This is a genomic window from Leucobacter sp. NPDC077196 (assembly GCF_040687075.1).
Taxonomy (GTDB): domain Bacteria; phylum Actinomycetota; class Actinomycetes; order Actinomycetales; family Microbacteriaceae; genus Leucobacter.
The window spans coordinates 1-57,671 of sequence record NZ_JBFBML010000001.1; the positions used below are offsets into that span (position 1 = coordinate 1).

General features: G+C 68.1%; 48 protein-coding genes and 1 tRNA gene (1 of these 49 running past the window's edge). 32 read left to right on the forward strand and 17 right to left on the reverse strand.

The features are described from left to right. Positions 1-132: 132 nt before the first annotated feature. From AB0O71_RS00005 to AB0O71_RS00015, 3 genes are all read right to left on the reverse strand, one after another. Positions 133-1,434, reverse strand: a complete 1,302-nt coding sequence (locus AB0O71_RS00005) for an NAD(P)/FAD-dependent oxidoreductase (protein WP_363740453.1) — start codon at positions 1,432-1,434, stop codon at positions 133-135. Between the two features lie 226 nt (positions 1,435-1,660). Next, entirely contained in the window at positions 1,661-2,470 is an 810-nt protein-coding gene (locus AB0O71_RS00010; protein ID WP_363740455.1) for a purine-nucleoside phosphorylase, read from the reverse strand. Between the two features lie 44 nt (positions 2,471-2,514). Then, positions 2,515-5,331, reverse strand: a complete 2,817-nt coding sequence (locus tag AB0O71_RS00015; protein ID WP_363740457.1) for a beta-eliminating lyase-related protein — start codon at positions 5,329-5,331, stop codon at positions 2,515-2,517. A 223-nt stretch (positions 5,332-5,554) separates the two neighbouring features. On the opposite strand from AB0O71_RS00015, the gene AB0O71_RS00020 reads away from it, so the two are divergent. From AB0O71_RS00020 to AB0O71_RS00030, 3 genes are read left to right on the forward strand one after another with little or no spacing between them, the layout of a single operon-like run. Continuing rightward, entirely contained in the window at positions 5,555-6,040 is a 486-nt protein-coding gene (locus AB0O71_RS00020; protein ID WP_363740459.1) for an SIP domain-containing protein, read from the forward strand. A 49-nt stretch (positions 6,041-6,089) separates the two neighbouring features. Continuing rightward, complete coding sequence (locus AB0O71_RS00025; protein ID WP_363740461.1) at positions 6,090-7,529, forward strand: NAD(P)H-quinone dehydrogenase; 1,440 nt, start codon at positions 6,090-6,092, stop codon at positions 7,527-7,529. Positions 7,530-7,542: 13 nt separating this feature from the next. Further along, the gene (locus AB0O71_RS00030; RefSeq protein ID WP_363740463.1) at positions 7,543-7,926 is read left to right on the forward strand and encodes a cupredoxin domain-containing protein; all 384 of its coding nucleotides are present in this window, start codon (positions 7,543-7,545) and stop codon (positions 7,924-7,926) included. Positions 7,927-7,942: 16 nt separating this feature from the next. On the opposite strand, the gene AB0O71_RS00035 is transcribed toward AB0O71_RS00030, so the two are convergent. The 6 genes from AB0O71_RS00035 to AB0O71_RS00060 all read right to left on the reverse strand — a co-directional run bounded on the left by AB0O71_RS00035 (position 7,943) and on the right by AB0O71_RS00060 (position 14,971). Beyond that, entirely contained in the window at positions 7,943-9,436 is a 1,494-nt protein-coding gene (locus AB0O71_RS00035; RefSeq protein ID WP_363740465.1) for an amidase, read from the reverse strand. A gap of 17 nt (positions 9,437-9,453) precedes the next feature. After that, positions 9,454-10,740, reverse strand: coding sequence for a M20 family metallo-hydrolase (locus tag AB0O71_RS00040; RefSeq protein ID WP_363740467.1), 1,287 nt, complete (start codon positions 10,738-10,740; stop codon positions 9,454-9,456). Beyond that, a complete protein-coding gene (locus tag AB0O71_RS00045) occupies positions 10,737-12,167 on the reverse strand; it encodes an MFS transporter (protein ID WP_363740470.1) in 1,431 nt (476 codons plus the stop codon). Before AB0O71_RS00045 ends, AB0O71_RS00040 begins: the two co-directional genes overlap by 4 nt. Positions 12,168-12,262: 95 nt before the next feature. Beyond that, entirely contained in the window at positions 12,263-13,219 is a 957-nt protein-coding gene (locus tag AB0O71_RS00050) for a LysR family transcriptional regulator (protein ID WP_363740472.1), read from the reverse strand. Positions 13,220-13,280: 61 nt separating this feature from the next. Beyond that, the gene (locus AB0O71_RS00055; RefSeq protein ID WP_363740474.1) at positions 13,281-14,627 is read right to left on the reverse strand and encodes a TRAM domain-containing protein; all 1,347 of its coding nucleotides are present in this window, start codon (positions 14,625-14,627) and stop codon (positions 13,281-13,283) included. A 71-nt stretch (positions 14,628-14,698) separates the two neighbouring features. Next, a complete protein-coding gene (locus AB0O71_RS00060) occupies positions 14,699-14,971 on the reverse strand; it encodes a GlsB/YeaQ/YmgE family stress response membrane protein (protein ID WP_363740476.1) in 273 nt (90 codons plus the stop codon). 259 nt (positions 14,972-15,230) lie between these two features. Here AB0O71_RS00060 and AB0O71_RS00065 point away from each other — a divergent pair, with 259 nt between their 5' ends. Next, a complete protein-coding gene (locus AB0O71_RS00065; RefSeq protein ID WP_363740479.1) occupies positions 15,231-15,878 on the forward strand; it encodes a nucleoside triphosphate pyrophosphatase in 648 nt (215 codons plus the stop codon). 14 nt (positions 15,879-15,892) lie between these two features. On the opposite strand, the gene AB0O71_RS00070 is transcribed toward AB0O71_RS00065, so the two are convergent. Next, a complete protein-coding gene (locus AB0O71_RS00070; RefSeq protein WP_363740481.1) occupies positions 15,893-17,587 on the reverse strand; it encodes a PucR family transcriptional regulator in 1,695 nt (564 codons plus the stop codon). 180 nt (positions 17,588-17,767) lie between these two features. Between AB0O71_RS00070 and AB0O71_RS00075 the strand changes: the two genes are divergently transcribed. Continuing rightward, positions 17,768-19,252, forward strand: a complete 1,485-nt coding sequence (locus AB0O71_RS00075; RefSeq protein WP_363740483.1) for a CoA-acylating methylmalonate-semialdehyde dehydrogenase — start codon at positions 17,768-17,770, stop codon at positions 19,250-19,252. Between the two features lie 12 nt (positions 19,253-19,264). Next, complete coding sequence (locus AB0O71_RS00080) at positions 19,265-20,653, forward strand: aspartate aminotransferase family protein (RefSeq protein ID WP_363740485.1); 1,389 nt, start codon at positions 19,265-19,267, stop codon at positions 20,651-20,653. Positions 20,654-20,731: 78 nt separating this feature from the next. Here the strand turns inward: AB0O71_RS00080 and AB0O71_RS00085 are convergent, their stop codons facing one another. Together AB0O71_RS00085 and AB0O71_RS00090 are read right to left on the reverse strand one after the other, a co-directional pair. After that, positions 20,732-21,124, reverse strand: coding sequence for a RidA family protein (locus AB0O71_RS00085; RefSeq protein WP_363740487.1), 393 nt, complete (start codon positions 21,122-21,124; stop codon positions 20,732-20,734). A 21-nt stretch (positions 21,125-21,145) separates the two neighbouring features. Next, the gene (locus AB0O71_RS00090) at positions 21,146-22,609 is read right to left on the reverse strand and encodes an FAD-linked oxidase C-terminal domain-containing protein (protein ID WP_363740489.1); all 1,464 of its coding nucleotides are present in this window, start codon (positions 22,607-22,609) and stop codon (positions 21,146-21,148) included. Between the two features lie 111 nt (positions 22,610-22,720). On the opposite strand from AB0O71_RS00090, the gene AB0O71_RS00095 reads away from it, so the two are divergent. The 9 genes from AB0O71_RS00095 to AB0O71_RS00135 all read left to right on the forward strand — a co-directional run bounded on the left by AB0O71_RS00095 (position 22,721) and on the right by AB0O71_RS00135 (position 32,779). After that, entirely contained in the window at positions 22,721-24,403 is a 1,683-nt protein-coding gene (locus tag AB0O71_RS00095; protein ID WP_363740491.1) for a hypothetical protein, read from the forward strand. Next, a complete protein-coding gene (locus tag AB0O71_RS00100; RefSeq protein WP_363740494.1) occupies positions 24,400-25,146 on the forward strand; it encodes a helix-turn-helix domain-containing protein in 747 nt (248 codons plus the stop codon). Before AB0O71_RS00095 ends, AB0O71_RS00100 begins: the two co-directional genes overlap by 4 nt. 29 nt (positions 25,147-25,175) lie before the next feature. Next, positions 25,176-25,871 carry a hypothetical protein gene (locus tag AB0O71_RS00105; protein WP_363740496.1) on the forward strand — a complete coding sequence of 232 codons (696 nt, stop codon included), beginning with the start codon at positions 25,176-25,178 and terminating at the stop codon, positions 25,869-25,871. A 17-nt stretch (positions 25,872-25,888) separates the two neighbouring features. Then, a complete protein-coding gene (locus tag AB0O71_RS00110; RefSeq protein WP_363740498.1) occupies positions 25,889-26,884 on the forward strand; it encodes a membrane dipeptidase in 996 nt (331 codons plus the stop codon). Then, positions 26,881-27,717, forward strand: coding sequence for an ABC transporter ATP-binding protein (locus AB0O71_RS00115; protein ID WP_363740500.1), 837 nt, complete (start codon positions 26,881-26,883; stop codon positions 27,715-27,717). Before AB0O71_RS00110 ends, AB0O71_RS00115 begins: the two co-directional genes overlap by 4 nt. Then, a complete protein-coding gene (locus AB0O71_RS00120) occupies positions 27,714-28,562 on the forward strand; it encodes an ABC transporter permease (protein ID WP_363740502.1) in 849 nt (282 codons plus the stop codon). Before AB0O71_RS00115 ends, AB0O71_RS00120 begins: the two co-directional genes overlap by 4 nt. 66 nt (positions 28,563-28,628) lie before the next feature. After that, positions 28,629-29,741 (forward strand): ABC transporter substrate-binding protein, encoded by a 1,113-nt coding sequence (locus AB0O71_RS00125; RefSeq protein WP_363740504.1) that lies wholly within the window; start codon positions 28,629-28,631, stop codon positions 29,739-29,741. A 63-nt stretch (positions 29,742-29,804) separates the two neighbouring features. Continuing rightward, positions 29,805-31,460, forward strand: coding sequence for a thiamine pyrophosphate-dependent enzyme (locus AB0O71_RS00130; protein ID WP_363740507.1), 1,656 nt, complete (start codon positions 29,805-29,807; stop codon positions 31,458-31,460). After that, positions 31,457-32,779 (forward strand): aldehyde dehydrogenase family protein, encoded by a 1,323-nt coding sequence (locus AB0O71_RS00135; RefSeq protein WP_363740509.1) that lies wholly within the window; start codon positions 31,457-31,459, stop codon positions 32,777-32,779. Before AB0O71_RS00130 ends, AB0O71_RS00135 begins: the two co-directional genes overlap by 4 nt. Here AB0O71_RS00135 and AB0O71_RS00140 read toward each other — a convergent pair. Further along, positions 32,749-33,360, reverse strand: coding sequence for a dihydrofolate reductase family protein (locus tag AB0O71_RS00140; RefSeq protein WP_363740511.1), 612 nt, complete (start codon positions 33,358-33,360; stop codon positions 32,749-32,751). The two genes, AB0O71_RS00135 and AB0O71_RS00140, sit on opposite strands and share 31 nt — an antisense overlap. A 161-nt stretch (positions 33,361-33,521) precedes the next feature. On the opposite strand from AB0O71_RS00140, the gene AB0O71_RS00145 reads away from it, so the two are divergent. Genes AB0O71_RS00145 through AB0O71_RS00170 form a run of 6 tightly spaced genes read left to right on the forward strand, consistent with a single transcriptional unit; the run spans position 33,522 to position 39,648 of the window. Then, positions 33,522-33,983, forward strand: coding sequence for a MarR family transcriptional regulator (locus AB0O71_RS00145; protein ID WP_363740513.1), 462 nt, complete (start codon positions 33,522-33,524; stop codon positions 33,981-33,983). A 23-nt stretch (positions 33,984-34,006) separates the two neighbouring features. Further along, positions 34,007-35,332, forward strand: coding sequence for an MFS transporter (locus AB0O71_RS00150; RefSeq protein WP_363740516.1), 1,326 nt, complete (start codon positions 34,007-34,009; stop codon positions 35,330-35,332). 4 nt (positions 35,333-35,336) lie between these two features. Continuing rightward, positions 35,337-36,512, forward strand: coding sequence for a nucleoside hydrolase (locus AB0O71_RS00155; RefSeq protein ID WP_363740518.1), 1,176 nt, complete (start codon positions 35,337-35,339; stop codon positions 36,510-36,512). After that, complete coding sequence (locus tag AB0O71_RS00160) at positions 36,496-37,350, forward strand: histidine kinase (protein WP_363740521.1); 855 nt, start codon at positions 36,496-36,498, stop codon at positions 37,348-37,350. The genes AB0O71_RS00155 and AB0O71_RS00160 overlap by 17 nt, the downstream gene beginning before the upstream one ends. 2 nt (positions 37,351-37,352) lie before the next feature. Next, positions 37,353-38,237 carry an energy-coupling factor transporter transmembrane component T gene (locus AB0O71_RS00165; protein ID WP_363740523.1) on the forward strand — a complete coding sequence of 295 codons (885 nt, stop codon included), beginning with the start codon at positions 37,353-37,355 and terminating at the stop codon, positions 38,235-38,237. Further along, positions 38,230-39,648 (forward strand): ATP-binding cassette domain-containing protein, encoded by a 1,419-nt coding sequence (locus AB0O71_RS00170; protein ID WP_363740525.1) that lies wholly within the window; start codon positions 38,230-38,232, stop codon positions 39,646-39,648. The genes AB0O71_RS00165 and AB0O71_RS00170 overlap by 8 nt, the downstream gene beginning before the upstream one ends. A gap of 310 nt (positions 39,649-39,958) precedes the next feature. On the opposite strand, the gene AB0O71_RS00175 is transcribed toward AB0O71_RS00170, so the two are convergent. The 3 genes from AB0O71_RS00175 to AB0O71_RS00185 all read right to left on the reverse strand — a co-directional run bounded on the left by AB0O71_RS00175 (position 39,959) and on the right by AB0O71_RS00185 (position 42,461). Next, entirely contained in the window at positions 39,959-40,690 is a 732-nt protein-coding gene (locus AB0O71_RS00175) for a CE1759 family FMN reductase (protein ID WP_363740527.1), read from the reverse strand. A gap of 43 nt (positions 40,691-40,733) precedes the next feature. Continuing rightward, complete coding sequence (locus AB0O71_RS00180; RefSeq protein ID WP_363740529.1) at positions 40,734-41,189, reverse strand: MarR family transcriptional regulator; 456 nt, start codon at positions 41,187-41,189, stop codon at positions 40,734-40,736. Positions 41,190-41,273: 84 nt separating this feature from the next. After that, a complete protein-coding gene (locus AB0O71_RS00185) occupies positions 41,274-42,461 on the reverse strand; it encodes a CE1758 family FMN-dependent luciferase-like monooxygenase (protein WP_363740532.1) in 1,188 nt (395 codons plus the stop codon). A 124-nt stretch (positions 42,462-42,585) separates the two neighbouring features. Between AB0O71_RS00185 and AB0O71_RS00190 the strand changes: the two genes are divergently transcribed. Then, complete coding sequence (locus AB0O71_RS00190) at positions 42,586-43,401, forward strand: lytic murein transglycosylase (protein WP_363740534.1); 816 nt, start codon at positions 42,586-42,588, stop codon at positions 43,399-43,401. Between the two features lie 11 nt (positions 43,402-43,412). Here the strand turns inward: AB0O71_RS00190 and AB0O71_RS00195 are convergent, their stop codons facing one another. Further along, positions 43,413-44,615, reverse strand: coding sequence for a pyridoxal phosphate-dependent aminotransferase (locus tag AB0O71_RS00195; RefSeq protein ID WP_363740536.1), 1,203 nt, complete (start codon positions 44,613-44,615; stop codon positions 43,413-43,415). A 219-nt stretch (positions 44,616-44,834) separates the two neighbouring features. On the opposite strand from AB0O71_RS00195, the gene AB0O71_RS00200 reads away from it, so the two are divergent. The 10 genes from AB0O71_RS00200 to AB0O71_RS00245 all read left to right on the forward strand — a co-directional run. After that, positions 44,835-44,907: transfer RNA gene (locus AB0O71_RS00200), tRNA-Trp, on the forward strand. Between the two features lie 54 nt (positions 44,908-44,961). Next, positions 44,962-45,234: a preprotein translocase subunit SecE gene (gene secE / locus AB0O71_RS00205; RefSeq protein WP_363740538.1), complete on the forward strand. Its 273-nt coding sequence runs from the start codon at positions 44,962-44,964 to the stop codon at positions 45,232-45,234. Positions 45,235-45,280: 46 nt separating this feature from the next. Continuing rightward, positions 45,281-46,093: a transcription termination/antitermination protein NusG gene (gene nusG / locus AB0O71_RS00210; RefSeq protein WP_363740540.1), complete on the forward strand. Its 813-nt coding sequence runs from the start codon at positions 45,281-45,283 to the stop codon at positions 46,091-46,093. Between the two features lie 67 nt (positions 46,094-46,160). After that, positions 46,161-47,735, forward strand: coding sequence for a molybdopterin-dependent oxidoreductase (locus AB0O71_RS00215; protein WP_363740542.1), 1,575 nt, complete (start codon positions 46,161-46,163; stop codon positions 47,733-47,735). 211 nt (positions 47,736-47,946) lie between these two features. Then, positions 47,947-48,375, forward strand: a complete 429-nt coding sequence (gene rplK, locus AB0O71_RS00220; RefSeq protein ID WP_010156073.1) for a 50S ribosomal protein L11 — start codon at positions 47,947-47,949, stop codon at positions 48,373-48,375. Positions 48,376-48,387: 12 nt separating this feature from the next. Beyond that, positions 48,388-49,077: a 50S ribosomal protein L1 gene (rplA, locus tag AB0O71_RS00225; protein WP_090146657.1), complete on the forward strand. Its 690-nt coding sequence runs from the start codon at positions 48,388-48,390 to the stop codon at positions 49,075-49,077. A 223-nt stretch (positions 49,078-49,300) separates the two neighbouring features. After that, positions 49,301-50,437: a serine/threonine-protein kinase gene (locus AB0O71_RS00230; protein ID WP_363740545.1), complete on the forward strand. Its 1,137-nt coding sequence runs from the start codon at positions 49,301-49,303 to the stop codon at positions 50,435-50,437. After that, positions 50,434-56,571, forward strand: coding sequence for an Ig-like domain-containing protein (locus tag AB0O71_RS00235; RefSeq protein ID WP_363740548.1), 6,138 nt, complete (start codon positions 50,434-50,436; stop codon positions 56,569-56,571). Before AB0O71_RS00230 ends, AB0O71_RS00235 begins: the two co-directional genes overlap by 4 nt. 49 nt (positions 56,572-56,620) lie before the next feature. Then, a complete protein-coding gene (locus AB0O71_RS00240; protein WP_363740550.1) occupies positions 56,621-57,613 on the forward strand; it encodes a MoxR family ATPase in 993 nt (330 codons plus the stop codon). Continuing rightward, positions 57,610-57,671 carry the beginning of a DUF58 domain-containing protein gene (locus tag AB0O71_RS00245; RefSeq protein WP_363740552.1) on the forward strand. Its footprint extends 1,306 nt past the window's final position, so only the first 62 of its 1,368 coding nucleotides appear in the window; its start codon is at positions 57,610-57,612; its stop codon lies beyond the right edge, outside the window. The genes AB0O71_RS00240 and AB0O71_RS00245 overlap by 4 nt, the downstream gene beginning before the upstream one ends.

Consider the following 57,671-nt stretch of genomic DNA (forward strand, 5'->3'; position numbering starts at 1 on the left):
GCCGGGGCGAGGGTGACCGCTCGCGGTATGGATCTCACCGCCGCGTTCTCGGAGCGTGCCCGAGGCAAGGTCGGAGCACGAAGAGTGACCCCGCTGCGGTTTTTGGGCGGGGAAGAGGGGCTGCGGGCTGGCCTAGGCGAGATCCACGGCGATGCGGCGCGACTCTCGCAAGCCGCTCTCGATCGCGCCGTCGATGAAGCCGCCCCACAGGTTCGCGTTGTCGGTCGTCGCGAAATGCACCGGTCCGTGCGGCAGCTGCAGCGCGGAGAGATACTGCGTGAGTTGCCCGGGGCGGTGCGTCATCCACGTGTTCTGCGAGAGCGGATCGGCCATCCAGTCATGCCCGGTCGCGCCGGTCACCTCGAGGCCTGGCCGCAAGACGTCGACGGCGGCCTGCACGGCGGCGACGTCGTCGAGGTCGAGGCGCGTGTGATCCGGGCCGAATCCCACGAGCAGCGTGTAGTCGCCGTCTGCGTCGGCGCCGTAGTACTCGGCTTTGAGCACCGAGAGCGGGTCGTGCTGACTCGCGTACGCGAAGAACCGCGTGACGTGGCCGCGCGCCCTGATCCACGCCTTCGTGCCCTGCGAAGCGACGCGCTCTGCCGAGAGCCGCTGCCACGCATCGGGCAGCGGCGGGTGGAAATCGATCGTCGAGATGGCATTCGCCGGAAGGGTGGAGACGATGCGACGAGCGCGGATCCGCGAGCCGTCGATCAGCTCGACGCTCGCCCCGTCGGCATCGCTCTCCACCGCGGCAACGGTGGCGCAGAACCGGATCTCGCCGCGCACGTCTGCGGCGATGGCGGCGGTGAATGCGCTCATCCCGCCGACGACGCGGTAGGTCGCCGACGCCTCGTGCATGAGCTGCCAGTGCCCGCCCGTGGCTGCGACCCAGCGCAGAGCGCTCGACAGGCCCACCCGATCGAGCGGGGCGTTGACGTGCCCGACCCACACCGATTCGTTCGCCGCCCGCGCCTCCGGCGTGAGGTCGAGGGAGTCGATGCGATCCTGCACCGTGAGGCTGTCGAGCTGCGTGATGCTGCCCGTGGTCGGATCGACGCCGCGCGGGATCGCCTCTCGCGCATCGTCGATGATGCCCTGCTGGCCGTCGTCGATGAGTGCCATGAACTCAGCGATGGAGCCTGTTCGGGAGACGCCGTCGGCGCCGAGCCAGAACGCCTCGTCGGCGCTGGGGCTGCGCTCGATGTCGCGGCCGTAGCGGGTCATCTCTGCCCACGTGTGCGGCTGCACCCAGTGCACCCAGGTGCCGCCGAGCTCGAGATCGTGCCCGAAGCGGTGGTCGGTCCAGGTGCGCCCGCCGACGCGGTCGCGGGCCTCGAGCACCACCACGCTGAGCCCGGCGGCGCCCAGCTCTCGTGCGGCGACCAGTCCCGCGAACCCCGCTCCGATGACGACAACGTCGACCGACTCCATGCGCTCCTCCTCGAGTGCTCGTTGCCCCGATCCTAGCGGCGCTCGAGCCGCCGGGGCCTCATGCTGAAATGAGTGGCGCCGCACCTGGTCCCGCCGAGCCGGGTCACGTTCGGAGGGTGTCGGAAGCGTGGTCGGCGTCGACACACTCCACAAGTGACCCCGCTGAAATGAGTGGCGGCGCGCTGAGAGATGTGGCGGCGCGCTGAGCCGCGCAGCGGGCGGCGCGCTACAGCTCCGCGACGACGCGCTTCAGCAGATCGGCGAGGCGCGGCTCGGCGGCCTTGCCCTCGGCGAGTACCTCGGCGTGGCTCAGGGGATCCCCCATGCCTGCCGCCGGGTTCGTGATCAGCGAGAACCCGAGCACCTGCATGCCTGCCTCACGCGCGGCGATCGCCTCGAGCGCGGTCGACATGCCGACGATCTGACCGCCGATCGTGCGCAGGTAGTGGATCTCGGCCGGCGTCTCGTAGTGCGGCCCTGGCAGCTGCACGTACACCCCCTGCTGCAGACCCGGCTCGACGGACCGGGCGATGTCTCGCAAGCGCGACGCGTAGAGGTCGGTGAGGTCGACGAAGTTCGCGCCCTCGATGGGGGAGACGGCGGTGAGGTTGAGGTGGTCGCTGATGAGGACGGGCTCGCCCGCGCGGAACGCGGGATCGACGCCGCCGGCGCCGTTGGTCAGGATCATGATCTCGGCCCCCGCCGCGGCCGCGGTGCGGACGCCGTGCACGACGGTGCGGACGCCGCGCCCCTCGTAGTAGTGGGTGCGCGCACCGATGATCAGGGCGTGCTTGCCGCTCGCGAGCCGGACGGACCGGAGCGTGCCCGAGTGGCCGGGCACGCCGGAGACGTGAAAGCCGGGCACCTCCTCTGCGGGCACGACCGCGACGGTCTCCCCGATCACATCGGCGGCTTTGCCCCACCCGCTGCCGAGGGTCAGGGCGACGTCGTGCCGTTCCACGCCGGTCAACCGGGCGATGGCGGAGGCGGCTTCAGCGGCCAGGGCGGCGGGGGTGTCGGACGTTGCGGCGCTCATGCGCTCCAGCTTAGAGCGCCCGAGCACTCGGCCGCCGACGTCGTTCACGCTTCCGGGCGGAGGACGCGGTACCCACGGCGCGCGTCGTACCCGTGAATCTCGCGGGTGTCGAGCACCGCCATGAAGTCGAGCACCTCGGCCGAGATAACCTGGCCGGGAACGAGTACCGGGAACCCGGGCGGGTACGGCGTGACGAATCCGGCTGAGACGGGCTGCTCGCCTCGCCCGACCCGCTCGGCGAGCTCGGCGGGGGAGACGTGCTCGACGGCGCCGCGCTGCTGCCCCCGGAAGAACGCTGCGCGCATGTCGCCGTCGGGCAGCACCCCGTCGGTGGCGTAGCGCTGCGAGAACGCGCTGAAATCGGGCAGCGGCGGCATGGCGACCTCATCGGGAACGAGGAGCTCGGGATCCTGCTGGGCCCGCGCCTCTTCGAAGCGTTCCGCGAGCTTCACGAGCACCTCGATCAGGTACGCGATCGCGCTGCGAGACGTGCCGATGTTCGTCATGAACAGCACCGTGTTGCGGCTCGTCTTATTGACCTGAATGCCGTAGCGATCCATGAGGTACTCGTGCTTGAAGGTGTCGCCGTCGACGCCGGTGCGACTGATCTCGATGGTGATGCGCGAGGGATCGACCACGAACTCGTCGGTCGCCCACGCCTGCCACATCGATGAGAGCCCATCGCGCAGCGGCATCGGTCGCCCCGCCTCGCGGTTCGCACCGGGAACGAGATCGTGCGCAGTGAGCACCCGGAATGTGCGGCGCAGCAGCGGGTGCCGGGCGATCGCCTGCGACAGGCTGGTCGCGAGGTCGAGCTGGCGCTGCACGAGCTCGAATCCCTCGAGCTCGACCTGACGGCGGCCGATGTCGAGCGAGGCGAGGATCTGATAGTTCGGCGAGGTCGACGTATGCGTCATGTAGGCCTCGTGGAACGCCTCCTCTGCGTCGCGCACCCAATCCTGGTCGTAGACGTGAATCATGGATCCCTGCCGCAGCGCGGTCAGGGTCTTGTGCGTCGACTGCGTCGCGTACACGCGGATACGCGCGTCGGGCGCCGGGATCAGGCGCTCCGCGAGCCAGACATCATCGGCGGCGGGGGAGCCGGGAGTCTCGCCGCCTGCGGGGAACAGCCGCGCTTGCTGCGCGCGATAGGCGGCGGCATGGGCCGTCGTGCCGAGCTGCTGCTCGAGTCGCTTCGCGGCTGCCATCGCGGTGCGGCGCCTCGTCACGGGGTGGAACGCGGCGAATGCGAACCACGCCTCGTCCCAGAGGAACACGAGGTCGGGTTTGATCGCGAGGCACTCCGCCATCACCCGCTCCGGGTCGTAGACGATGCCGTCGAAGGTGCAGTTGGTGAGGGTGATCATGCGCACCTCGTCGAGCCTGCCCTGGGCTCGGTAGTCGAGCAGGAGCTGCTTGATGCGGTCGATGGGCACGGCGCCGTAGAAGGCGAAATCGTTCAGCGGGTACGCCTCGAGATAGGCGGGGCGCGCGCCAGTCAGCATCACGGCATGGTGGTGCGACTTGTGGCAGTTGCGGTCCACGAGCACGACGTCGTTCGGCGCCATGAGGGCCTGGTGCACGATCTTGTTCGCGGTCGAGGTGCCGTTCGTCACGAAGAAGGTGTGCTTCGCCCCGTACGCGCGGGCGGCGAGGTCCTGCGCCTTCTTGATCGCGCCGGTCGGGGCGAGCAGCGAGTCCAGTCCGCCCGACGTTGCCGACGTCTCGGCGAGCAGCAGGTTCAGGCCGTAGAAGTCCGCGAGGTCGCGGATCCACTTCGATCCGACGACCGAGCCGCCGCGGGCGACGGGCAAAGCGTGAAAGACGCCGACGGGGCGCCGCGCGTGGTCTTGAATCGCCGAGAAGAACGGGGTGTCGTAGAGGTGGGAGACGCGCCGCAGCAGCGTCAGATGGAGTTCGAGCTGATCCTCCCGCCGAAACACACGGCGGAAGCGCCGGGTGAGCGCGCCGGCGAGATCCTCGATGTGCGCTCCAGCGATCAGGTAGAGGTCGAGTTCGGGGCGGATCGCGGCGAGCGTATCGGCGAGACCCAGCACGCGCTGCACCGAGGCGAGCGAGCTCCGCGCCGGCGCGGCGCCGGGCACGACCTCGGCGCGGGCGAGTCGGATCGCCTCCTGCAGATCTCGGCTCAGTTTCTGCCGGGTGTGCTCGCTGAACCCGGGGCGCACGACGCAGGCGAGGATGTTCGGGTTGGTGAGCACGGCCGCGACGGCGTCGTCGGCAGAGGGTACGACGACGTAGTCGTAGACAAAGTCGTCGGCCGGGCCGCGCAGGCGCAGCAATTCAGCACGCAGGCCGTCGCGATCCTGAGCGGTCGTCTCGTCGACGATGAGCACCTCGAAGCGAGTTCGCGGGTCAGTATCGACGGTGAACTCGGCGCGCTCCTGCTCGTCGAGGAACTCGTCGCGAGGCTCATCAGGAACGGTGTCGTGCCGCAGCCGGTTCACGACTCGGCCGATGCGGTCGAGCGCGGTGCGGTAGTCTCCGGCTTCGAGCAGTTCGCCGATCGCGGTGACGTAGCGCTGGCCGAAACCCGCCCAGTAGAGCTCGATGGTTTCGAGCGCCCGCAGGTTGCGGTGCACCTCACCGTCTGCGGCGAGTGCGTCGGCGGTGGCCGCGTCCGAGTCGGTCGCGAGTCGCTTCACGGCGAAGCGCAGATACTCCCACGCGTCGCTGCGTAACCGCCACGATGACGCCGGCATTCCGGGATCGCGCTCGAGCGCTGCGGGCGCGTAGGCGGTGCGCGAGCGGAGGGTGGGAAGGGGAAGGCCGCCCCCGATCGCATCCCTGCCCGTAACGCTGTCCAGCGCGGTCGATGCGAAGGAGTCGATCCTCGTCATGTGTGGCGGTCCTTCCAACTTCATCGTGTGGTGGCGACACCGGCGCACGCGAGGGATCGAGATCTCTCACCTGCGCAGTCTGGTCTGGCTCGATCCTAAACGAATGGCCATACGCCCTCGGTTACGTGACCCGTCGTGACGCGCGTGGAAGGAGAGAGTTGCATGGGCGTCGAATTCGCTGTGAGATCTTCCGATCAAGGTTAGGACGCCCTAAGATGAGATTGTGAACTTCTCCGAACCATTCGATTTTCCCGAGGCTGTCTCGGTCGTCGATCCCGAGGGCATCGATTGTGTGCTTGCGGCGGGCGACGCTTCAGACCTGCCGCAGCTCGGCGAATGGCTGCGCGAGCTTCCCGATACATCGTACGGGCGGGTGTTCATCGAGGTGTTCTCCGAGATCCAGATCGAGACGCTGCCGGCACCGCCCAACGTGGGCGTGACATGGTTGTGCCGCGAGGCGCGCGAGCAGAGCCCGCGCCCGGGGCTCGGCCGCCGACGCGGCGAGGCACTTGCCGGCGCGGTGGATGCGTGGTTCGACGAGTGGCTGTGGGCCGATGGAGAGGCCGTGCGCAACATCCAGCTGTGGATGGGTGCCCGCACGAGTTCGGTGATGCAGACGTACTGGATGGGGCTCGACCGTCGGCTCGAGAAGCGCTGGCCGGGGTACTGCGAGCGCGAGTGCCGCACGGAATGCCAGCGCGGCGAGTAACCCCGAACGTTCGGCGGTCGCGTGCCGCGCGGCTGCGTAGACTTGCACTATGGCGAAAGCGAATGAACGTAAGCATCGGATCGCGATAGTCGGCGGCGGCCCAGGGGGCTACGAGGCGGCGCTCGCGGGAGCTCAGCTCGGCGCAGAAGTCATCTTGATCGAACGCGCAGGCGTGGGCGGAGCGGCGGTGCTCACCGACGTGGTTCCCTCGAAGAGTCTCATCGCGACGGCGAGCGCAGCGCAGAGCGTGCGCGACTCCGGAAAACTCGGCGTACAGGCATTCGTGCCTGGCGGCGACGGCAAGCCCGTTCGCCCCGAAATTGCCGTCAATCTCGCCGCGGTCAACAAGCGCCTGCTGGCAATGGCGGGCGCTCAGTCGGTCGACATGCTGCGGTCGCTCGAAGATGCGGGCGTGCGCGTGGTGCAGGGCGAGGGCCGCCTCGACGGCCCCAACGCTGTGGTGATCTCGACGGCCGCGGGCGGGGGTGGCACCGATTTCGACCGGATCGAGGCGGACACCATCGTCGTCTCAGTCGGCTCGAGCCCGCGCGAGCTCGACTCGGCCAAGCCCGACGGCGAGCGCATCCTGACCTGGAAGCAGCTCTACGATCTGCCGAGCGTGCCAGATCACCTCGTCGTCGTCGGCTCGGGCGTGACCGGAGCGGAGTTCGCGAACGCCTACCGCACCCTCGGTTCGGAGGTGACGCTCGTCTCGAGCCGCGATCAGGTGCTTCCCGGCGAGGACCGTGACGCCGCGGGCGTGATCGAGCGCGAGTTCACCCGGCTGGGCATGCAGGTGATGTCGAAGTCGCGCGCGACCTCCGTCACCCGCACCGAGAACGGCGTGCTCGTCGAACTCGAAGACGGGCGCACCATCGAGGCGACGCACTGCCTCATGGCGGTCGGCTCGATCCCGAACACTGCGGGTCTCGGCCTCGCCGAGGCGGGCGTCTCGTTGACCGACAGCGGCCACATCCGCGTGAACAAGGTCGCGCGCACGAACGTGCCCTCGATCTACGCGGCGGGCGACTGCACCGACTTCTTCCCGCTCGCGTCGGTCGCGTCGATGCAGGGTCGCACGGCGATCATGCACGCGCTGGGCGACTTCGTGCGCCCGATCGATCTGCGCAACGTGGCGGCGAACGTCTTCACCTATCCCGAGATCGCGACGGTCGGGTGGAACGAGAACTCGCTCGCCGAGGCCTCCGACGTCGCGAAGGCCATCTCCCACACCATTCCACTGAGCGTCAACCCGCGCGCGAAGATGATCGGATTCACCGACGGCTTCGTGAAGCTGTTCGCATGGAAGGCCTCCGGTACCGTGATCGGCGGCGTCGTCGTCGCTCATCGCGCCAGTGAGCTGATCTTCCCGCTCGCGCTCGCCGTCGAGCACCGGCTCACCGTCGACCAGGTGGCCTCGGCCTTCGCCGTCTACCCGTCGATGACCGGTGCGATCACTGATGCGGCCCGCGCGCTGCATCAGCACTGAGCGCGGCGGCGCGATGACGAGGGGTATTTCGCGGCGACGTCTGCTGACCGGTGCCGTCGGGATCTTCGGTGCGACTGCCGCGGTGCTGCTCGCCGGCTGCGCGCCGGGCGCGCCGGAGCCGGTGCCCTCGGACGACGACGTGCAGGCCGTGGTGACGGTGACCGTGACTGACAACCGCTATGAGCCGGCCGAGGTCGAGATCGCTCCGGGTCAGGCGGTGCAGTGGGAGTTCGTCGGGCCGAACGAGCACGACGTCGTCGCCGAGGATCGCAGTTTCGTGAGCGAACTCCTCGTCGAGGGCAGCTACACGCATCAGTTCTCGGAGGAGGGCGAGTACGCCTACCTCTGCTCGATCCACCCCGAGATGCAGGGCATCGTCCGGGTCGTCGCGCCGTAGGAGCGGGAGCCGGGCGTCACCCGATCGCCCGCGGGTAGGGCGGCATCGTGACGAGATCTGCGATCGCCGAGCCGGCACGGAACACCGACGCCTCCGCGAACGGGTGGCCGACGACCTGCACCCCGATGGGCACGCCGACAGATGAGACGCCCGCGGGTACCGAGAGCACGGGCACCCGGTTGGCGATGTTGAAGGGGCTCGTGAGGTGCGCCTCCCAGTAATGCTCCAGGTGCCGTGTCGAGCCGTCGGCGTCGAGAGCATCGATCCCGTCGAGGTAGTCGCCGTCGACGTCGAGCATCTCCACGGCCTGCGTCGGTGTCAGCAGCACGTCGATGCCCTGCATGGCAGTGGCGAGCTCCGACTGCACGGCCGCGTCGAGTGCGAGCGAATCGGGGAGGCTCACTCCGGCGGCGGCCCGCTCGGCGTCGGAGATGAAGCGGCGTGTGTACGCGGCGAGTTGCGACTCGGTGCCCGCGGTGAGTTGCGACATCGCCGGCCCGAGGATGTGGCCGAAGTGGGCGAACGCCGTGCGGCGCAAGCGCTCCGTCGTCCAGGGGAGCGCGACCTCGACGATCTCGGCACCCGCGGCTTCGAGTGCCCGGGCTACGCGCAGCGTCTGCGCCCGTACCGAGGGAGCGACCGGATAGTCGCCCAGTGTCAGCGAGAGCCCCACGCGCAGGCCGCCGGCGCCGTCGGCGCCCCGGAGCGCTGCGGTGAGCTCGCCATCGCCCTGACGCCCCCAGGATCCGTGGTCGGCGATGTGACGCCCGCTCATCACTTCAGCGAGCAGCGCCGTGTCTGCGACCGTGCGGGCCATGGGCCCGTCGCCGCGGTACCAATCGGCGGAGAGCGGTGGGACTCCCGGAATGCGGCCGTACGGGGCCTTGTACCCGACGGTGCCCGTGAACCCTGCCGGGATACGGGTGCTGCCCGCGATGTCGGAGGCCGTGGCGAGCACCGCCATGCCGGCGGCGAGCGCCGCTCCGGCTCCACCCGACGAACCGCCGGGTGTGGCATCGAGATTCCACGGATTGCGCGTCACGCCCCACATGGGAGAGTGCGTCGTGGTCGCGCACGAGAACTCGGGCGAGGTCGTGCGACCGTGGATCACGGCTCCAGCGGCGAGGATCCGCTCAACCACGGGGTGGTGCGCCTCGGCGACGGCGCCGCGGCACGCTTCGAGGCCCTGCACGAGGGAGCGACCCGCGATCCCGTGCTTCTCCTTCGTCGCGACGGGAACCCCGAGGAGCGGAGGAAGCGCATCGCCCGGCGCCGCGGCCGCGTACGCCCCGTCAGCCGCTCGCGCCGCCTTCCGCGCGGAGTCGGCGAGCACCTCGGTGAAGGCGTTGACGCCGCCGTGCGTCGCGTCGCCGTTCACCTCGTCGATGCGGGCGAGCGTCGCCTCGAGCAGTTCGCTCGGCGTGAGGTCGCCGCTGATGAAGCGTCGCCTCGCGGTGTGCGCGTCGATGTATGCGAGATCGAGATCTCGGCCGAGAGCGGTCGGTGTCATGGTCGTGCTCCGTCCACTCACGCGTTCGCAGGCGCGGAGGCCGGGGCCGCGACGAGCTCCGCCTGCAGCGCTCCGTGCACCAGTCGCCAGCCGACCTCGGCCAGCATCGCGACGCCGTCGATCATGTCTTCGTCGCGCGTGTACTCGCGTTCGCAGTGGCTGACGCCGTCGACCGACGGGATGAAGAGCATCACCGTCGGTGCGATGCGGTTCATCGCGACCGAGTCGTGCCCGGCCATGGTGCGAATGCGGCGCGAGCCGAGCCCGAGGTCGGTCGCAGCGGCCTCGGCGAGCGCGAGACCCGACTCGGGATAGTGCTGGTTGTCGCGCACGTCGAAATCCCGGGCGGTGATGGTGAGCCCATAGGCCTCCGCGATCTCTGCGATGTCGCCGAGCAGCTGATCCCGAGCGGCACGAACGACGGCGGGGTCGTCGGCCCGGAGATCGGCGACGAGTCGCACGCGGCGCGCCACCACGATGGGGGAGTTGGGCTCCAGGGTCAGTTGGCCGACCGACGAGACCAGGGTCTCGGGTTCGAAGAGCGCCGTCACCTCGTGCACTTTGGCGATCACCTTCGCAGCGCCCAGGAGCGCGTCGTGGCGATCCGCCATCGCGGTGGCGCCGGTGTGCGACTGCTCGCCGAGCACCTCAACGTCGAGCTTCTGGGTATACCAGCTGCGATCGACAGCACCGATGGGCAGGCCATCGCGCTCGAGGATGCGGCCCTGCTCGATGTGGATCTCGGCGTACGACGCGATTACCGGTCGCTCGTCGGTGCCGAGGTAGCCGATGCCGTCGAGCGCCTCGCGCACCGACGTACCGCTCAGATCCCGCACCTCGAGCATCTCGTCCTCGCTCTTGATGCCCGCGAAGACCGAGCTGCCCATGATCGAGGGCGGAAACCGACCGCCCTCCTCGTTGAACCAGTTGACGACGGCCACGTTGTAGGCGGGGGCTTCGGAAAATTCGGCCGACGACTCCGCAGCGCGCTCGGCGATGCGCTCTGCCGCGTGGAGCCCCGCAATGACGCCATATGCGCCGTCGAAACGGCCTCCGAGCGGCTGCGAGTCGAGATGCGAGCCGAGCAGCACGTAGGGTGCTCCGGGCACGAGCTCGACGAGCGCGAACTGATTTCCGATGCCATCGACGCGAGTCTCCCAGCCGCGGCGCTCGGCGAAGGCGCGGAACCACTCGCGGGTCTCGCGGTCGGCTGCGGTTGCGGCCTGGCGGTCCACCCCGTTCGCCGGTGTCGCGCCGATCCGGGAGACGGCGTGAAAATCTTCGAGGAACGCGGTGTCGGTCATCGGGCAACTCCTGTCGCGGGCTTCCGCTTCAGCGGGTGGGTTTCGGGGATACGGGTGAGCACGAGCACGAGGAACACGATGGCGGCGGCCGCCGCCATGTAAATGCCCGGGCTCGCGCCGAAGCCGGTGGTCTCGACGAGCCACGTTCCAATGAACGGTGCGGTGCCGCCGAAGATGGCGTACCCGACGTTGTAGCTCACCGCCGCCGAGGTGAAGCGCGTGCGGGTCGTGAAGATCTCGACGAAGAACGTGTAGCAGCCGCCGCCGTAGACGCACACGGCGCCGACGAAGAGGAACTGGCCGAGAATGGCGAGCGGCAGCGATCCCGACGTGACGAGCATGAACGCCGGCACGGCGGTCACCGCGATGATGGCAGCGCCGGCGATCAGCATCGGTTTGCGCCCGACGCGGTCGCCGATGATGCCCCCGACCGGCAGCAGCAGCGCATAGAGCAGCATCGCCGCGGCGTTGGCGAGCAGCGAGCTCTCGCGCGACAGGTCGCCGGCGGTCTGCACGTACGAGACGAAGTAGCCGGAGAGGAAGTAGAACCCCATCGCGGTGAGTCCCATGACCATGATGACCTGCAGCATCTTCAGCCAGTTCTCGCGGAAGGCGTCGCGAATGGGCGTCGGGCGCTCCGCGCTCTGCTGCTGCTCGGCCTGCACCTCCTTGAACGCCTCAGATTCATCGGTGCGCGAGCGGATCCAGAGTCCGAATGCGGCGAGCGGCAGGGCGAGCAGGAACGGCACGCGCCAGCCCCACCCCTCGAACGCCTCAGCGGGAAGACTCTGCGAGAGGGTCAGGATCAAGGCGCCGCCGATGACCGACGGCAGCGCCGTGGCCGCAAGCGTGATGTTCAGCCACAGGCCGCGCCGATGCTTCGGAGCATGCTCGAAGACGAACGCCGGTGCGCCGACCGACTCTCCGCCGGCCGAAAAGCCCTGCAGCAGGCGGCAGAGCACCAGCAGGATCGGCGCGGCCACCCCGATCTGCGCATAGGTCGGCAGCAGGCCGATACCAGCCGTGGCGATGCCGATCGTGAGCAGCGTGATGTACAGCACGGGGCGGCGCCCGTACCGGTCTCCGATGGCGCCGAAGAACAGTCCGCCCAGCGGGCGGATGAAGAACGCGACACCGAACGCCGCGAACGTCGAGAGCAGCCCGACGGCGGGGTTGTCGCTCGGGAAGAAGAGGGTCGCGAGCGTCAGCGCCGATAAGCCGTAGAGGCTGAAATCGTAGAACTCGATGAATTGGCCGACGCTGCCGGCGAGCAGCACGCGGAGGCGCTTCTTGTCGAGCTGCTTTCGCTCGGCGACGGGGAGTGGACCGGTCGGCAGGTTGACGGGGTCCGTGGGCGGGAGTGCGGTGGCGTGCTCGGCCACCCGCTCGGTGGTGAGGGGTCGGGCAGGGTCGGAATTCGGCGTCATTGCGTCCTCCATGGATGTCCCGGTCGGGGTCGGGTCGAAGTGGATCAGCGGCGGTGACCGGGCTCCCCCATCCTCGAAGAGGAGCGAAGCCGCGTCTAATGGGAACTTCCGTTATCGCCGATCGAAGGAATCGATGGCTGTGCGCTGCCCTGATAGATCTCGCGGCAGGTTTCCACGAAGGCCTGGGCCTTGCGCGTCGCCGAAATGTCGCGGCGCTGCACCAGGGAGACCTCGGTGGGCGGAAACTCGTCGGAGAGCCTGAGCGGGATCACGCGTTTACCCGAGTAGGTGAGGCCCTGATCGAGCCACTGGTTCAGAATCGAGTAGCCGTGCCCGCGGGCGACGTAGGAGCGCACGGTCTCGTACCCGAGCGAGACGTGCCTGATGTGCGGTTCGAGGCCGAGCTGCCGGAAGAGGCGCAGGTAGTAGTCGCCGGTGTGGGGCAGGTCGAGGAGGATGAACGGTTCTTCAGCGAACTCCCTAAGACTGACGACCGATCGGCCCGCGAGTGCCTGAGCTCGGGCTTCGGGCACGATGACGTGCGGCGGCACACGGTCGATCACGGTGCGCTCGAAGCGATGGTCGACGCCGAGCTCGTACATGAGTGCCACCTCGCACCGGCCGTCGTGCAGCGCGTCTTGCAGGCTGCCCTGGTCGCCCTCGAAAAAGGTGAGCTGCACGTCGGGGTACGCGGCCTCGAACCGGTCGAGAATCTCGGGGGCGCGAAACGGCGCGAGCGGGGCGTAGATGCCGACGGTGAGTTCACCTGAGAGCGCCTCGCTCGCCGATCTCACCGAAGACGCGAGCAGGTCGGCCTCCTCGAGCAGGGCCGGACCGCGAGCGAGCAGTGCGCGCCCTGCTGGCGTTAGCTGGAGGCCCCGCCCGCGATCCCGGGTGAAGAGTTCTACGGCGAGTTCCCGCTCGAGCTGCGAGATCGCGCTCGACAGCGTCGATTGGGTGACGTTGAGCTCGGCAGCGGCCCCCGTCATGTTCTCCAGCCGCGCGACCGCGCTGAAATAGGAGAGTTGAACCAGTGTGAACGCCGTCGTCATGCTCCCATGATCGCAGCGAACGGTTTCAGCGCGGTTGCGAGGATTCGATGTCGCCAGCCGGTTATGCCCGCTTGAAGACTGCCAGCGACTCGAAGTGATGCGTGTGCGGGAAGATATCGAACGCGCGGAGACCGGTCAGCTCGTAGCCCGCCGCGCGCAGCGTCTTCGTATCGCGAGCGAGCGAGACGGGGTCGCACGCGACATAGACGATGTTCTGCGGCGAGAGCTCGATGAGCTGTGCGGTCACGCCGTTGCCAGCGCCGGAGCGCGGCGGGTCGAGCACAACGGTGCCGCGCCGCAGGCGATCTCGCACCGGGGCGGAGGCCTTCAGCAGGTCGGCGAGGTGCCGATCGACCCGGGCGGTGTGCGCGAGCGCTCCCACGAGGGCTGACAGATTTTCCGCGGCGTCTTCGGTCGCGGCGGCATCCGACTCGACCGTTGCGATCTTCACACCGGTGCCCGCTGCCTCGGCGACGGCTGCGGCGAGCAGCCCGGCTCCGCCGTACAGGTCGAGGTTGCCGGCGCCCGGCTCGAACCGACCGTCGGCGATGAGATCGGAGACGGCGTCGCGCACGGCGGTGAAGAGCACGGCGGGGGCAGCCCGGTGGACCTGCCAGAAACCGCCGGCGCGCACCAGGAACCCGCGATCCTCAACCCATTCGTGGATCGGATCGCTGGCACCCGAGCGCTGCTTCTCACCGGCAAGCGTCAGGAGCATTCGGGGATCATCGCCCGAGGGATCCACGAGATCGACCGTGTCAACGCCGGGCATCAGGTCTGCAAGCGGGGCGATCTGATTGACGCCGAGCGTGGCGAGCGGCAGAGATTCGACGGGGATCACGCGCCTGCTGCGCGCCGCGTACGGGCCGACGGCGCCGGTCTCGGGGTCCACGTGGAGTCGCACGCGCGTGCGGTAGCCGAGACCCGTGTCGGCCTCTGGTTCGTCTGTGTCTTCGTCGATGAAGGCTGGCGGGGGCTCGACGATCTCGGCGAGGGCGCTCGCGAGATCGTCATCGCCTTCGGCTGCGAACTCGACACCGCCGAAGCGTTGCATCGCATCAGCGAGCACTTCGGCCTTCAGCGATCGCTGGCGGTCGAGCGAGATATGTCCGAACTCCGCGCCTCCGGCTCGATCCTCAGGCGCACGAGCGATGGAGGCTTCTGCCCAGATGTGCTCGCGGCGATCCGCCGAGGCGTCGAGCACCTCGACGGCCGTCGCGCGAGCGAACGACTTCTTCTTCGCATCCGTCACGACGGCCCGGACGCGTTCGCCCGGGATGGCGTCAGCCACGAAGACGACGCGACCCTCATGACGCGCGACACCGACACCGCCGTGAGCGATGCCGGTGACGACGAGGTCGACCTCTGCGCCGGGTTCGAGCGGGGCTGAGCTGTGCAATGCAGTCATGCCTTCATTCTCCCATTGCGCGAGGCCGACCTCGTGCCGCGGCGCGTGCGCGCCGCCATACTGCGGCGGAATTACGCCGCGCGGTTGCCCTTGCGACCGGTGATGAGGCCCCAGATCAGCAGAACGACAATCGATCCGCCAATCGCGACCAACCAGGTCTCGATCGAGAAGAACTCACCGAGGTCGGCCCCGAAAAGCAGGCCTCCCAGCCAGCCTCCGATGAGAGCGCCGATGACGCCCAAGATGAGGGTGGCGATCCAGCCGCCGCCCTGGCGACCCGGCAGGATGGCCTTCGCAATAGCCCCTGCGATCAGCCCGAGCAGCAAAAATCCGAGGAAACCCATGAGAACTCCTTCCGTTCACGGGGAGGCACGGTGCATCCCCATGACCACAAGGTACGACGGGATGCCCGACCTCTGACAGGGGGTTGTCGAGGCGGAACGTACTGGTGTAGCGCGCGCCCGTGTAGCAGTCTGCGCCCCCGCTCTCGCGCACTGCTCCGGGCCGCTCCCGATCGGTCATTCCGTTTACTCGCAGTTTAGGCAGCGGATCTGAGTGTGTGCAGTGCATATGGGACTTTTCGGGCCGCCTAAACTGCTGACCATGCGTCTCTACCTCGCGTCCACGTCTCCCGCCCGGCTCTCCGTATTGCGCGGGGCGGGTATCGAACCCGTGTGCTTCTCTCCCGAGGTTGACGAGGAGGCAGAGGTCGCCGCTCGTGAAGAACGGCTTGACAGGGCGTTGACGGCACCGGAGCTCACCGAGTACCTGGGCCGGCTCAAGGCTGAGGACGTGGTGCGCCGACACGGGCCCGACGGGTCGGGAGAAATCGACGGACTGGTGCTCGGCGGCGACTCCATGTTTCTACTCGACGGCGAGATTCTCGGGAAGCCGCATCGCCCCGAGGTCGCCCTCGAACGCTCGAAGCAGCACCGCGGCCGCACCGGCGTGCTGCACTCGGGGCACTGGCTCATCGACTGCACCGCGGGCGAGACGCGCGCTGCAGTTGGTGCGGTCGACACGGCCACCGTCACGCTCGCGAGCGACCTGACCGACGCCGAGCTCGAAGCGTACGTCGCGACGGGCGAGCCGCTCGAGCTCGCGGGAGGCTTCGCCATCGACGGCCTCGCCGGGGCGTTCATCGAACGCATCGAGGGTTCGCCGAGCTGCGTGATCGGGCTTTCCCTGCCGGCGCTGCGCCGCCTCGTCATCCAACTCGGGCACGAATATCCCCGCCTGTGGCGTGACTGAGGCGGGCGCAGCCGTCAGTCGCTGCGCGCCAGCAGCGCGACCGTGAGCGTCGCAATCGTCGTTCCGTCGGCGAGATCGACGCCGAGCAGTTCTTCGATGAGCGCGAGCCGCTGATAGAATACCGAACGCGAGAGTCGCGCGCGCTGAGCTGCGAGCGAGCGGTTCGTGGGGTGCGCGAGATACGCCCGCAGCACCAGCAGCAGGTCGCCGCTGTGCCCGGGCCCCGTGCCCGCATCGTGCGCGATGAGGGGGCCGAGCGCGTCTGCGGCGAACTCCTGCACCTCGGGCGTGGCCGACAGGCCGCGCACCAGGTACGCGAGCGCCTGCCGTTCGGCCTGCTGCACGGTGACCCGGCCGGTCGCCGCTGTCGGTCTCAGACGCCCGGCGGCCCGCACGCGTTCAAGCGACGTGATGAGCGAGCGAATGCCTCGGCCGGGCGCGCCGAGACCGAGGTGCGCGCGCCACCCCGTGGGCGTCGGGGAAGGGATGAGCATGTCGAGTTCGCGCGCCAGGCGAACCGCGAGCGGCGGGGCGGATCCCGAATCGGCGACAGCCGAGATGCGGGGGTCGTCGGCGGGAAACGAGAGGAGCGCGAGCAGCGGAGTGCGATCGTGGTCGCCGTCGGAGGCGCGGGAACCAGCCGTGGGCGCCGCAGAGTCGGTCGGGTCGGGGACGAGGATCACGCGGCCCTCCGGGGCGACCGCGCGCCGCAGCGCCGTCTCGAGTACGGCGCGTTCGAGCGAGGAGTGACCTCCGAAATCTTCGGTGCCGCGCAGGGTTGCGCCGAGCAGCACTCGCCCGTCGATCGGGAGGCCGGCAGCCGCGAGCTGCGTCGCGAGTTCGGTGTCACTGCGGTAGCGACCGTTGAGGAGAGCGTCGAAGAGGCGCTTGGAGCTCAACCGCAACCACTGCTCCCCGTCGGGGTCGGCGAGCTTGCCGAGCGCGAGCGCGAACGCTCCGAGTTCGAGCACGGTGCGTCGACCGGCTGCGTGCGGCGGCCCGGGGAGCGCGGAGAGGCGGCCCCACCGCTTCCCCTGCGCCTCGACGGCGACGGAATCGGCTCCCGTGGGCAGCGCGCCCGGGTGCGTCGCGGCCCACGGGGCGAGCGCCGCCTGGGGGAGCAGCTCGCCCCCGGCCCAGGCGACCACGCGGCCAGCGGAATCCTCGAGCACGACCGGAGCGTCGAGGGTCTCGGCGAGACGCTCGACGACGTAATCGACCGGGCTGCGATTCAGGCCGAGCTCCGTGAGCATCGTGTGCACATCCGCGCGCGCCGCGAGCGCTTCGGTCTGCGCCGCGAGCACGCGCTGATGCACGCGCTGCGTGATCTGCACGAATCGCACTTCTCGGTGCAGCACGATCAGCGGGATGCCGTGGCGCTCGCACGCGCTCGCGAGCGCGGCCGGCGCGGCATCGAAGTGGGCTCCGAGTTCGAGAATGGCAGCTGCCGGGTCGGCGGCGACCACCGACTGGGCGAGGGCTGCGAGCGCGAGGTGATCCGTCGGCCACCCAGCGCCGGTGGTGAGGATCAGCTCGCCGCCTTCGAGCAGCGGGAGCGCCCCGGCGCCCGCCACCACGTGGGCCCACCGGATCGATCGATCGAGACCGGATCGCCCGGCGACGAGCTCGGGTGAACCGGCGCGAAGCTCGGGAAGGGCGAGCGCGTCGGCCACAGTGACGGGGGGCGCGTCGGTACGGGTTTCGCTCATGTCATACAAAGTGTACGGGAGACATGCGAGAACTGGATGGATTGCGGTCGTTTCGGCGGATGACGCCTGTCACACTGGGTTGCGGCGGGTCTTATGAACCCGAACAGATTGCCCGATACTGCGGCAATCGCCCACCAAACTGCACGCACACCTGCATCTCAGAGGAAAGAAGGCGAACACATGGCACGCATTCCCCACGTCATCGGCGGCGAAAAGGTTGACACCGCAGAGAGCACCCAGCCGGTGTACAACCCGGCCACGGGCGAAGCCCAGCACGAGCTGAGCATCGCATCCGTCGAGACCGTCGAACAGGCCATCGCCGCGGCGCAGGCCGCGCTGCCGAAGTGGCGCAAGACGAGCCTCACGAAGCGCGCGGACGTGTTCTTCAACCTGCGCCAGCTGCTCAAGCAGCGCACGCCGGAGCTGGCAGCCATCGTCACCAGCGAGCACGGCAAGGTGCTCTCGGATGCCGCAGGCGAGATCGCGCGTGGTCTCGAGAACGTCGAGTTCGCGTCGGGGCTGCTCCACCTGCTGAAGGGCGAGCGCGACGAGCAGGTCTCGACCGGCGTCGACGTGCACTCCATCAAGCAGCCGGTGGGCGTGGTCGCGGCGATCACCCCCTTCAACTTCCCGGTCATGGTGCCGCTCTGGATGATCGCGAGCGCGATCGCCTGCGGCAACACCGTCGTGCTGAAGCCGTCCGAGCGCGACCCCTCCGCCTCGGTCTTCATCGCGGATCTCTTCCGCGAGGCCGGTCTGCCCGACGGCGTGCTCAACGTGGTGCACGGCGACAAGGTCGCCGTCGACACGCTGCTCGACAGCTCGGACGTCAAGGCGATCTCGTTCGTCGGCTCCACGCCCATCGCCAAGTACATCTACGAGCGCGCGGCCGCCAACGGCAAGCGCGTGCAGGCACTCGGCGGCGCGAAGAACCACATGCTCGTCATGCCCGACGCCGACATCAATGTGACCGCTGACGCCGCGATCTCTGCCGCCTACGGCTCCGCCGGCGAGCGCTGCATGGCCGTCTCCGTCGTCGTCGCGGTCGGCGACGTGGCGGATCGCCTCATCCCCGAGCTCACCAGCCGTATCGCGAACCTCAAGATCGGCAACGGCACGGATCCCGCATCTGAAATGGGACCGCTCATCACCCGCGAGGCCAAGGAGCGCGTCGAAGGGTACGTCGCAGGCGCCGAGGCAGAGGGTGCCACAGTCGTCGTCGACGGTCGCGAAGCGCAGTTCGAGGGCGAGGGCTTCTTCACCGGCGTCTCGCTGATCGATCACGTCAAGACCGACAGCAAGGTCTACCTCGAGGAGATCTTCGGGCCGGTGCTCGCCGTGGTGCGCGTCGACAGCTACGAGGAGGGCCTCGAGCTCATCAACTCGCACCAGTTCGGCAACGGCACCGCGATCTTCACCCGCGACGGCGGCGCTGCGCGTCAGTTCGAGTTCGAGGTCGAGGCCGGCATGGTCGGCATCAACGTGCCGATCCCCGTGCCGGTCGGTGCGTTCTCGTTCGGCGGCTGGAAGGACTCGCTCTTCGGCGACGCCCACATCTACGGCCCCGAGTCGATCAACTTCTACACCCGGTCGAAGGTCGTCACCACCCGTTGGCCGCACGCCGACCAGTCGAAGATCGACCTCGGCTTCCCGAGCAACCACTAAGGAGCTGACCGAATGAGCGACTACATCGACCTCAACGGCGCCGAGCAGAGCTTCGGCGACACCGAGGCGCAGCGCGAGGTGCGCGAGAACGACCGGCAGTACGTCTTCCACTCGTGGTCCGCGCAGGGCGCGATCAACCCGTTGCCGATCGCGAAGGGCGAGGGCGTTCGGTTCTGGGACTACGACGGCACCGAGTACCTCGACTTCTCATCCCAGCTCGTCAACCTGAACCTCGGCCACCAGCACCCCGGGCTCGTCAAGGCGATCCAGGAGCAGGCCGGGCGCCTCGCGACGATCCAGCCCGCCATGGCGAACGACGTGCGCGGCGAGCTCGCCAAGCGCATCGTCGAGCACTCCTTCGAGGGCGCACGCTCGGTGTTCTTCACCAACGGCGGCGCCGATGCGGTGGAGTACGCCGTGCGCATGGCGCGCCACCACACGGGTCGCCAGAAGGTGCTCGCCCGGTACCGGTCGTACCACGGGTCGACATCGACGGCGATCACGCTGACGGGCGAGCCGCGCCGCTGGGCGAACGGCACGCTCGACGCCGGCGTCGTCCACTTCCACGGGCCCTACCCCTACCGCTCGGTCTTCTACTCGGAGACGCCGGAGCAGGAGACGGAGCGGGCGCTCGCGCACCTGCGCGCCACGATCGAGCTCGAGGGGCCGGCGACCATCGCGGCGATCATTCTCGAGAGCGTGACGGGCACGAACGGCATCCTGATCCCGACTCCCGGCTACCTGGCCGGTGTGCGCGCCCTCTGCGACGAGTTCGGCATCCTGCTCATCGCCGACGAGGTCATGGCCGGATTCGGTCGCACGGGCCACTGGTTCGCCTTCCAGGCGTTCGATGTGCACCCCGACCTGGTGACCTTCGCGAAGGGCGTGAACTCGGGCTACGTGCCGCTGGGCGGCGTCGTCATCTCGGAGGCCGTGCACCAGACCTTCGATCAGAAGCCGTTCCCCGGCGGGCTCACCTACAGCGGACACCCGCTGGGCGCCGCTGCTGGCGTTGCGACCTTCGATATCTTCGAAGAGGAGGGCATTCTCGAGCGCGTGCGCGATCTCGGTGAGCGCATCGTCAAGCCCCGCCTGCGCGAGATCGCTGAGAAGCATCCGTCCGTCGGCGAAGTGCGCGGTACCGGGCTCTTCTGGGCGATCGAGCTGGTGAAGGATCCCGACACCCGCGAGCCGCTCATTCCCTTCAATGCGGCGGGCGAGGCTGCGGCTCCGTTCAACGCGGTGGTCGCCGCGTGCAAGCAGGCGGGTCTCTGGCCGTTCGCGGCGGGCAACCGTCTGCAGGTCGCGCCTCCGCTGATCATCTCGGAGGAAGACCTCGTGAAGGGTCTCGACATCATCGACGAGGCGCTGAACGTTGCCGACGGGTACGTCGGCAAGTAATTCACACCGCGCACGCGACAGCGCCCGCCGCCCCGACTGATCGAGGGTGGCGGGCGCTGCTGCGTGCGGGGCTTGGTCTCACTGATGCCGAACAGCCGCAATCGCGGTGACCTCGACGAGCATCTCGGGCCTCGCGAGTGCCGCGACGCCCACCAGGCAGCGCACGGGACGGGTACCCTCCGGCATCACCTCGCGGTAGACCGCGTTGAAGGCATCCTTGTTCGTCGGAATGTCGCACAGGTGGATGGTGAGGTGCGCGATGCGGTCGAGTCCCGATCCCGCGGCGGTGAGTTTTGCCTCGAGGCGCTCGAGTACGCGGCGGCTCTGGGATTCGATGTCCCCCGTGACGTCTCCGCTCGCGTCAACGGGAATCGCAGTGGTGAACGCGAGCTCGCCGACAATCGTCGTCTGCGCAGAGAGCGCGGCTCCGGTGTCTTCGGGAATTCGGGTGAGTGGTGCTGCAGTGGTCACGATGCTCCTAGCTGTTGGATGTCAGAACGCTTTCTCGGGGTTCATGAGCGACTGCGGATCGAGCGCGAGCTTGATGCTGCGGTGCATCTCCACGACGTCCGCGCCGAGGTCGAGGGCGGCGAACGGGCGTTTGAGTGCGCCGATGCCGTGCTCACCCGACGCAGTGCCGCCCAGTTCGAGCACGGCGTCGACGATCAGCGCCATCGCCGCGTGCAATCGTGCGAGTGCTTCGTCGCGATTCGCGGGGGCGGGGTCTGCGACGAGCAGCACGTGCAGGTTGCCGTCGCCGAGGTGGGCGGCGATCCTGCTGCCGGTTCGCTCGAACCCCGAGGCGATCGAGCGGATGCGGCCCACTGCCTCGGCGAGCCTCGACAGGGGCACCGAGACGTCTTGCGGCAGCGCGGGCACGGATCCTGACGCTTCGACGAGTGCTTCGGCCGTTTGGGGCGCGCCCGCAGACCGCACGGCCGACCCACCGCGGCGCACCGCGAGCACGGTTTCGAGGTCTTGAGGCGCCACGGTGTGCACGCGGGCTCCAGCGTCTTCGAGCAGCTCGAGCAGTGCCGTGTGCTCCGCATCGACCGCCGAGCCGTCGACCTCGATCATCAGCAGCGTCGGGTCGTCCCCCCACTCGGAGGGACGACCGATGAGCGGAACGATCGGCGCGGTGTCGCGGGCTGCGAGAGCGCCGGCGTCGAGCATCTCGCACATGCTGGGCGTGAGCGCGTCGAGCGTGTCAGACGCGAGAGCCACCGCGGCGTCCGCCGAGCCGAAGGCCGCCAGCGTGAGCCGCGCATCCGTCGGCGCGCGGCAGAACGTGATGCCGATGCCCACGATCACCCCCAGCGTGCCCTCGGAGCCGATGATGAGGTGCGTGAGGTCGAAGCCCGTCGCATCCTTGACGACCCGATGACCGAGCGTCACCAGTCGTCCATCCGCGAGCACGACGTCGAGCGTGCGGATCCATCGCTCCGTCACGCCGTATTTCACGCACCGCAGGCCACCCGCGTTGGTCGCGACCGTTCCCCCGATCGTGGCGCGCGCAATGCTTGCGGGATCGGGCGGATACAGCATGCCGTGCGGCGCGAGCATCTCGCCGATTTCCGCGATGGTGACGCCGGGGCCGAGGTGCGCGTAACGCCCCGAGATATCGAGTTCGCGCACGGAACGGATGCCGGAGACGTCGATCACCAGGGAAGGCACGACGGGGACCGCGCCGCCGACGAGGCCGGTTCTGCCGCCTCTCGGGACCACGGGAACGCCGTGCCTCGCGGCGAGGGACACCGCGGTCTGCACCTCGCCGGGCGAGTGCGCCTCGACGACCAGGCTTTCGGGCGCCGAAGACATCGGCGACTCGTCTCCCAGCTGCTCGATTCCCTCGACGATCCGTGCACGATCGGCGAGCGCGGGGGCGACTGCGGCAATCGCTTCGACCAAGCGCACGAGCATCGGCGAGGGCCGAGCTGTGATCGCTTTCGACTCCATGCGTCTCCTGTTCCTTGGCAGCGGATAGATCGCATGCTAGCATCGCTCGTATTGCAGAACAAGATGCCGTCTGTACATATTAGACAGCGAACGCAGAGCCCGAGGAAGTGCATGAAGAACCGTCAGGTCGATACCCGTGGTCGCGCAGCCGAGACCGTCATGAACCCGCGTCGCCTCGGAGCGCTGCAGCCCAATCGGTTGAGCGCGGCGCGGAGCCTGTACGCGAAGATGCACCGGGAGCACTGGCGCATCGAGCTTGTCGCGGCCGACATCGATCGCGTCGGGGCGGGTCGCGTGCTGTACCGCGTCGATGCCGGTGGGCACGTCATGCACGTCGTCGCCTTCTCTGAAGAGCCGAAGATGGTGGATCGCAGCCCGCGCATCATCGGGTCGAGCTGGGACATCGTCGGAGCGTTGATCGACGGCGAGGTGACCGACGAAGAGCTCGAAGACACGCGCACGGCGATTCCCCGCCTCTACGCGGGCCGCGCGACTCCAGAGACGCTCGTCTGGTTCCGCGCGAATCGCAGCATCCGCGTCTTCGACCACGTGGTCGACGCGCTGTCTGCGGCGCAGCAGCCCGATCTCGAGCGCATCGCCGAGGTCGGGTACCTGCTGCGCAACACCGGTCTCGACGGCAACGGAACCTTTGGTACCAAGGACTTCCAGAATTACGGTGCCGAGCACCCGCTCGCGACTCCCTATTACGCCCAGCTGTTCACCGCGTACATGATGCGGGAGATCTCACTCGATCTGGTCAATCGCATCGCTCGCGCCCGCAGCGCGGATGCCGTCGAGGCAGACGAACGCACGCGGGGCAGCATTGCAGTCGGCAACGGGTCGGCACTCGGTCTCGTGCTCCTCACGATGAATCGCCCGCAGCTGGTCAACGCGTGGCTCAGCGGATACGAGACGCTGCTCGCGGGGGTATTCGAGCGGTATGTCACCGCCGAGGTCTTCGCTCGCGTCGACGAGCTGCTCTGCGAAGCGATCGAGTTCAAGGAGCAGGACAGCACGGACTACGGTGTCTTCCCCTCGGGAGAAGCGGTCGCGGTCGATCTCGCGGTCGTGCGGCGACTGCTGCGGAAAGCGGAGCAGATGCACGCGGCCGGCGTCGCAGTGACGCTCGGCGAGGTCTCGCGTTCGATTCCGGATACGGTGACCCCTGACGCGCAAGAGATGTTCCACTCCCTCTTGCTCGAACTCGCGCCGGTCGAGCAGGTCGTCGAGGCGACCCGCTCCCTCATCGTCGACGAGCGAAAGCAGGTCGACCCCACGGCGACCGTCGCTCAGCTCTCGGCCCAGATCTCACGGGCCTTCGCCTGGGTCACGGAGTTCCCGGTCGCCTCGCGCGAGGATCGCTCGCGCATCTGGTACAAGTCGCGCAACTCCGAGGAACCGCGGAGCGGCCCTGTCGCGGAGGTGCCAGACCGCACGAACGACCTCGCGGTCGACCTGCTGGGCGGAGTGCGCGAGTTGCAGCAGGCGTTGGGCCATGCCATTCCTGCCGAGCGGGTGGGGCGGTTCGTCGCGCGGCACCCGCATCTCGGCCAGATCGTCGGATATGTGCAGGCGACCGCCGACCTGCCCTATGCGACCCCGCACATGGACGTTCGCGACGACCGCTTCGTGCCGGCGTACATCATCAGGCTGTTCAACGCGTTCTGCTACGGACTCGACAAGACCCGCGACGTGCACCAGCGCAACCTGCGCGGGTTGATCTTCGAGAACGCGCACTTCGGTCGAGACCTCGATCTGGAGCCGCGCGACTGGCGCTGGGCGGTGAGCGCGTGAACGCGGAGCGGGCCGACGAGCAGGGGCGAACGAAGGCCGGCACCCCGGTGCTGCAGACGGGCATGAAGATGCTCGCCGCGATCGACATGCTCTCCACATCGGAGAACGGAACGACGGTCTCCGTGTTCGCGGAGCGGATGGGCTGGGCGCGCGCAGCCGCTCACCAGTATCTGCAGACCGCTGTTGCCGCCGGGTGGGCGTTCCAAGACGAGAGCGCCACCTATCATCTGAGCCTGCATGTCGCCGAGCTCGCGACCAAGGTGAACCCGGCGAAAGAGCTCAGGCCAGTGCTGCTGCCGGTGATGCAGGAGGCCGTCGCCGAACTCGGAGCCCCGGTCTCGTTCGCCGTGATGGAGCAGAGCAGTCCGGTGATCGTCGAGCGCGTGGAACCGGTGCGCGCGAAGTTCATCCGACGCGGCTACGAAGCCAGGGTCTCCCCGCGCTCCTCCGCCTCCGGGCAGGTGCTGCTCGGCTTCTCAGACGATGTCTACCGGGCGGTCGCCCGCGAGGCCGAGGTGCTCGACGACTCCGTGTACGAGCGGGTCAGGACGCAGGGCTATGCGCTCGTGCACTCGGTGTGGCTGGGCGACCTCATCACCGCCGTGGCAGTGCCGATCATGAAGGGCGGAGCCTGCGTCGGCGCGCTGAGCGTGATCACCGAACAGGGCGTGCTGCCCGACGACACCCTCATCACGACGATGCAGCGCGCCGCGACGCGCATCAACAACGATCTCGCCGCGTAGCAGCGAATCGAAGAAGGAGAATGACAGCAGTGGCTCTCGAAGTACAACAACGAAGTGTTCTTTCGGCCTTCGCGAACGACGATCCGGAAACGCTTCCGCACACGGATCACATTCCGGCGCGCATCCGCATGTCGCGCCGTGAACTCTCGCTCATCGTGGAGCGGCTCGTCATGGCGCTCGATTGCCCTCAGGGGATGTGGCCGGGGGTGCGAGACTTCGTGCTCGAGACGATCGCGGTCACGGGAAGCGCCGGGCTCGACGAACTCGAGCGCGCCATCACGGCTCGCGAACCCGGCCGCACCTGGACGGGCGCGCGAGTCACCGACGCGGGCATCGATGTCGCTGGAGAGAGCCTGCTGCTCGCGGGAGACGTGATCGTCAATGCGTTGCTCGCGGCGGCGGCCGACGATCCGACGGCGCCGTTTATCGTGAGCGGTCTTGAATCGATCGTCGGCTCGGCCGGACTCGAGGTGCGCGCGCGTTACCACGGGTACGCGCTGACTTCGGAGGCGGACCACGACGCCGGCACGCTTCGCATCTCCATCGCGCCCTGCGAGGCCGATCGCGGGGCAGATGTGGTGCAGCTGCTGCGAAACGGCATCGACGTGTCGGGCGAGCAGTGGTGGCGCATCTACCAACCATCGAACTTCGCGCTGAGCATCGAGTCGGAGCTCTCGCGCACACACACCGGAGTGAGCGAAACGCTCCTCCACTATTCGGTCTGAAACCCGTGGGGGGAACCATGATTGTCGATAGTTTGATCTGTTCCCGGCTCGACCGCCGGGGCATCGAAGAAATCCGGGAGGGCGGCGTCGACGTCGTCACTGTGACGTGCGGCTTCTGGGAGGACGCCATCGAGTCGCTCGATGCGATCGTCTCGTGGCGCGAGCTGGCCGAAGCGAACAGCGACATCGCGCAGATCGTCACCAGCGCTGCGGAGATGCGCGCGGCCCGCGACGCCGGCCGGCTCGGCATCGTGCTCGGATTCCAGAACAGTTCGTTCTTGCAGGGGCGTCTCGGGTTCGTCGAAGTATTCGCCGATCTCGGCGTGCGCGTCGCGCAGCTGACGTACAACATCCAGAACGACATCGGGGGCAGTTGCTACGATCCGCACGACTCCGGGCTGACCCGGTACGGCGCTGAAGTCGTGGGCGAGATGAATCGCACCGGCATGGTCATCGACCTCTCGCACGTGGGCAATCGCACGTCGCTCGACGCTGTGCACGCGTCAAGCCTGCCGGTCGCGGTGACGCACGCGAACATCTTCGAACTGGTGGAGCACCCGCGCAACAAGCCGCTCGAGGTGCTCCGGCCGCTCGTCGAACGCGGCGGGGTGATCGGACTCACGACCTATCACAACCTCACGCGGGGCCGGATCGCCACCCCCGAGCTGTGGTCGGAGATGGTCGCCCGATCCATCGATCTCTTGGGTCTCGCCGCCATCGGCATCGGCACCGACGCGAATCAGCGCGGCACGGACGAGTACCGGGAATGGATGCGGCGCGGGCGCTGGAGCCGGAAGCCGCAGCAGGGCGCATCTCCGCCTGCCGGCGTCGCGCCCTCGGCCCGTCCCGACTGGTTCGGCGGGCCGCAGGACTTCGGGCGCCTGGGAGCCGCCCTCGAAGCGAGGGGGCTCACGCAGGAGGAGCGCGATCTCGTGCTCGGAGGCAACTGGATGAATTTCACCACCCGCGTCATCGATGACGTCCGGGAGAAGCAGATGGGAGGGGCCGTATGAGTGCGTCACTAGCAGAGCGGACGCGGTTGGGGGGCGTGAGCGTCGACGGCGTATCGAAGGTCTTCCGTCGAAAGCGTCTCGAGATCCACGCGCTCTCCGAAACGAATGTCGAGTTCGAGCGGGGCGAGTTCGTGTCGCTCATCGGCCCGAGCGGGTGCGGCAAATCGACGCTGTTGAAACTCATCGCGGGTCTCGATACCCCGACGAGCGGCCAGATACGCGCAGGCGGCGAAGTCGTCTCTGGAACGTTGCCGTCGGCGAGCGTCGCCTTCCAGAAGCCGACGCTCCTGTCGTGGCGCAACGTGACCGACAACATCCTGCTACCGATCGAGATTCGGAACGGCCGCCCCTCGAAGGCCGATCACGCATATGCCGCAGAGCTCATCGAGATGATGGGCCTCCAAGACTTCGCGTCGCATTACCCGCGCGAGCTCTCGGGCGGCATGGAGCAGCGCGCGGCGATCGCGAGGTCGTTGATCACGCGGCCCGATCTGCTGCTCATGGATGAGCCGTTCGGCGCGCTCGACGAGTTCACGCGGGAGGACCTCAACGAGGAACTGCTGCGACTCTGGAACGCGGAGCCGAAGACCGTCATCTTCGTCACGCACAGCATCTCGGAGGCGGTGTTCCTCTCCGACCGGATCGTCGTGATGTCGGCGCGTCCTGGGCGCATCGTCGACGTCATCGACGTCGACCTCCCGAGGCCTCGTTCGGCACGAACGCGGACCTCGCCCGAATTCAACGAGCTCGTGAGGCGCGGGCGCGTGAGTCTTGAAGCCGCGAAGGCGGCCGGCGGACCCACGCACGATGCAGAGGCAGGTGGAAAGCCATGAGCGCGACCAAGACCGAACTGATGCCGGTGCTCTCCGGCGATGACGTGCGAACGACGACCGGGCGTGAGACGACGCTGCGCAGCGTCTTCGCCTCGACGAACGTGCGCGCGGTGCTCATCGTGATCGCGATCTTCGGCGGCGGCTTCTGGCTGTGGAATGTCAGCACCGAACGCGGGTGGGTGTCGCCGCTGCTGCTCGCTCCGCCGGAGGCGGTCGGGGAGGCCCTCGGGCGCATGTTCTCGGACGGGACGATCTGGACGAATCTCGCGGCAACGGCGCAGATCACGATCCTCGGTCTCACCATCGCCATCGTGCTCGCGCTGCTGATCAGCTTCCTCTTCGTGTTCTCGGAGTCGCTGCGCAAGGCCGTCTACCCGATGCTCATCATCATCCAAACATTCCCGAAGGTTGCGATCGCTCCACTGATCATCGCCGGCTTCGGCTACGGCACGACGCCCAAGGTGATTCTCGCCGCGCTCATGGCCTTCTTCCCGATTCTCGTCAACGCGCTGGTCGGCATGACGAACATCAATAACGATCAGGTCAATCTCTTCCGCTCGGTGGGTGCCTCGAAGTGGCAGGTGATTCGCAAGCTCCGGATCCCGAACGCGATCAGCTACCTGCTTCCGGCGCTCAACAGTGCCGCGGTGCTCGCGCTCATCGGCACGATCGTCGCGGAGTTCGTCTCCGCTCGCGAGGGAATGGGCTTCGCGATCCAGGCCGCAGTGCAGACCGGTTCGGTCGGCACCACCTTCGCCCTGCTTTTCGTGCTGGGCTGCTTCGGCGTCGCGATCTGGCTCACGATGGCGGGACTCAATTTCCTTCTGCGCAAATACCAGCGTTGAGCGCAGGCTCTCTGTACCACTTCGATCCGCAGGCAATGTAGCCATCTCATAGAGGAGAACATCAGAATGAAGCAACACAGGATCACCGCAGCTGCGGCGTTCGCGGCGATCGCGGCTCTCGCGCTCTCCAGCTGCGCGTCGTCGGAAGGCGACGCATCCGCCGAAGGGGCGGCAGACCTGACGCCGATCACCTTCGCCGTGACCGACCAGACGCTCTCGGCTGCGACGGCGAGCTACGCGACGGTGCCGATCGATCTCGGCTACTTCGCCGACGAGGGCCTCGACGTCACGATGCAACCCGTCGAGACCGCGCTTTCGGGTGTGCAGTCGGTGGTGTCGGGCAACTCGGTGTGCACGTACGCGTCCGTCGCGACAGCACTGCCCACCGTGGCAGGCGACCCCTCGATCACGATCGTCGGTTCGACCGCGGGCAACATGTTCCGCGTCGTCGCGCCGAAGTCGTCGGGCTTCACATCGGTGGCCGATCTCGAGGGCAAGACCATCGGGAGCAATTCTGCGACCGCGACGGGCATCAACTACGCGATCGGCGGCATGGAGGCCGCGGGCGCTTCGGCGTCGAAAGAGCAGTTCCTGCCCGTCGGCTTCGGCGCCCAGACGGCCCTCGCCTTCCAGCAAGGGGAGATCGAGGCCTACTCCGCGTGGGACAGCCCGAACCTCGTGGTCGAGTCGCTGCTCGGCGAGGAGCTCGTGAACCTCGACTCCGTCATGAACGACCTCAACGGCACCTCGACGTTCGTCTGCTCCACCGAGGTGGTCGAGAACGACCCCGAGATGATCGCCGGGATCTGGCGCGCGTTCTACAAGGGAGCGATCTTCGCCGAGGAGAACCCGGAAGCGTCGATCAAGCTGCATTGGGAGCGGTACCCCTCGGCGAAGCCGACCGAGGGTACGGACGAAGAGCAGCTCGCGCTCGCGGTGCGCCAGCTCACGACGCGTCTCGAACTGACCGGTGGTCAGGGCGGCTCGGGGCAGTACGGGCTGCAGACCGATGAGGATCTGCAGCAGATGGTGGATCTGCTGACCGAGTACGGGGTCATCGAGGGCGCGGCAGCCGACTACGACGTCGCCACGCTCTTCAACCACGACCTGACCGATCAGATCAACGACTTCGACCCCGAGGCCATCCGGGAAGAAGCGAACAACTACACGGCCGAGTAGCGAGCGGGGGTGCGGGCCGCGGGCTCGCACCCCCTCAGCAGTACATCCCAGGAAAAGGTGCGCATGTCCGACCTCGTCTCGAATACCATTGTCACGCAGCTCGAGCTTCGCGAGGTTCCTCGCGTCTATCAAGTGCCGGGGGAGAGCTTCCTCGGACTCCTCGATGCCCTGCACGACTCCCATATCGAGCTCGTCACCGCTCGTCACGAGGGCGGGGCCGGGTTCATGGCGGTGGCCGAAGCGAGACTCACGGGCCGCGCGGGGGTCGTCGCGGTGACGCGCGGGCCGGGCGCTGCCAACGCCTCGATCGCCATCCATACCGCGTACCAGGACTGCACGCCGCTCGTCGTCTTCGTCGGGCTCATCTCGACCCACGTGCGCGACCTGGAGTCGTTCCAAGAATTTGACCTCAAGGCGTGGTTCGGCAGCACCGCGAAAGCCGTGTTCATCCTCGATACTCCCGAGACCGCGGCGGAACGCGTCGCGCGCGCTTTCGAGATCGCCGAGTCGGGTCGACCAGGCCCCGTGGTGGTCGGCCTGCCCGAAGAGGTGCTCGTAGAGCGCGCTGCGGGAGTGCTTCCGGTGCGGCAGACCGAGCGGCCCGCCGTGATCTTCGCCCCCGAATCGGTCAGCGCAGCGATCGAGGCGATCGACGCCGCCGAGCGGCCGGTCTTCGTCGTCGGCGGAGACGCTTGGAACTCCGATTCCGCGGCGGTGCTGCGCCGAATCGCCGAGCATGCAGCGATCCCGGTCGTCTCCGACTTCCGCAGTCACGACGCGTTCCCGCACGACTCCGCGGCGTGGGTCGGAAGCCTCGGCTTCGGCCGCAACGAGGGCGCGTCCGAAGCCTACGGAGCAGCAGACCTGGTCTGCTACCTCGGCACCGTGAGGCGAGATGTGCTCTCCGACGAATACACGCTCGGCGGCGGTGAAGACTGCACGATCGTGGTGAGCGCCGATGCCGACCTGCTCGGGCACGAGGGGCAGGTCTCCGTGCAGTTCGTCGCCGATCCGGGAGATTGGCTCACATCCCTCACCGAGCTGCGCGCGGCGACACCCGCGCGCCTCGAACGTCTGCACCGCACGCGGCAGGCGTACCTCGACTGGAGCACGCCGGCGGCGGAGCGCTCAGGGGAAGACGCGTGGCGCGGCTCGGTGTTCGGCGAGCTGCAGCGTCAACTCCCGAACGACGCCATCATCGCGGTGGGTGCGGGCAACTACGTCATCGGCGCACTGCGGTACCTGCATCATCAGCAGCCGCGCACATTCATCGGGCCGCGGAACGGGGCGATGGGCATGGGAGTTCCCGCAGCGGTCGCCGCTTCGCTGGTGCATCCGGATCGAACCGTGGTCGCACTGGCCGGAGACGGCTGCTTCGGCATGAACGGCCAGGAACTCGCGACGTTGCAAGCGACGAACGGACGCGCCATCGTCATCGTCATCGATAACGCGGGGTTCGGCACGATCCACTCACATCAGGAGCGACACTTTCCCGGGCGCCCCTCGGGAACCTCGCTCACGAACCCCGACTATGCGATGCTCGCCCGTGCGCACGGTCTCGAGGCGCATGACATCAGCGATATCGCCGACTTCGGCCCGGCGCTCGAGAGCGCACTCGCCGCGGAGCGATCGACACTGCTGTGGGTGCGGATCGATCCCGTTCCCACCGCACCGGCGTCACCCGCGCTCGACGCCCAGACGTCTGAGGTGACGGTATGAGCACCGAGCCTTCGACGGTCGATCGGGTGCTCGCGCTCGCCGCAGCGGCGTCCGCCCCGTGGAGCCGACAGAGCATTGGCGCCCGTGCGCGCGTGCTGGCGAAAGCCGCCGAACTGTACGAGCAGCGCGCCGACGAGATCGCTCGGCAGATGGCGCTCGATATGGGCAAACCCATGACTCAGGGGCTTGCTGAGGTGCGGTCGTGCATTGCGATACTGACCTATTACGCCGAAAACGCCGCAGAGCTGCTGGGGCCCGAGCTCATCGCCCACGAAGACGGCAATCTCGCCGAGGTGCGGTTGCAAGCGGTCGGCGTGGTGCTCGGCATCATGCCGTGGAACTATCCGCACTATCAGCTGATCCGATGCATTGCCCCGAACCTGCTGCTCGGAAACGCGGTCGTGTTCAAGCACGCTTCGATCTGCGGGGGAAGCGCCGCGCTGGTCGAAGAGCTCTTCAGCGAGGCCGGTGCGCCCGACGGACTCGTGCACCACTCGAAGTTCACGCACGACGAGGTGTTCGCGGCGATTGCGCACCCCCTCGTTTCCGGCGTTTCGTTCACGGGTGGCGAGCAGGTGGGTGCCGCGATCGCGGAGGCCGCGGGAGCTGCGCTGACGAAGGTCGTGCTCGAGCTCGGCGGCAGCGATCCGTTCATCGTGTTCGACGAATCGCGCGCTGCGGAGCTCGCCCGCCTGGCTGCGACCATGCGCCTGTCGAATGCCGGGCAGACCTGCGTGTCTCCGAAGCGGATCATCGTGCGCCGAGATCTGATCCAGCAATTCGCCGACGATTTCACGGCGGAGTTCCTCGCGGCGCAGCCGGGGGATCCGCTGGACGCCGACACTCGGCTCGGCCCCCTCGCGAACGAAGCGGCGGCTGAAGAGCTGCGTGGTGCGGTGCGCTCGGCGCAGCTCCAGGGAGCCGAGCTGCGCGGATCCATCGAGCGGGACGACGAGGATCCGCGCCGCTTCGCTCCCGTCGTGCTGCTCGAACCGCTCCGCGAGCTTGCGGTCTGGCATCAGGAGCTCTTCGGCCCCGTCGCCATGATCGTCGGAGCCGACTCGGTCGACGAGGCAATCGAACTGGCGAACGACTCACCCTACGGCCTGGGTGCGACCGCCTTCGCGGATACGCCCGAGGCGGCCGAGAGGTTCGCCACCGAGATCGTTGCGGGCATGGTGTCGGTCAACCGGCTCAAGGGAGGCAGTCCCGCGCTTCCGTTCGGCGGAGTCAAGCGCTCGGGGTTCGGCCGCGAACTCGGGGCGCAGGGTCTTCGGGAGTTCTCGAATCAGAAGCTCGTGGTCGTGGCCAGCTCGTAGCGCAGTTGCACCGCCCCCGCGTTGCCGCTCTTCGGCGGCTCGATCAGGCGCAGGTTCGTCGGCATCGTGCCGGCGGGAAGCACCGTGCGGCCCTCGCCGAGCACGATCGGGTACACCCAGAGGCAGAGTTCGTCGAAGAGTCGCTCCGCGATGAGTGTGTGTGCGAGGTCGACGCTCCCGACGACGTGGGTCTCGCGGTGGCGATCGCGGATCGCGCGCACCTCAGCGGCGAGGTCGTCGCCGATGCGCGTGGTTTTTCTCCAGGCGGGCGACAAGTCAGGGTTACGGGTCGCCACGTATTTCGGTGCCGCGTCGAACGTGCGACCGACCGGATGGTCGTTGTGCTTCGGCCAGTACGCGGCGAAGATGTCATAGGTGCGGCGCCCGAGCAGCAGCGCGTCCATGCGGTCAACGTACGCGAGCACCTGCTCTCCGACCATCTCATCATCGAACGACGCCTGCCAGCCGCCGAAGCGGAAACCGCCGCTCGTGTCTTCGTCGGGAGCCCCCGGCGATTGAGCGACGCCGTCGAGGGTGGTGAAGAGATCGATGACGATTCTTCCCGTTGCGGCTTCGGTCATGGGGGCTCCTGTGCCAGTGGCGTCCCGGTCGGAGGGCCGGCAGCGGGTGCGGCCCGCTGACTCGAATCTTCCTCCAGATCCCGTGAAGTATCAACGGCGTCGACCACGCGGAACATGCCAATGCATCGTGGTACGATATAAGACGTGATAGCATCGCTTGTGTGACTGCGCAGCAATCCGTAAATAATTCAGGTGCCGATGCGCTCGCGCTCGATCTCACCCGCGTCACCGGGCGATTCGCCCGCGTGGCCGGCCGCTTCGCCGGAGGCGGCTTCTCGCTCATCGCGTGGCGCGTGCTCTCTGAGCTCGAGCAGGCGGGGCCCTTGCGCATCAGCGCCCTCGCGCATCAGCAACACGTCGCGCAGCCCTCGATGACGGGTCTGGTGCAGCGCCTGGAAGGAGAGGGCTGGGTGAGTCGTGCCCCCGACCCCGGCGACGGACGCGCAACGCTCGTCTCCGTCACGCCCGCGGGTGTGGATGCCCTCGAGGAGTACCGAGCGGCCGCCGCAGCACGGGTGCGCCCGCACCTCGACGCGCTGTCCGACTTCGACCGGGCCACGCTCGCGCGCGCCGCGGAGCTCATGCAGCAGATCGGCGACGGCATCGACGCCCGCCCGGGCTAACCCGCCCCCGCCCCGATCACCGCATGAACCGCGCGCCGAGTGCGCCCGACCACGAGGAGCAGATCACGTCCACCACCGCTGAATCACGACCAGGCACCGAGTCCACAGCCGTATCGTCGCCCGACCAGAAGACGTCGATCCTGCGCCAGCCCACCGCGGTGTGGGCGATCGCCTTCGCATGCGCCGTTTCGTTCATGGGCATCGGGCTGGTCGACCCGATCCTCCCCGCAATCAGTCACGAACTCGGCGCGAGCCCGAGCCAGACCATGCTGCTCTTCACGAGCTACCTCTTCATCACGGGCGCTGCGATGTTCTTCACGAGCTGGGTGTCGAGCCGCCTCGGAGTGAAGCGCACGCTCATCGCCGGACTGGTGCTCGTCGTCATCTTCGCCGCGCTCGCCGGGGCATCGGCGTCGGTCGACGCCATCATCGGGTTCCGCGCCGGCTGGGGTCTCGGCAACGCGCTCTTCATCTCGACCGCGCTCGCCGCGATCGTCGGCGCGGCCTCCGGGGGCGCACGTCAGGCGATCGTGCTCTACGAGGCGGCGCTCGGTGTCGGGCTCGCGGTTGGGCCGTTGGTCGGCGGAGTGCTCGGCACTCTGTCGTGGCGTGGACCGTTCTTCGGCACTGCAGCGCTGATGGGGGTCGCGCTCATTGCGATCCTCGTGCTGCTGCGTCAGCCGAAGCCCGCACCGGTAACCGACGCCGCCCCGCGCGCCGAGCGGGTGTCGATCCTCGCTGGCTTCCGGGCGCTGCGCAATCCCGCACTGCGGTCACTCTCGCTCGTCGCGCTGTTCTACAACTTCGGGTTCTTCGTGCTGCTCGCCTACAGCCCCTACCCGATGGAGGCTGCCGCGAAGCTGCTCGGCGTCGAGTTCGGCGCGCACGAACTCGGGCTCGTATTCTTCGGGTGGGGCCTGGCGCTCGCCATCACCTCGGTGCTCGTCGCGCCGGCGCTCACCCGCCGCTTCGGGCTGCGTCCCGTGCTGTTTTCCATGCTCAGCGGGCTCACCGTCTGCCTCGTGCTGCTCGGCTGCTTCACCGGTTTGCTGACCGGACTCGTCGTCGTCATCATCGTCAGCGGGCTGCTGCTCGGCGTCATGAATACTGCGCTGACCGAGGCCGTGATGGAGGCGACGGATCTGCCCCGCAACGTGGCATCGTCGACGTACTCCGGGGTGCGGTTCATGGGAGGCGCCGTCGCGCCCGCGGTCGCCGGCCCGGTCGCCGAAGCGTTCGGGGCCGGAATGCCCTATTGGTTCGGCGCCGCGGCGATCGTCACCGCAATGATCATGCTCGGGATCGCGGGGCGCCACATCGCCCATATCGGCCGTCCGGCGCCACAATAGAGTCATGGCTGAACCCGCGATCCCGCTCTTCCTCGACTGCGACCCGGGCATCGATGACGCCATAGCGATCGCCTACCTGCTGTGCCAGCCCGACGTCGAGATCGTCGGGATCGCCGCGAGCGGCGGCAACGTCTCGACGGAGCAGGTCGTGCGCAATACGCTCGGCTGGCTCGCACTGGCCGAGCGCGCAGACCTGCCGGTCTATCGCGGCGCGGTGCATCCGCTCGCGCAGACCGCCGCAGCGGCGCGGGAGGAGGCGGAAGCTGCGACTGCTGCCGGCTCAGCCGACCCCGAGTACGCCGAGGTCACCCACGGCGACACCGGGTCGGGGTACGCGACGCTGCCCGATCCGACCTGCTCCACCCGAGATCTCAGCGCCGCGCAGGCCTGGGTCGACGCGGCGAGAGCGCACCCAGGCGAACTCATCGGCGTGATGATCGGGCCCGCCACGAACCTCGCCCTCGCCCTCGAGATCGCGCCGGAGCTGCCTCGACTGCTGAAGCGCCTCTTCGTGATGGGCGGCGCCTTCAACTACCGCGGCAACACGCATCCGACGACGGAGTGGAATGTGAGCTACGACCCGGAGGCCGCCGCACGGGTCTTCGCCGCGTTCGGCGGGGCCTACATCGCTGACGAAGCTCTGTTCCCGCCGGTGATCGGGCCGATCGAAGCGACGGAGATGGTCGAGATGACGCCCGAGCGCCTCAGCCGCATCGTCGATGGAGCGCACTCGGCCCCGGCGCCGTGGCCCGCGTTGCTCCATGAGATCGGAGAGGCGCTGCGGTTCTACTTCGAGTTCCACGAGGAGGACGGCCACGGCTATCTCGCCCATATTCACGACCCCTACGTCGCGGCGACGGCGGTGCACTGGGCGCGGAACGCGGCAGCGTCCGTGCCGCCGATCCGCGGTGCGGGTGCCCCGCGCGACCCGGCCGAGGTGCAGGCCGAATCGCGCGGAACGGCGACGCCTGGCAGAATTCCCTGGGCGGAGACGGTGTTCGCTCCAATCGATGTGGAACTCACCGGCACCCTGACGCGGGGCGAGACCATCGCCGATTGGTTGGGGCGATGGAACCGGCCGGCCAACGCTGAGATCATTCGTCGCGTCGACGCCGCACACTTTCTCGACCACCTCACTGACACCCTGATGGAAGGACCGCAGTATGACCGCACGCGATAGCGTCTCTGGGCAGGGGCTCATCACCACGATGAGTCCCGGAGAAGCCCGCCCCACCGCCCCGAAGTGGGCGTACCTCCTCACCGCCGCAGGTGCGGCTGTGATCATCGCCACCTACGTCGCCGTGCTCGTCACCCAACCGGCGACGCTCGGCCAGGATCTCGGCAACACCACCCTCTGGGTCATGGTCGGCTATCTCGCCGGTGCAGCGCTCATCGCCGCCGGCACGCTGCCGCTCATTCCGCGCAGCATCTTCGCGCTCATGCCGATCGCCATCGCCCTGAACATCACCGTCGGGCAGATCGTCGGCACCCTGACGCCCATTCCCCTCTATCTCGACTCGCTCGGCTCCGTCATCGTCGGAGTGCTGGCCGGTCCTGCTGCCGGCGCACTGACCGGAGTGCTCGGCAATCTCATCTGGGGCGTCACCATCAACCCCACCGTCATCGCCTTCACTGCGGGCGCCGCCTTCGTCGGCGCCGCAGCGGGATGGGCCGCACGACTCGGCGCATTCCGAGCCGCGTGGTGGGCCGTGCTCGCAGGTGCCATCGCAGGGATTCCCGGGGGCGCACTCGGCGCTCCGGTCGCAGCCTTCGTGTTCGGCGGAGGCCTCGGCGTCGGCACCGGCGGCATCGTCGCGACGCTGCAGGCGGCGGGGCTCGAGATGCTGAACGCGACCACCGTGCAGAGCCTCGCCTCCGACACCGCGGACAAGGCGATCATCTTCCTGCTCGCCTTCCTCGTCCTGCGCACCTTGCCCAAGCGCATAGTCAGCAGGTATCCGCTCGCCATGCGCTCGCTCTCGGCCATGCGGTCGAAGACGCACAGCGTTTCGAGCTGATCGTGGAGGATCGCCCGTTCGCCGGCGACCCGGTCGTGAACACGGGCAGCGCCGCGCCCGCCCCGACCGGTGCGGCGAACGGACGACCCGCGATCCACCGCCCCAGCATCTTGCACCCGGCCACTGAACTCGTGCTGCTCGTGTGCGCGCTCGTGCTCACCTACGGCATTCCGTCTCCACTTGTTCCTGCCGCACTGCTCGTCGCGGCGACGGCGGTCGCTGCGGGCTCTCCGCGTGTGCGCTTGGGGCGCTGGTGCGCGACGGTCGCCGTACTCGCGGTGCCGATGCTCATCATGGTGGGTCTCGTACAAGGACTCTTCTATCCGGGCGACGATCTCGAGGTCTTGTGGCAGTGGGGCGCGGCAGCCGTGACCGTCGAAGGTCTGTCGGTGGCACTGCAGCTGTGGCTGCGGGTCGTCGCGATGATCGCCGTGTGCGCACTGTTCGCGTTCGGCTCCGATTCGGCGCGCACCTTCGACGGCATGATCAGACTCCACCTGCCACTCGGCATCGCATACGTCTGCGCCACGGCGCTGAGTCTCGTGCCGCTGCTGCGCGATCAGGTGACGCGGGCGCTCGCCGCCCGAAGCGCGCGCGGCTGGAACACCGGGCGGCTCGCAACGCGCGTGCGCCTCATGCCCGGAATCATCGCAGGGCTGGTGACGGCGTCGCTCGTGCAGCTCGACCAGCGGCACGACACGCTCGAGCAGCGAGGTTTCGGCCGGTCGCCACGGCCGGCTGAACTCCAGGATCACCCCGACGGTGTTGCGCAGCGCGTGCTCAGGTGGGGTGCGCCGGTCGTGACGGTGCTGCTCGTGACCTTGACGCTCGGCGGTGTGCTGCACCTGCCAACAGCGTCTGAACTGCTGGAGGTGCTGCGTGGATGACACCGTAGTGCTCTCGCTCGCTCGAGCGGGGTTCGCGTTCCACGGCTCCGAGACTCAGACACTCGCGGAGATCGACCTGCGTATCGGCCCCGGCGAGATGATTGCCGTGCTCGGCCCCCAGGGGTCTGGTACCTCGACGCTCTGCCGCCTTGCCGCGGGCTTGCTCGGCGATCGCGGTGCGGTCTCGGGCGCGATCACGGTGCGCGGCAGCGTCGCGATGCTCGGCGACGACCCCGAGGCCCAGCTGACGGGCATGACGAGCTACGTCGATGACGAGGTGAGCCTCCCGGCCCGGCTCGCGGGCAGCACGAGGCCGGTGGACATCGGCGCGGTGCTCGACACGTTCGGCATGCAGCGGCTGCTCGGTCGCCGGCTCGACACGCTCTCGGGCGGCGAACGGCAGCTCGTCGCTCTCGCGAGTCTGATGACCGGTGAACCAGCACTGCTCGTGCTCGATCAGCCCGCTCTCTCGCTCGATCCCGACGCCAGAATGCTGCTCGTGCGAGCGCTGCGGAGCTTCTGCGACGCAGGCGGATCGGTGCTGCTCACCGGGCACCAGCACGACGACCTCACTGCCGCAGCGGATCGCGTGGCGTTCGTGCGGGGCGGGCGACTGGTCGGCAGCGCGCGGCCGGCCGAGCTCACGGACGAGGCGCTCGGCGTTCGCGGCGTGTGGAACACCCTGAGCGATGCTGCACACCTGCTTGCGCCACCTCTGCCGGGCGCACATGTGAACGCATCGGAAGCTCTTCTCGACGTGCGCGGTTTGAGTGTGCGCCGCGCGACGACGGAGATCTTCCCACCGCTCGACGTCCGCGCTGCCCCGGGAGAGGTGGCGGCGATCGTCGGACCGAACGGATCGGGCAAGTCGACGCTCTTGCGAGCTGTCGCCGGACTGCTCGAAGTCGACGCGACGGCGGGCACCGCAGGGTCGGTGCGGGTCGGCGGAACGGAACTGGTCCGCATGCCGGCGCATCAGCGCACGCGGTGGCTCGGCTGGGTGGGGCAGGATCCGGGGGCTCAGCTCTCAGCAGCGACGGCGCAGACCGAGCTCGAACGTGCGCTGCCGCTTCCGCCGCACCGCAGACGAGACCGTGCGCGGCTTCGGGAGGAGCGCGCGACGGACGTCGCCGGCGTGCTCGCGCAGACAGGTCTCGTCGAGCAGGCGGCCGAGCACCCGTACGACCTCGCTCCGGCGCAGCGCAAGGATCTGGTGATCGCTTCGGCGCTGCTGCTGCGCCCCGAGGTCGTGCTGCTCGACGAGCCCACGCTCGGGCGTGACTTGGCCGGCATGCGCCGCCTCGAACGGGTCATCCGAGACTTCACGGCATCCGGCGGTGCCGTCGTCGTCACCACGCACGACCTGCGCTGGGCCGCTCGCATCGCCGCTCGCGTGGTGCGGATTCGGTGAGAACTTCGGCTTGCGTGAGGCCGAAAGCTCCGCGCAGACCCCACCGAAGCCGAATGTCTTACCGAACCAGCGCCCCGCGCTGCGCTCCGTGGGCTGGCGCTGTTGCGCCAGCGGGCGCGGTGCCCGAACGCGATGCGTTCGAACTCAACGCCCTGCCTCGCGCTGCGCTCCGTGGGCTGGCGCTGTTGCGCCAGCGGGCGCGGTGCCCGAACGCGATGCGTTCGAACTCAGCGCCCTGCCCCGCGCTGCGCTCCGTGGGCTGGCGCTGTTGCGCCAGCGGGCGCGGTGCCCGAACGCGATGCGTTCGAACTCAGCGTCCTGCCCCGCCCGTCGCCAACTTCATGAGATCGCTGTCGAAGTCGATACCGAGTTCGGTGCCGCCGGCGCTGCCGTATGAGTGCTGGTACGCGCCCCACGTCTCACCGCGCACCGCTTCACGGAATCCGCCTTCCACCAGGGCGACGAGCTCCGTCGCAGCGCGTTCAATGCGCTTGCCGAAGTCGCGGCTCGTCCAGTCGTCGGGCGCCGCGAAGAGGCCAGTCGGCACGGTGATGGTGCGCAGGTAGGAGAAGAGCCCGCGCAGCTGATCGTCGACGACGAGAGCGTGTCGCGCACTGCCCGCGGTCGCGCCGAGCACCACAGGGGTGCCGATGAGCAGATCGTTGTCGAGCACCTGGAAGAACGCGGTGAAGAGCCCGCTCGCACCCGCCTTGTAAACGGGTGTCGAGGCGACGATGGCATCGGCATCGCGCATGATGTCGCTCGCGGCTTGCAGTGCGGGGGAGACATGCTGGGTGACGAGCGCCGTGGTCACGTCCTCGGCGAGCGCGCGCAGATCCACGAAGCGGATCCGCAGCTCGATGCCGCGATTCGTCGCGAGCTTCGCGGCGGCGTCGGCGACGCGATTCGCGAGCATCGTCGTGGTCGACGGGTCGCTCGTTCCCGCACTGACGAGGGCCAGCGTGCGCGGCGCTGTGCTGAGCGCGGTGTCAGAGGCGCGGGCGGAGGATATTTCAGTCGGTCCGTCGAAGGGGGTGTTCATGGCGTGCTCCTCAAGGAACGATAGGGGTGATGACGTGGTGGGGTCAGAGTAAGTCGATGCCCGCGACGAGCTTTCCCGCGAGGCGCCGCAGGTCATCCATCTCCGCAGCGGAGAGAGCGGATCCGAGCTGCCGCGCCACGCTCTTCGCGTGCGCCCGCCCGACCTGCTGCTGCAGGCGCTCGCCCTCCGATGTGAGGCTCAGCAGCACGGCGCGACCGTCTTGGGGATCGGGCTCGCGCGCGATGAGCCCGCGCGTCGCGAGGCGGTCCACCATGCGCGAGAGCGCCGGTTGGCTGAGCAGTACGCCGCTCTGCACGTCGCACATGCGCATCGCCCCAGCGCGCTTTGAGAGCGTGTAGAGCACGTCGTACTCACGCATGCTGATCTCAGACCACATGTGCTCTGCTGCGAAGGTGTGCATCAGCGCCGCGTGCGCCGACATCACCGACTCCCAGGCCTCATTGGCGAGGCGCACATCGATACGAGTGGGCTGTTCCATCTCGCGTTCTCCTTCATGCTGCTGGTCTGACCGGGTGGGGAGGGGCGCCACCGCTGCAGCGCCCCTCCGTGAACGGGCGGAGGATCAAGCGACCCCGAACGCCGCGCCCTGCTTCGCAGGTGAATCCTGGTACGGAGAACCCCCGGTGACATTGTCCCCCCGATTCGCGTTCGGTCGGGGCTGGCGAGGCGCCGCGTCGCCGTACTTCGCGGTGACGAGGTCGGCGTGAGAGGGGGCGTCGGCCACCTCGGGGTCGCGATCCTTCGCCATCTCCGCACGCAGCACGGGAAGCACCTCGGAGCCGAAGAGGTCGAGCTGCTCGAGCACGGTCTTCGTGGGCAGGCCGGCGTGATCGATGAGGAACATCTGGCGCTGGTAGTCGCCGAAGATGTCGCGGAACCCGAGCGTCTTGTCGATGACCTCCTGCGGGCTGCCAACCGTCAGCGGCGTCTGGCTCGTGAAGTCCTCCATGCGGGGCCCGTGACCGTAGACCGGGGCCTCGTTGAAGTACGGTCGGAACTGCGCCCGGGCGTCCTGAGAGTTCTTCGCCATGAACGCCTGGCCGCCGAGGCCCACCACGGCCTGCTTCTGAGTGCCGTGGCCGTAGTGCTCGAAGCGCTCGCGGTAGAACCGCACGAGGCGCAGCGAGTGCTCGGAGGGGGCGAAGATGTGGTTCGAGAAGAACCCGTCGCCGTAGTAGGCGGCCTGCTCGGCGATCTCGGGGGTGCGGATCGAGCCGTGCCACACGAAGGGCGGCACGTCGTCGAGCGGACGCGGCGTGCTCGTGAAGCCCTGCAGCGGGGTGCGGAAATTGCCGTCGTAGTCGACGACGTCTTCGCGCCACAGGCGGTGCAGCAGGTTGTAGTTGTCGAGGGCGAGAGGCAGCGCCGAGCGGATGTCCTTGCCGAACCAGGGGTACACGGGCGCGGTGTTGCCGCGTCCGAGCATGAGGTCCATGCGGCCCTTCGCGAGGTGCTGCAGCATCGCGTACTCCTCGGCGATGCGCACCGGGTCATTCGTCGTGATGAGCGTGGTGCTCGTCGAAAGCTTCAACGTTGTGGTCATTGCCGCGATGTAGGCGAGGAAGGTCGTCGGGCTCGAAGAGAAGAAGGGGGCGTTGTGGTGCTCGCCGACGGCGAAGACGTCGAAGCCCACCTCTTCTGCGTGCACGGCGATCTCAGTCAGTCCCTGGATGCGCGCGGCCTCGCTCGGCGTCTCGCCCGAGACCGGGTCGCGGGTGACGTCACTGACGGAGAAGATCCCGAATTCCATGATGTGCTCCTGTGTGTCTCGCGGTGCCGTGATCGGGGCCGCTGATGGTGTGCGCCATATATATGCGCCTGCATACAAATGTAACACGGTGGCCTCGGATTCATTCCCGGTACCCTGAACGGCGATGAATCTCTCGCACCGTGACGCACGATCGCACGCTGCGGCCGACGTTCGATTCGGTGCAGGATCGCCGCGGCGTGCGCTCCGCTTCGCGCTCGGAGGCGCGGTGATCGCCGCAGCGCTCCTGGCCGGGGGCATTGTGGTGATGGTCGCGCTCGGCACCTGGGAGCAGCGGGCGGCACCGCAGGCCCCATCACCGGCGCCCGCTGCGAGTGCGCCGGATTCCGATATCTCGGAGCCTCCGCCTGCCCTACCGAACGCGGTAGCGCTCGACCCGGCCTGGCTGGACCGGGTGTCGGCGGATGCCGGAATCCCGCAACGGGCGCTTCGCGCATACGCCAGCGCCGCGGTGACGCTGACTGCAGAGCAGCCGGGATGCCACCTCGGTTGGAACATGCTCGCCGGCATCGGCAAGGTCGAATCCGAACACGGCAGCATCAACGGCTCCCGCCTCCTTGCGACCGGGGAGACGGCTCCGCGCATCATCGGCGTGCCGCTCGACGGCACTCGCTTCCTGGCGACGCCCGACACTGACGGCGGTGCGATCGATGGTGATGCCGAGTGGGACCGAGCGGTCGGACCGATGCAGTTCATCCCCGAGACCTGGGCGATGTTCGGTCGAGACGGTAATGGAGACGGGCGCATCGAGATCGATCAGATCGACGACGCAGCCCTCTCCGCCGCGGCGCTGCTGTGCGATCCAGGTCTTGATCTCACCGTGGGCGAGCACTGGATCGAGGCGCTCGATGGCTACAACCCGAGCGCCTCGTACAACAATGACGTGGCTGAAGCGGCCGAGTTCTACGCCCAGTTCGGGTAGCTCCGAGCTGTCTACTCGCTCAGCAGCGCCTGAATGCGGCGAATGCCCTCGACGAGCGCCTCGTCGCCGAGTGCGTAGCTGAAGCGCAGGTACCCGCTCGGGCCGAACGCCTCGCCGGGAACGGCAGCGACCTCGGCCTCGGAGAGGATGAGGTCCGCGAGCTCCAGCGACGTCTCGGGCGTGACGCCCCGATAGGTCTTGCTGAGGGCCGCCGTGACGTCGACGTACGCGTAGAACGCACCCTCGGGCGTCGGGCAGTGGAAGCCGGGAACCTCGTTGAGCTCGGCGACGATCAGCTTGCGCCGACGATCGAACGCCTGCCGCATGGCCTCGATCGGCTCCTGCGGACCCGTGAGCGCCGCGATCGCAGCGCGCTGCGCGATGTTATTGACGTTCGAGGTGAGATGCGACTGCAGGTTCGAAGCGCCCTTCACGATGTCGGCCGGCCCGACCATCCAACCGAGACGCCAGCCCGTCATCGCATAGGTCTTCGCGACGCCGTTGACGAGGATTGCGCGATCCTGCAGCGCCGGAACAGCCTCGACGATGGAGACGGCGCGCACTCCGTCGTACGTCAGGTTCTGGTAAATCTCGTCGGCGATGATCCACAGCCCATTGGCCTCTGCCCACTCGCCGATCGCCCGCGTCTCCTCTGGCGAGTAGACGGCACCGGTCGGGTTGGAGGGCGAGACGAACAGCAGCACCTTCGTGCGATCGGTGCGCGCCGCCTCGAGCTGGTCGACCGTGACCTTGTAGTGCTGGTCAGCTCCCGCGAAGACCTCCACGGGAACGCCATCGGCGAGCTGAATCGCCTCGGGGTACGTGGTCCAGTAGGGAGCGGGCAGCAGCACCTCGTCGCCCGGATCGAGCAGCACCTGGAATGCCTGGTAGACGGCCTGCTTGCCGCCGTTCGTGATGACGACCTGGGAGGGATCGACGGCCCAGCCCGAGTCGCGCGCCGTCTTGTCGGCGACCGCGCGCTTGAGGTCGGGAAGGCCGGCGGCGGCCGTGTAGCGGAAGTTCTTGGGATCGTCGAGTGCGGAGCGAGCGGCGTCGACGATGTGCTCCGGCGTGGAGAAGTCGGGTTCACCTGCCGCGAAACTGATGACGGGACGCCCCTCGGCCTGCAGGGCTTTCGCCTTCGCATCGACCTTGAGCGTCGCCGACTCGGCGATTGCGGAGATCTTCTTTGATAAACGGGAGATGTAGCTCACCGTTCGATCCTATCCCCGGGCGCCTCGGCGTGGGGCGCCCGATCGCGGATGGTGGATGAGAAAACGGTCTCCGACGGGGTGAAGAATTGCGACGCGCCCGGGCACACCGCGCTCGGTTCGACACGGGCAGATCGATCACGTAGAGTATCTCTCGGTAGTTGACTTCTGCCAGAATTTCCTATGCCTGCCAGGCACAGAGATTTTGGTCGAACACTCCATAGGGCAGTGGCGCAATTGGTAGCGCAGCGGTCTCCAAAACCGCAGGTTGCAGGTTCGAGTCCTGTCTGCCCTGCAAGTCCCGTTCGGCGTGAGAGCGCCGAACGGGGGCAACGGAAAGGACACGCGAGTGAGCAGCACTGAAGTCGAGGAGAGCGGCGGCCTCGTCGAGCGCGCCAAGGCCGATCGCGCGGCGAAGCGCAATTGGTTCAGCCGTATCATTCTCTTCATCCAGCAGGTCATTGCCGAGCTGAAGAAGGTCGTCACACCGACCCGCAAGGAACTCATCAACTTCACCCTCGTGGTGATCGCCTTCGTGCTGATCATGATGGCGCTGGTGTGGCTACTCGACCAGGCGTTCGGATTCGTGACGGTCTTCCTATTCGGAACGACGCTCGGCTGATCAGCCGCCGAACGAACCGACCGTAGAGCAAGGAAAGCAAGTAGAGATGACGAGCGAGAACAACACCCCCGAGGCAGACCTCGACGCGGCACTCGATGCATTGGTGCAGTCGACGGACCCCGATGTGGACTCCGCGGTGGAGGACGCGCTCGATATCGACAGCGCTGAAGAGGCCGAGGCGGCAGCCAGCGCAATCGTGGACGAAGAAGCCGAAGAAGAGACCGGCGAAGACGGCGAAGTCGCCGTCGATCCCTACAAGGCCTTCAAGAAAGATCTGCGTCGCCGGCCCGGTAAGTGGTTCGTGATCCACACCTATGCGGGATACGAGCGCAAGGTGAAGTCGAACCTGTGGAACCGTCGCGAGACGATGGGCGCTGTCGACGACATCTTCGAGATCCAGGTCCCCATGGAAGAGGTCATGGAGGTCAAGAACGGGCAGCGCAAAATGGTGACGCGCGTGCGCATCCCCGGCTACGTGCTCGTTCGCATGCACCTCAACGAGACCACCTGGTCCGTCGTGCGCCACACCCCCGGTGTGACCGGCTTCGTCGGCAACGCGCACAACCCGGTTCCGCTGCGCATCAATGAAGCCTTCGAGATGCTGAAGAGCACCGTCGAGCTCGAGCCCGCCGCGACCGCCAAGGGCAAGGCCGCCGCGAACGCCGCGGCTCAGGGCAACGTCGAGATCGACTTCGAGGTCGGCGAGACCATCACCATCAAGTCGGGCTCCTTCGAGGGGCTCCCCGGCACCATCAGCGAGATCAACCCGGCCGCCGGCAAGCTCACGGTGCTCGTATCGCTCTTCGAGCGCGAGACACCGGTCGAGCTCAGCTTCGACCAGGTCACCAAGATGGTCTAACCCCCAATCTGCAGGAAAGCCCCGCTTCGGCGGGGCTTTTTGCATGTTGCGTCGTTACGGTGAGCACATGCAGTCAGGCAGGAAGAGCACACGAGTCGCTGCTGCGGTGCTCGGTGTCGCTTCGGCACTCGCGGTGCTCGGCGTCGCAGAACTGGTCGCAGCATTCGTGAACGCCCGCTCGTCACCGCTCTTCGCCGTCGGCTCGCTCGCGATCGATCTCGCCCCGAGCTGGGTAAAAGACACCATGATCAGCCTGTTCGGCACGGCCGACAAGGTGGCGCTCTTCGTCATTCTCGGTATCGTGCTGCTGGCGCTCGCCGTGATCGCGGGAATCGCCGAGTTGGCCCGACGCTGGACGGGCGTGCTGGTGCTCGGGGTGGTCTCGGCCGTCGCACTGATCGCGATCCTGACCCGCACCGAGGCCACGTTCCTCTGGGCGCTGCCGACCGTGATCGGCGCGTTCGCCGGGTTCTGGGTGCTGCACCGCGGACGGCCGCGGGCTTTGGCCTGGGGTGGGGCCGCGATGCAGCTCGAAACCGCGGGCACCGTGCACCGCAAGAATGACCCGGCGAAGCTGGAGCGACGCAGCTTCCTGCTATTCGTGGGCGCAACGTCGGCGGCCGCTATCGTCATCGGTGTCGGGGCTCGAGTGAAGAATGCCAGCAGTGCCGCCTACACCGCCGTGCGATCGGCGATCCGGCTGCCGAACCCGGCGCAGGCGGCCCCTGCCGTTCCGGCAGCCGCAAGCCTCGACGCAACGGGAATCAGCCCGCTCATCACCCCGAACGCGGACTTCTATCGCATCGATATCGCCCTCCAGGTCCCCAGGATCGATCCGTCGGCCTGGGAGCTGCAGATCACCGGCATGGTCGACACTCCGATGACCATCACCTATGATGAGCTGCTCGCGCTGCCGCTCGAGGAGCACATCACCACGATCGCCTGCGTCTCGAACACCGTCGGCGGCGACCTCATCGGCAATGCGACCTGGCTCGGGTACCCGATCCGAGAGCTCCTGCAGCGAGCGGGAGTCGCGAGCGGCGCCGACATGGTGCTCTCCTCCGGCCCGGACGGATTCACCGCGGGCACCCCGATCGAGGCGCTCACCGATCCCGACCGCAACGCGCTGCTCGCGGTCGGAATGAACGGCGAGCCGCTCCCCGCCGAGCACGGATTCCCGGCGCGGCTGATCGTGCCGGGCCTCTACGGATACGTTTCTGCGACGAAGTGGGTCACGCGCCTGGAGGTGACCCGGTTCGCCGACGCGGAGGGGTACTGGACGCCGCGCGGTTGGTCGGAGCTCGGGCCGATCAAGACCGCCTCCCGCATCGACACTCCGCGCTCCGGGGCGAAAGCAACGGGAGACACGGTGGCGATCGCCGGCGTGGCCTGGGCGCAGCACACCGGGATCGCCGGGGTCGAGGTGCAGGTGCACGACGGCGACTGGCAGCAGGCGACCCTCGCCACCGCGATCTCCGATGACACGTGGGTGCAGTGGACGCTCCCATGGTCGGCCACTCCGGGACGACACACCGCTCGAGTTCGGGCCACCGACGCATCGGGATACACGCAGACCTCGGCGGAGGCTCCACCGGCGCCGAACGGCGCCACGGGTTGGCACTCGGTCGACTTCACCGTGTGAGCCGGGGCGACTGCCGTGGACGGCGTGGGAGCGGCGGGAGCCGCCGACGGCGGGAGCGCGTGCGCGATCCGGCATCATCGGGTAGACTTACCTGGTTTGCGTCTGCGAACGCCCCTGGCGTGCGTCGACACAGACGAGTACCGCATCCGGAACGGCCGGACTCGCGGGAGAGCTCGCACCACCGTGCGGGTTCGATGGAAAGGAAACAATCATGGCAAAGGCCAAGAAGGTTACCGGTCTGATCAAGCTTCAGATCCCGGCCGGTGCAGCCAACCCCGCACCTCCCGTGGGTCCGGCGCTCGGTCAGCACGGCGTCAACATCATGGAATTCTGCAAGGCGTACAACGCTGCGACGGAATCCCAGCGCGGCAACATCGTTCCGGTGGAGATCACCGTGTACGAGGACCGTTCGTTCACGTTCGTTCTCAAGACCCCGCCGGCAGCCGAGCTGCTGAAGAAGGCGGCAGGCGTGCAGAAGGGCTCCGGCACTCCGCACACCGTCAAGGTCGCGAAGGTCACCGCAGAGCAGGTTCGCCAGATCGCCGAGCAGAAGCAGGCCGATCTCAACGCGAACGACATCGACGCTGCGGCGAAGATTATTGCGGGCACCGCTCGCTCCATGGGCATCACGGTCGAGTAAGGGGCATCGGACATGGCACAGAAGTCAAAGGCGTACCGCGCCGCTGCCGAGAAGATTCAGGCAGACAAGTTCTACACTCCCGCCGAGGCAGTCGCCCTGGCCAAGGAGACCGGTTCCACGAAGACCGACACGACCGTCGAGGTCGCCGTCAAGCTCGGTGTGGATCCCCGCAAGGCGGACCAGATGGTTCGCGGCACCGTGAGCCTGCCTCACGGCACCGGCAAGACCGCACGCGTCATCGTGTTCGCGGTGGGCGCTGCTGCTGAGGCAGCGATCGCAGCCGGCGCCGACGAGGTCGGTGGCGACGAGCTCATCGAGAAGGTGGCCGCTGGCTACACCGACTTCGATTCGGCTGTCTCGACCCCCGAGCTCATGGGCAAGGTCGGTCGTCTGGGTAAGGTGCTCGGCCCCCGCGGCCTCATGCCCAACCCGAAGACCGGCACCGTGACTCCGGACGCAGCCAAGGCTGTGACCGAGATCAAGGGCGGCAAGATCGAGTTCCGCGTCGACAAGCACTCCAACGTGCACTTCATCGTCGGCAAGGCATCGTTCACGGCCGAGCAGCTCGCCGACAACATCAACTCGGTGCTCGACGAGATCTCGCGTCTGAAGCCGTCGTCGGCAAAGGGCAAGTACGTGCAGAAGGGCGCCGTTTCGACGACCTTCGGCCCGGGCATCCCGCTCGACGTTTCCGGTCTGTAAGCAGAACGCTGTCATCAGCCCCTGGCCGCCATGCGGTCGGGGGCTGATGCGTTTTCGGGTGCAGGATCAGCCCGGCGGCTCCGAGGCAGCCTCGTGCCTGTGGATACGGTCTGCAGACCGCGCCGCCTCGTTTAGGATATTCACGTGACACACTGTTCCCGAGCCGCTGCCGTGCTCCGACGCGCAATGCAGCAGGGCGGCGCGATCGCCTCGGGAGCAGCGCATGGCTGACCGCGCGCCGGTGGGCGCTCCCTCGATCCCGGGGTTCAGCTATGTGCGCCCGCTCGGGTCGGGCGGTTTCGCCCAGGTGTTTCTCTATGAGCAAGACATGCCGCGCCGCCTGGTCGCGGTGAAGGTGCTGAACGGAGCCGCCAAGGGCACCGCAGCGGTCGAAGAGCTTCGCGAGGTGTTCGAGAGCGAGGCCGATGTCATGGCCCGCCTGAGCAGCCACCCGTCGGTGGTGTCCATCTATCAAGCGAGCATTTCGCTCGAGGGCCACCCGTACCTGGCGATGGAATTCTGCCCGGCGTCGATGGGGGCTCTCACGAAGGGGCAGCCGGCGCGATTGCGCGATGTGCTCGATGCTGGCGTGCGGATCGCAGGCGCGCTCGAGACGGCGCACCGAGCCGGCGTGCTGCACCGCGACATCAAGCCCTCGAACGTGCTGCTCACGACGCTCGGCCGCCCGGCGCTCTCCGATTTCGGTATCGCGCAGGTGCTCGGCAGGCGCGAGCTCGACGGAGAAATGGCGATGTCGATTCCCTGGTCGGCGCCAGAGGTCGTCGGGCTGCAGAGCACGGGCAGCGTCGCGACCGAGGTGTGGTCGCTGGGTGCGACGCTCTACTCGTTCGCAGCAGGCCGGTCGCCATTCGAACTCGCCGACCGCGCTCAGAACTCGCGATCGAAGCTCACCGAGCGCATTTCGAAGGCGCTCTACCAGGCGATCCCGGGCGCGCAGGGCTACGAACGTTTCGACGAGATCATCTCGCGCGCGTTGCGCAAGAACCCGCACGAGCGTTACGCGTCCATGGCCGAGTTCGGCGAAGCGCTGCAGCAGCTGCAGCGCACCTTCGGGTATGACGTGACTCCGCTCGAGATCGTCGCAGAGGCCTGGTTGCCGCGGTCCGAGGCCGTGCCGGCCGGCACGCGCGGCCCCGTCGTGAGTACGGTGGGGCGCGTGACGCGCGCCGAGGCGCGTGCTGAGATGCTCGCGCAGCGGCGCGGGACCGACGACGACGGGCTGATTCTCGATCGGCCGACCTCGCCGTGGCGCGCAGGCATGATCGGAGCGGGAATCGCGCTCGCTGTCGTCGCAGGCGCTGCGAGCGTGCTCTGGGCGATGAGCGGCGGTGCCGGGTGAGCCAGGCATCGGGCCAGGGGCGCTCAGGGTTGCGCAGACTGCAATGGTGGATCGCCGGCGTCGTGTCGTGTGCGCTCATTGCCACGGTCGCGGTGATCGCGAACGGGTACGACGCGCGCGAGACGCCGCGTGCCGAGCCCGGGGTGTGGGTCGCGCGCGAAGCGGGGCAGTACGCCCGCGTGAACACCGATACCGGCGAGTTGGATCTGGTGCGCAAGGTCGCTGATCCGAGCGGCGTGCTGCAGTCGGGCGAACGCGCCGCTGTGCTCTCGCACGGCAATGGTCGCGCGTGGCCGCTCGACGCGGGCAATCCGGTCGATCTCGGAGACCGTGCGCCGGCGGGTGATGCGGCCGCCGGCGACGAGACCACTGGCGACGAGACCGAGGCGGAGCCCGCTTCCACCGTCGCCGCCACCGAGTCCGACGAAGAGGCGGACGCGGCTGGCGGCGCCGCGTCGGCGGTGCGCCTGCCCGACGGCACCCGCGAGGTGGTGAGCGCCGGTCGCTTCGTCGCAGTGCGCACGGAGTCGGGCGCCGTGTACGCGGGTGAGATCGCCTCGGACTCGACGGCCTCGGGGGCTGGCGGATCCCTCGGCTCTGCCGATCTCTCCGGAGACGACGAAGCGATCGCCGAACTCGAATCCCGATTGGGCTCGCTCGTGCGCGTCGATCCGCTTGCCGATGATGAAGCGGGCGATGCCGCGCAGCTCGAAGCGGAAACCGACAGCGTCGACGGTGGATCGTCGTACCGCGCCACGGCGATCGCACTCACCGAGTCGGGCCGCCTAGCCCTCTTCTCCGGTGATGACGACGCGGTGCGCGAATACGACGCCGTGAGCCGAGAGTTCATCGGCGGGGCGGCCGAAGTGCCGGCGGGCGCCGGAGACGCGCCCTCCCCGCAGCTGGCGCTCGTCGCGGGCGACTGGGTGCTGCTTGATCCGGAATCCGGTGAGCTCTGGCGCGAGGGCGGTGCGACGGCGTCGCTCGAACTCGACGGCTCGGCTCGATTGCAGGCGAGCGGGGGAGACGGAACACGCGACGGGCGACGGGTGCTCGTCGCTGATACGAGCGGGCTCACCGTCGTCGACGCCGAGGGTGCATCGGAGCGCGTGGTCGACACCACGGGAACGCCTGCGCAGCCCGTGTACGTCGGCGACGTCGCGTATGCGGCATGGATCGGGCAGAACGCGGGAGCGCTCTGGACCTCGGAGGAGGGTGAGAAGCCGCTCATCATCGACGACTCGGCTCGCGAGTCGGGCGACCTGCTGCCGGTCATCCGATCGAATGGCGAGCGCGGGGTGCTCAACGAGATGCGCACCGGCATGCTGTGGACGCTGCCGGGCGGCGAGCTGATTCCGCTGTCTCAGTGGACCATCTCTGACCCGCCGAAAGAGGATCGCGGCACGGTGGTGGTCGAAGACGTCACTGAACAGGTTGCCCCGACCGCGGTCGACGATGCCTTCGGCGTGCGCGCGGGCGAACCCGCTCCGGTTCCGGTGCTGCTCAACGACTACGACGCGAACAAGCGAGATGTGCTCACGATCGTGCCGGAATCGCTCGGCGAGCAGAGCCTGCCCGAATCATTCGGCACACTGCAGCTCATGCCCGACGGGCAATCGCTCACCGTGCAACCCGCGGCGGAGGCGAGCGGCAGCGCAACGTTCAGCTATCGCATCACCGATGGCGGACTCGTTTCGGAGCCGGCGCAGGTCACGCTCACCGTCATCGGCGATGACACCAATACGGCGCCGGCATGGTGCCCGGTAGAGGGCTGCCAGCGCGAGTGGCGGGTACCCGCGATCGCGCCGGGCGGCACGCTCGTGTACCCGATTCTCGAAGGCTGGGTCGATCCCGAAGGCGATGTCATGACGCTCGCCGCGGCCGAGGCCATGCGCTCCGAGGATCCGGTACGGGCGATCGTCACGGCAGACGGTCGACTCGGCATTCGACACACCGACCCCAACGCCGGCGCATCAGACATTGCGTTGCGCGTCACCGTGCGCGACGGCAGGGGAGAGGAATCGCAGCGCGAGCTGACCCTGGTGGTCGACCCGAGTGCGACGCCCGAGTTCACCGCGACTGCGACGACCGTGCAGGTCGGACGCACGGCCACGGTGCGCCCACTCGACCGCGTGGCGGGCGGATCGGGCTCGTACGCGCTGCTCGATGCCACCGATCCGAGCGGAACGGTGAGCGTGACACCGAAACCCACGAGTGGTGCCGTCGACGTGGAAGCCGCTACTGCGGGCACGGCGACGGTGACGGTGACGGTGCGCGATACCGTGACCGGCGGCGAGATCACGGGGCAGCTCCGCGTGACGGCAACTCCGGCAGGGCCGCCGCTGGCACTGCCCGCGCTCCGCGCCTTCGTGCGGCCCCTCACCGACGCGACGGTGGAGATACTCGACGCGATTCCCGGAGCCGCTTCTCGCTCGCTCGCGGTGGCTGGCGTGGAAGTGGCCGACGGTGACCTACAGGCCGACATCATCGACCATGCACAGGTGCGGGTCGCCGGCAGTACTGCAGACGGTGGTGCCGGTCGTATCGGCGCCATCGATGTGACCGTCGCCGAGGGAGAGGCCCGGGCGCAAGGCCAGCTCACCGTCTTCCAAGTGCCAGACACCGGCTCGACCGGAGCGATCGCCGTTGCCGACACCGCCACGGTGCGGGCCGGTTCGGTCGTCGATATCCGGGTGCTCGAGAACGATGTCGCGGCGCCCGGTGAGCGACTGGTGCTCGACCCCGAGATCGTCGGCTCGGGAACGAAGGGCGAGCTCGCCTTCGCATCCGGCAACGTGCTGCGCTACCTCGCCCCGAAGCAGGCCGGAACCTACCGACTGAGCTACACCGCGTTCGGCGCCAGTGATCCTGCCGCAGGCGACGTCGGCTCCGTCATCGTGACCGTGCTGCCCGAAGGCTCGAATCGCGACCCTGAGCCGACCTCGGTGACCGCGCGGGTGAGCCCGGGAGCGACGGCGCAGGTGCGGGTGCCGCTCTCCGGCGTCGACCCCGACGGTGACCGCGTACGTCTCGTGAGCGTCGACGGCGACGCTGAGGCCGGCGTTTCGGCGACGATCAATCCTGCGGGCAACGGTGTCGTCGTCGAGGCTGCGGCGGGCGCTACTGCGGGCGCCGTGGAACTGACGTACACGGTACGCGATCCTCAGGGCGGATTGGGAACAGGCGAGCTCACCGTCATCGTCGTGCCGACCGCCGAATCGAGCGCGATCATCGCGTCGACCGACTATCTGCGCCTCACGCCGAAGAGCGACCCCGCGGTGGTGCGGCCGCTCGACAATGACATCGACCCCGCCGGGGGCAAGCTCACCATCGAGTCGGTGGTGCCGAACGTCGTCGGGGGCGAGAACAGCAGCGAAGCGAAGCAGCTCGCCAGCCGACTCGACCTGTCGAAGCTCGCTGAGGGGCGGGTTTCGGTGCAACCGGGCGCAGACCTGGGCACCGTTTCATACCGGTACACGATCCGCTCCGAGGCGACGAAGAGTACTGCAGACGGGCTCATCGTCGTGCAAACCTCAGAACGTGTCGGAGCGCAGGCGCCGACCATCACCGACACGGTGCTGAACGTGCGCGACCGGGCTGAACTCGCCGCCGGCGGAGTCGATGTGGTGACCGACAAGGTGCGCTGGGCGACCGGCGACGTCTCGACGCTGCGACTCTCGCTCTGGGCAGGCTCGAACGAGTCGTATCGGGCAGCTGGTTCGAAGATCTCCGGCGAGTATCGGGCTGGCGGCGACACGGTCGTCTTCAAGCTGTCGGGCACCGATGCGTCTGGCCAAGACGTCGCGTCGTACGGGCTGCTCATGGTGCCGCCGCTCGACGAGTTGCGACTGACGCTCAAGCCGAACCTGCAGCCCGTCAAGGTCGAGGAGAACGAGCAGCAGGAGGTCGCCGTGCGCGACCTGGTCGACAGCGGCCCTGACGATCGCGTCGAGTTACGCCGCGAACCGTACACCGTCGGTCGTGCACAGGCCACGTGCGAACCGGTCTCGGGCGACCGGCTGCGGTATTCGGCCGGGCGCGAGGCGCCGTGGAACGACACCTGTTTCATGCAGGCGAGGCTCGACGGCCAGAAGGCGTGGACCACGCTTCCCGTGCCCATCGTCATCGTGCCAGACGCCCCGTCGGCACAGGCCGCGCCGCTCACTCGCACCATCGATCCCGGCGCAAGCGCGGAGATCGCTCTGGTCGACATGATCTCGTGGCAGGGCGGGCGCGAAGGGGACGTGTCGAAGCTTCGGTTCGACGTCTCTGGCGGCAGTTCGCTGTTCACGGTGTCGCAGAGCGGCGGGTCGCTCACGGTCGAGGCTCGGGCCGATGCGGTGCCGGGCAGCCAGGAATCGGTGTCGGTGGCTGTGAGCGGCGCAGGCGAGTCTCGCGCGCCCTTGACCCTGCGGGTGGGGCAGGCCCCGCGAGATCTGCCGCGGGGCGCGACCGTCGCGCTCCAGTGCACGGTCGGCGGCGACTGCGGCGCCGAACTCGTGGGCGTCGCGGGGGAGCATGACCCCTTCGCCGGTAAGAGCGGGGGCGGGTTGAAGCTCGCGGCCGTGAGTGGCGCCGGATGTTCGTACGGAAGCTTCACACGTGTGGGAGATTCAAGCGTCTCTGTCTCATGGCCGGGAGGGCCCGAGATCGGCGGCACGTGCCGCGTGGGATTCACCGTGGTCGACGCGCAGGGGCGCACCGGCGACGGCGTCATCGAGTTCGACGCGCAGGGAATTCCGAGTCGTCCCAGCATTCAGCAGACCGGGTACACGGCAGACAGCGCCAGCTTCACCGTGACGCTCGGCGGCCGCCAGGCCCACCCCGACGTGTCGGGCGTCAACCTCTCGGGCGGCGGATCGTCGAGTTGCAACGCCGTTGGCGGTTCCTCCTTCCAATGCGTCGCCAGTGGGCTCTCGAATGGCCAGAAGCACGAGTTCACCGCGGTGGCGGTGAACGACGTCGGATCCTCCGCGGCATCGACTGCGGTGACCGCGTGGGCCTACCAGGCCCCGGCGGCGCCGAAGGTCACCGTCGAATCGATCAAGAATCCCGGGAACACGGATCAGTCGACCGGCGGCGTGCGCCTCTCCGTCTCTGGCTCGAGCGACACGCGTCAATTCGCGATCTCGTACCGCGGAGCCGACGGCGGCACGATCGAGGGCGACCAGGGCAGCCGTGAGTACACGGCGCTTCCGGTCGGACCAGTGTCGTTCACGGTGACTCCGGTCACGAGGTTCGACGTCCCCGAGATCGGTGGCGGCTCGAACACGGGCGCCTCAGCGCAGGGCGACGGGTTCGTCATCGGCGCTCCGCGACTCGCGAGCGCTTCCCTCACGAGCACTGGCGACACGACGGCTGCGGTCGGTCTCGACGCGCAGGGAGCGCACAATGGTGAGGCCGTCTCAACGCGCTACGCCATCGCACGTGTGTCGCAGAGCATTGGAAGCTGCACCGACGGCGGTCAGAGCTCATCGACCTTCACCGACCTGCAGAAGTACCGGTGGTATCACGCACGGGCGTGCATGCAGAGCGATTACGGCGTGAGTATCGCTGAGACCAACAGAACCATCATCGGCCGTGAACTCGACGCTCCGACCGTGCGCTTCACGATCGCCAAGGATCCTGTCGTCGATGGCGCGAGGGCGACCTACGACTTCGTGCGGAACGGCAACGACGTCGCCCTCGAGATCACGAAGGCTGATGGAGCAGAGCTGCGTTTCAGCAACACTGGCGACGCGAATTTCGTGTTCGCCCCCGGGATGACGGTGATGCAGTGCGCCGGCGACCCGAATGACGGGGGCAGCTGTTCGCCGAGCTCGGCGGTCGAATCCCGGAACGCGCCGAATCCGATCACGATCGAGCTGAAGCCCGATCCGGTTTGCTACGACTCGTCGAACCCCCCGAACGAGTCCGAGCTGCGCGAGATGTTCACTTTCACCGGTGCAGATCCGCAGAACGCCCGCTTGCTTGCGGGAACCCAAGCGGGCGCGGAAATGCCAGTGACCATATCTTGGAGTGGACCGTATCAGCTGAACGCCGCGACGATCAACGTTCCGATCTGCACGGTGCCAACACGGCCAGACCCGGGCGACGGCGAAGCAGATCCCGAGACTCCGCCCGAAAATCAGTGATGCCCGCGCGCACGCACGACGATTCGATCAGCCCCGCCGAAGGAGCCGCATGACCTCCCAGCCGCAGACCGCAGCCCACGCCATCACGCCCGACCAGGCGCAGTGGGTCGCGCAGCTGTTCGCCACTACGGCCGACGCTATGGAGCAGGCGATTCACGGCAAGCGCCGCGTGGTCGAGCTCGTGATCGCGTGCGCGCTGGCGGGCGGTCACGTGCTGCTCGAAGACGTGCCGGGAACGGGTAAGACCGCGCTCGCTCGCGCACTCGGTCAGGTGATTCAGGGAACGACCTCGCGCGTGCAGTTCACGCCCGACCTGCTGCCAGGCGATATCACCGGCATCACCGTGTTCGACCAGCGCGTGGGTGCATTCGAGTTTCACCCGGGGCCGATCTTCGCGAACGTCGTGCTCGCCGACGAGATCAACCGCGCCAGCCCGAAGACGCAGTCGGCGCTGCTCGAGGTGATGGAGGAGGGGCGCGTGACCGTCGACGGCACGAGCCACGATGTGGGCAGCCCCTTCCTGGTCATCGCCACGCAGAACCCGGTCGAGCAGGCCGGCACCTATCGGTTGCCTGAAGCCCAGCTCGACCGGTTCATGGTCAAGACCTCGATCGGCTATCCCGACCAGGCGGCGATGACGCGCATCCTGCAGGGCGACCGTTCGCAGCAGGTGCCGCTCTCGCCGGTGGTGAGCACCGGAATGGTCACGCAGGCGCAAGAGCTCATCAGCCGCGTGCACGTCAGCCCGCTGGTGGCCGACTACGCGGTGCGGCTCGTCGAGGCCACCCGCCGCGCGAGCGAGGTGCGCCTGGGCGCCAGCGTGCGCGGTGCTCTCTCGCTCGTGCGTCTCGCGTCGGCGTGGGCCGCGGCGAACGGACGTCACTACGTCACTCCCGATGACGTGCGCGACCTCGCCATGCCCGTGCTCACCCATCGCCTCGTGCTCGAGCCCGAGGCCGAGTTCGACGGCGTCACGGCGGCCCAGATCCTCGGTCAGATCATGCTCGATATCGCGGCACCGCAGGAGAACGGCACCGCGTGAGTCTCGATACCTCGCGAGCTCCGGTATCGAACACCGGGACGGGAACGCGCGGCAGCAC

Excerpts from the sequence above, each read along its gene's own strand:
- AB0O71_RS00005 (WP_363740453.1), bottom strand. The coding sequence starts at position 1,434 with ATGGAGTCGGTCGACGTTGTCGTCATCGGAGCGGGGTTCGCGGGACTG.
- AB0O71_RS00010 (WP_363740455.1), bottom strand. The coding sequence starts at position 2,470 with ATGAGCGCCGCAACGTCCGACACCCCCGCCGCCCTGGCCGCTGAAGCC.
- AB0O71_RS00015 (WP_363740457.1), bottom strand. The coding sequence starts at position 5,331 with ATGACGAGGATCGACTCCTTCGCATCGACCGCGCTGGACAGCGTTACG.
- AB0O71_RS00025 (WP_363740461.1), top strand. The coding sequence starts at position 6,090 with ATGGCGAAAGCGAATGAACGTAAGCATCGGATCGCGATAGTCGGCGGC.
- AB0O71_RS00030 (WP_363740463.1), top strand. The coding sequence starts at position 7,543 with ATGACGAGGGGTATTTCGCGGCGACGTCTGCTGACCGGTGCCGTCGGG.
- AB0O71_RS00035 (WP_363740465.1), bottom strand. The coding sequence starts at position 9,436 with ATGACACCGACCGCTCTCGGCCGAGATCTCGATCTCGCATACATCGAC.
- AB0O71_RS00040 (WP_363740467.1), bottom strand. The coding sequence starts at position 10,740 with ATGACCGACACCGCGTTCCTCGAAGATTTTCACGCCGTCTCCCGGATC.
- AB0O71_RS00045 (WP_363740470.1), bottom strand. The coding sequence starts at position 12,167 with ATGACGCCGAATTCCGACCCTGCCCGACCCCTCACCACCGAGCGGGTG.
- AB0O71_RS00050 (WP_363740472.1), bottom strand. The coding sequence starts at position 13,219 with ATGACGACGGCGTTCACACTGGTTCAACTCTCCTATTTCAGCGCGGTC.
- AB0O71_RS00055 (WP_363740474.1), bottom strand. The coding sequence starts at position 14,627 with ATGACTGCATTGCACAGCTCAGCCCCGCTCGAACCCGGCGCAGAGGTC.
- AB0O71_RS00060 (WP_363740476.1), bottom strand. The coding sequence starts at position 14,971 with ATGGGTTTCCTCGGATTTTTGCTGCTCGGGCTGATCGCAGGGGCTATT.
- AB0O71_RS00065 (WP_363740479.1), top strand. The coding sequence starts at position 15,231 with ATGCGTCTCTACCTCGCGTCCACGTCTCCCGCCCGGCTCTCCGTATTG.
- AB0O71_RS00070 (WP_363740481.1), bottom strand. The coding sequence starts at position 17,587 with ATGAGCGAAACCCGTACCGACGCGCCCCCCGTCACTGTGGCCGACGCG.
- AB0O71_RS00075 (WP_363740483.1), top strand. The coding sequence starts at position 17,768 with ATGGCACGCATTCCCCACGTCATCGGCGGCGAAAAGGTTGACACCGCA.
- AB0O71_RS00080 (WP_363740485.1), top strand. The coding sequence starts at position 19,265 with ATGAGCGACTACATCGACCTCAACGGCGCCGAGCAGAGCTTCGGCGAC.
- AB0O71_RS00090 (WP_363740489.1), bottom strand. The coding sequence starts at position 22,609 with ATGGAGTCGAAAGCGATCACAGCTCGGCCCTCGCCGATGCTCGTGCGC.
- AB0O71_RS00095 (WP_363740491.1), top strand. The coding sequence starts at position 22,721 with ATGAAGAACCGTCAGGTCGATACCCGTGGTCGCGCAGCCGAGACCGTC.
- AB0O71_RS00110 (WP_363740498.1), top strand. The coding sequence starts at position 25,889 with ATGATTGTCGATAGTTTGATCTGTTCCCGGCTCGACCGCCGGGGCATC.
- AB0O71_RS00115 (WP_363740500.1), top strand. The coding sequence starts at position 26,881 with ATGAGTGCGTCACTAGCAGAGCGGACGCGGTTGGGGGGCGTGAGCGTC.
- AB0O71_RS00120 (WP_363740502.1), top strand. The coding sequence starts at position 27,714 with ATGAGCGCGACCAAGACCGAACTGATGCCGGTGCTCTCCGGCGATGAC.
- AB0O71_RS00125 (WP_363740504.1), top strand. The coding sequence starts at position 28,629 with ATGAAGCAACACAGGATCACCGCAGCTGCGGCGTTCGCGGCGATCGCG.
- AB0O71_RS00130 (WP_363740507.1), top strand. The coding sequence starts at position 29,805 with ATGTCCGACCTCGTCTCGAATACCATTGTCACGCAGCTCGAGCTTCGC.
- AB0O71_RS00135 (WP_363740509.1), top strand. The coding sequence starts at position 31,457 with ATGAGCACCGAGCCTTCGACGGTCGATCGGGTGCTCGCGCTCGCCGCA.
- AB0O71_RS00140 (WP_363740511.1), bottom strand. The coding sequence starts at position 33,360 with ATGACCGAAGCCGCAACGGGAAGAATCGTCATCGATCTCTTCACCACC.
- AB0O71_RS00150 (WP_363740516.1), top strand. The coding sequence starts at position 34,007 with ATGAACCGCGCGCCGAGTGCGCCCGACCACGAGGAGCAGATCACGTCC.
- AB0O71_RS00155 (WP_363740518.1), top strand. The coding sequence starts at position 35,337 with ATGGCTGAACCCGCGATCCCGCTCTTCCTCGACTGCGACCCGGGCATC.
- AB0O71_RS00160 (WP_363740521.1), top strand. The coding sequence starts at position 36,496 with ATGACCGCACGCGATAGCGTCTCTGGGCAGGGGCTCATCACCACGATG.
- AB0O71_RS00175 (WP_363740527.1), bottom strand. The coding sequence starts at position 40,690 with ATGAACACCCCCTTCGACGGACCGACTGAAATATCCTCCGCCCGCGCC.
- AB0O71_RS00180 (WP_363740529.1), bottom strand. The coding sequence starts at position 41,189 with ATGGAACAGCCCACTCGTATCGATGTGCGCCTCGCCAATGAGGCCTGG.
- AB0O71_RS00185 (WP_363740532.1), bottom strand. The coding sequence starts at position 42,461 with ATGGAATTCGGGATCTTCTCCGTCAGTGACGTCACCCGCGACCCGGTC.
- AB0O71_RS00190 (WP_363740534.1), top strand. The coding sequence starts at position 42,586 with ATGAATCTCTCGCACCGTGACGCACGATCGCACGCTGCGGCCGACGTT.
- nusG (WP_363740540.1), top strand. The coding sequence starts at position 45,281 with ATGACGAGCGAGAACAACACCCCCGAGGCAGACCTCGACGCGGCACTC.
- AB0O71_RS00215 (WP_363740542.1), top strand. The coding sequence starts at position 46,161 with ATGCAGTCAGGCAGGAAGAGCACACGAGTCGCTGCTGCGGTGCTCGGT.
- rplK (WP_010156073.1), top strand. The coding sequence starts at position 47,947 with ATGGCAAAGGCCAAGAAGGTTACCGGTCTGATCAAGCTTCAGATCCCG.
- rplA (WP_090146657.1), top strand. The coding sequence starts at position 48,388 with ATGGCACAGAAGTCAAAGGCGTACCGCGCCGCTGCCGAGAAGATTCAG.
- AB0O71_RS00230 (WP_363740545.1), top strand. The coding sequence starts at position 49,301 with ATGGCTGACCGCGCGCCGGTGGGCGCTCCCTCGATCCCGGGGTTCAGC.
- AB0O71_RS00240 (WP_363740550.1), top strand. The coding sequence starts at position 56,621 with ATGACCTCCCAGCCGCAGACCGCAGCCCACGCCATCACGCCCGACCAG.